General features: G+C 56.1%; 50 protein-coding genes, 1 tRNA gene and 2 pseudogenes (2 of these 53 running past the window's edge). 34 read left to right on the plus strand and 19 right to left on the minus strand.

Annotation, left to right across the window (positions count from 1 at the left end):
• Nucleotides 1–112 carry the 5' end (the start) of a universal stress protein gene (locus ACZ1GM_RS11970; RefSeq protein ID WP_472676654.1) on the minus strand. It extends 704 nt beyond the left edge of the window, so the window shows 112 of its 816 coding nt (coding positions 1–112); its start codon is at nucleotides 110–112; the stop codon falls past the left edge of the window.
• A 119-nt stretch (nucleotides 113–231) separates the two neighbouring features.
• On the opposite strand from ACZ1GM_RS11970, the gene ACZ1GM_RS11975 reads away from it, so the two are divergent.
• From ACZ1GM_RS11975 to ACZ1GM_RS11990, 4 genes are all read left to right on the plus strand, one after another.
• Nucleotides 232–1725, plus strand: coding sequence for a carotenoid oxygenase family protein (locus tag ACZ1GM_RS11975; RefSeq protein WP_472676655.1), 1494 nt, complete (start codon nucleotides 232–234; stop codon nucleotides 1723–1725).
• A gap of 78 nt (nucleotides 1726–1803) precedes the next feature.
• Entirely contained in the window at nucleotides 1804–2157 is a 354-nt protein-coding gene (locus ACZ1GM_RS11980) for a hypothetical protein (RefSeq protein WP_472676657.1), read from the plus strand.
• Nucleotides 2158–2171: 14 nt separating this feature from the next.
• Entirely contained in the window at nucleotides 2172–2567 is a 396-nt protein-coding gene (locus tag ACZ1GM_RS11985) for an RlpA-like double-psi beta-barrel domain-containing protein (RefSeq protein ID WP_472676658.1), read from the plus strand.
• 141 nt (nucleotides 2568–2708) lie between these two features.
• Nucleotides 2709–3320 carry a superoxide dismutase gene (locus tag ACZ1GM_RS11990; RefSeq protein WP_472676659.1) on the plus strand — a complete coding sequence of 204 codons (612 nt, stop codon included), beginning with the start codon at nucleotides 2709–2711 and terminating at the stop codon, nucleotides 3318–3320.
• Here ACZ1GM_RS11990 and ACZ1GM_RS11995 read toward each other — a convergent pair.
• Both ACZ1GM_RS11995 and uvrC read right to left on the minus strand, forming a co-directional pair.
• Entirely contained in the window at nucleotides 3308–4996 is a 1689-nt protein-coding gene (locus tag ACZ1GM_RS11995; protein ID WP_472676660.1) for an AbgT family transporter, read from the minus strand. The two genes, ACZ1GM_RS11990 and ACZ1GM_RS11995, sit on opposite strands and share 13 nt — an antisense overlap.
• A 66-nt stretch (nucleotides 4997–5062) precedes the next feature.
• Nucleotides 5063–7006: an excinuclease ABC subunit UvrC gene (uvrC, locus tag ACZ1GM_RS12000; RefSeq protein WP_472676661.1), complete on the minus strand. Its 1944-nt coding sequence runs from the start codon at nucleotides 7004–7006 to the stop codon at nucleotides 5063–5065.
• A gap of 195 nt (nucleotides 7007–7201) precedes the next feature.
• Between uvrC and ACZ1GM_RS12005 the strand changes: the two genes are divergently transcribed.
• From ACZ1GM_RS12005 to ACZ1GM_RS12035, 7 genes are all read left to right on the plus strand, one after another.
• Nucleotides 7202–8671, plus strand: a complete 1470-nt coding sequence (locus tag ACZ1GM_RS12005) for a peroxidase family protein (RefSeq protein ID WP_472676662.1) — start codon at nucleotides 7202–7204, stop codon at nucleotides 8669–8671.
• A 141-nt stretch (nucleotides 8672–8812) separates the two neighbouring features.
• A complete protein-coding gene (locus tag ACZ1GM_RS12010) occupies nucleotides 8813–10105 on the plus strand; it encodes an APC family permease (protein ID WP_472676663.1) in 1293 nt (430 codons plus the stop codon).
• 3 nt (nucleotides 10106–10108) lie between these two features.
• Nucleotides 10109–11308: a BaiN/RdsA family NAD(P)/FAD-dependent oxidoreductase gene (locus ACZ1GM_RS12015; RefSeq protein WP_472676664.1), complete on the plus strand. Its 1200-nt coding sequence runs from the start codon at nucleotides 10109–10111 to the stop codon at nucleotides 11306–11308.
• A 94-nt stretch (nucleotides 11309–11402) separates the two neighbouring features.
• The gene (locus ACZ1GM_RS12020; RefSeq protein ID WP_472676665.1) at nucleotides 11403–11540 is read left to right on the plus strand and encodes a hypothetical protein; all 138 of its coding nucleotides are present in this window, start codon (nucleotides 11403–11405) and stop codon (nucleotides 11538–11540) included.
• 47 nt (nucleotides 11541–11587) lie between these two features.
• Nucleotides 11588–11989, plus strand: coding sequence for a wax ester/triacylglycerol synthase domain-containing protein (locus ACZ1GM_RS12025; RefSeq protein WP_472678564.1), 402 nt, complete (start codon nucleotides 11588–11590; stop codon nucleotides 11987–11989).
• The gene (locus ACZ1GM_RS12030) at nucleotides 11985–13094 is read left to right on the plus strand and encodes a WS/DGAT domain-containing protein (protein ID WP_472678565.1); all 1110 of its coding nucleotides are present in this window, start codon (nucleotides 11985–11987) and stop codon (nucleotides 13092–13094) included. Before ACZ1GM_RS12025 ends, ACZ1GM_RS12030 begins: the two co-directional genes overlap by 5 nt.
• 18 nt (nucleotides 13095–13112) lie before the next feature.
• Nucleotides 13113–13901, plus strand: a complete 789-nt coding sequence (locus ACZ1GM_RS12035) for a lipase family alpha/beta hydrolase (RefSeq protein ID WP_472676666.1) — start codon at nucleotides 13113–13115, stop codon at nucleotides 13899–13901.
• A gap of 13 nt (nucleotides 13902–13914) precedes the next feature.
• On the opposite strand, the gene ACZ1GM_RS12040 is transcribed toward ACZ1GM_RS12035, so the two are convergent.
• A complete protein-coding gene (locus ACZ1GM_RS12040) occupies nucleotides 13915–16602 on the minus strand; it encodes a porin family protein (protein ID WP_472676667.1) in 2688 nt (895 codons plus the stop codon).
• Nucleotides 16603–16999: 397 nt separating this feature from the next.
• On the opposite strand from ACZ1GM_RS12040, the gene infA reads away from it, so the two are divergent.
• From infA to ACZ1GM_RS12065, 5 genes are all read left to right on the plus strand, one after another.
• Entirely contained in the window at nucleotides 17000–17260 is a 261-nt protein-coding gene (infA, locus tag ACZ1GM_RS12045; RefSeq protein ID WP_472676668.1) for a translation initiation factor IF-1, read from the plus strand.
• A gap of 18 nt (nucleotides 17261–17278) precedes the next feature.
• The gene (locus tag ACZ1GM_RS12050) at nucleotides 17279–17851 is read left to right on the plus strand and encodes a Maf family protein (protein ID WP_472676669.1); all 573 of its coding nucleotides are present in this window, start codon (nucleotides 17279–17281) and stop codon (nucleotides 17849–17851) included.
• A gap of 136 nt (nucleotides 17852–17987) precedes the next feature.
• A complete protein-coding gene (locus ACZ1GM_RS12055) occupies nucleotides 17988–18842 on the plus strand; it encodes a ribonuclease E/G (protein ID WP_472676670.1) in 855 nt (284 codons plus the stop codon).
• Nucleotides 18839–19024 (plus strand): DNA gyrase inhibitor YacG, encoded by a 186-nt coding sequence (yacG, locus tag ACZ1GM_RS12060; protein ID WP_472676671.1) that lies wholly within the window; start codon nucleotides 18839–18841, stop codon nucleotides 19022–19024. Before ACZ1GM_RS12055 ends, yacG begins: the two co-directional genes overlap by 4 nt.
• A gap of 122 nt (nucleotides 19025–19146) precedes the next feature.
• A tRNA-Phe gene (locus tag ACZ1GM_RS12065) sits at nucleotides 19147–19221 on the plus strand.
• A gap of 228 nt (nucleotides 19222–19449) precedes the next feature.
• Here ACZ1GM_RS12065 and ACZ1GM_RS12070 read toward each other — a convergent pair.
• Entirely contained in the window at nucleotides 19450–20388 is a 939-nt protein-coding gene (locus ACZ1GM_RS12070) for a glycoside hydrolase family 5 protein (RefSeq protein WP_472676672.1), read from the minus strand.
• 287 nt (nucleotides 20389–20675) lie between these two features.
• Here ACZ1GM_RS12070 and zwf point away from each other — a divergent pair, with 287 nt between their 5' ends.
• From zwf to purQ, 15 genes and pseudogenes are all read left to right on the plus strand, one after another.
• The gene (zwf, locus tag ACZ1GM_RS12075; protein WP_472676673.1) at nucleotides 20676–22124 is read left to right on the plus strand and encodes a glucose-6-phosphate dehydrogenase; all 1449 of its coding nucleotides are present in this window, start codon (nucleotides 20676–20678) and stop codon (nucleotides 22122–22124) included.
• Nucleotides 22117–22737, plus strand: coding sequence for a 6-phosphogluconolactonase (locus tag ACZ1GM_RS12080; RefSeq protein ID WP_472676674.1), 621 nt, complete (start codon nucleotides 22117–22119; stop codon nucleotides 22735–22737). The genes zwf and ACZ1GM_RS12080 overlap by 8 nt, the downstream gene beginning before the upstream one ends.
• A pseudogene (edd, locus tag ACZ1GM_RS12085) lies at nucleotides 22734–24559 on the plus strand (phosphogluconate dehydratase). Before ACZ1GM_RS12080 ends, edd begins: the two are co-directional and overlap by 4 nt.
• Before the next feature lie 10 nt (nucleotides 24560–24569).
• Nucleotides 24570–25550: a glucokinase gene (gene glk / locus ACZ1GM_RS12090; RefSeq protein ID WP_472676675.1), complete on the plus strand. Its 981-nt coding sequence runs from the start codon at nucleotides 24570–24572 to the stop codon at nucleotides 25548–25550.
• A gap of 756 nt (nucleotides 25551–26306) precedes the next feature.
• Nucleotides 26307–27296 carry a hypothetical protein gene (locus ACZ1GM_RS12095; protein WP_472676676.1) on the plus strand — a complete coding sequence of 330 codons (990 nt, stop codon included), beginning with the start codon at nucleotides 26307–26309 and terminating at the stop codon, nucleotides 27294–27296.
• 32 nt (nucleotides 27297–27328) lie between these two features.
• The gene (locus ACZ1GM_RS12100) at nucleotides 27329–27808 is read left to right on the plus strand and encodes a hypothetical protein (RefSeq protein ID WP_472676677.1); all 480 of its coding nucleotides are present in this window, start codon (nucleotides 27329–27331) and stop codon (nucleotides 27806–27808) included.
• 75 nt (nucleotides 27809–27883) lie between these two features.
• The gene (locus ACZ1GM_RS12105) at nucleotides 27884–28219 is read left to right on the plus strand and encodes a hypothetical protein (protein ID WP_472676678.1); all 336 of its coding nucleotides are present in this window, start codon (nucleotides 27884–27886) and stop codon (nucleotides 28217–28219) included.
• A 125-nt stretch (nucleotides 28220–28344) separates the two neighbouring features.
• Complete coding sequence (locus ACZ1GM_RS12110; RefSeq protein WP_472676679.1) at nucleotides 28345–28944, plus strand: hypothetical protein; 600 nt, start codon at nucleotides 28345–28347, stop codon at nucleotides 28942–28944.
• Nucleotides 28945–29273: 329 nt separating this feature from the next.
• Nucleotides 29274–30353, plus strand: coding sequence for a hypothetical protein (locus ACZ1GM_RS12115; RefSeq protein ID WP_472676680.1), 1080 nt, complete (start codon nucleotides 29274–29276; stop codon nucleotides 30351–30353).
• 62 nt (nucleotides 30354–30415) lie between these two features.
• Nucleotides 30416–34135 carry a carboxypeptidase-like regulatory domain-containing protein gene (locus ACZ1GM_RS12120; RefSeq protein ID WP_472676681.1) on the plus strand — a complete coding sequence of 1240 codons (3720 nt, stop codon included), beginning with the start codon at nucleotides 30416–30418 and terminating at the stop codon, nucleotides 34133–34135.
• A gap of 68 nt (nucleotides 34136–34203) precedes the next feature.
• Nucleotides 34204–36294, plus strand: coding sequence for a proprotein convertase P-domain-containing protein (locus ACZ1GM_RS12125; RefSeq protein WP_472676682.1), 2091 nt, complete (start codon nucleotides 34204–34206; stop codon nucleotides 36292–36294).
• A gap of 140 nt (nucleotides 36295–36434) precedes the next feature.
• Complete coding sequence (gene purC, locus ACZ1GM_RS12130) at nucleotides 36435–37235, plus strand: phosphoribosylaminoimidazolesuccinocarboxamide synthase (RefSeq protein WP_472676683.1); 801 nt, start codon at nucleotides 36435–36437, stop codon at nucleotides 37233–37235.
• Between the two features lie 96 nt (nucleotides 37236–37331).
• Nucleotides 37332–40202: a M16 family metallopeptidase gene (locus ACZ1GM_RS12135; RefSeq protein WP_472676684.1), complete on the plus strand. Its 2871-nt coding sequence runs from the start codon at nucleotides 37332–37334 to the stop codon at nucleotides 40200–40202.
• A 107-nt stretch (nucleotides 40203–40309) separates the two neighbouring features.
• Nucleotides 40310–40540 (plus strand): phosphoribosylformylglycinamidine synthase subunit PurS, encoded by a 231-nt coding sequence (gene purS / locus ACZ1GM_RS12140; RefSeq protein ID WP_472676685.1) that lies wholly within the window; start codon nucleotides 40310–40312, stop codon nucleotides 40538–40540.
• Nucleotides 40540–41217: a phosphoribosylformylglycinamidine synthase subunit PurQ gene (gene purQ, locus ACZ1GM_RS12145; RefSeq protein ID WP_472676686.1), complete on the plus strand. Its 678-nt coding sequence runs from the start codon at nucleotides 40540–40542 to the stop codon at nucleotides 41215–41217. The genes purS and purQ overlap by 1 nt, the downstream gene beginning before the upstream one ends.
• Before the next feature lie 39 nt (nucleotides 41218–41256).
• Here purQ and ACZ1GM_RS12150 read toward each other — a convergent pair whose 3' ends face one another.
• The 4 genes and pseudogenes from ACZ1GM_RS12150 to ACZ1GM_RS12165 form a co-directional block, all read right to left on the minus strand.
• The gene (locus tag ACZ1GM_RS12150) at nucleotides 41257–42837 is read right to left on the minus strand and encodes an EAL domain-containing protein (RefSeq protein ID WP_472676687.1); all 1581 of its coding nucleotides are present in this window, start codon (nucleotides 42835–42837) and stop codon (nucleotides 41257–41259) included.
• Nucleotides 42734–43567, minus strand: coding sequence for a hypothetical protein (locus ACZ1GM_RS12155; protein WP_472676688.1), 834 nt, complete (start codon nucleotides 43565–43567; stop codon nucleotides 42734–42736). Before ACZ1GM_RS12155 ends, ACZ1GM_RS12150 begins: the two co-directional genes overlap by 104 nt.
• A gap of 173 nt (nucleotides 43568–43740) precedes the next feature.
• Nucleotides 43741–45566, minus strand: a pseudogene (gene glmS / locus ACZ1GM_RS12160) (glutamine--fructose-6-phosphate transaminase (isomerizing)).
• A 93-nt stretch (nucleotides 45567–45659) separates the two neighbouring features.
• Nucleotides 45660–46565, minus strand: coding sequence for a DMT family transporter (locus ACZ1GM_RS12165; protein WP_472676689.1), 906 nt, complete (start codon nucleotides 46563–46565; stop codon nucleotides 45660–45662).
• 184 nt (nucleotides 46566–46749) lie between these two features.
• On the opposite strand from ACZ1GM_RS12165, the gene ACZ1GM_RS12170 reads away from it, so the two are divergent.
• Nucleotides 46750–48288, plus strand: a complete 1539-nt coding sequence (locus tag ACZ1GM_RS12170) for a CpaF family protein (RefSeq protein ID WP_472676690.1) — start codon at nucleotides 46750–46752, stop codon at nucleotides 48286–48288.
• Between the two features lie 130 nt (nucleotides 48289–48418).
• Here ACZ1GM_RS12170 and ACZ1GM_RS12175 read toward each other — a convergent pair whose 3' ends face one another.
• On the minus strand, nucleotides 48419–48670 hold the full coding sequence (locus tag ACZ1GM_RS12175) for a hypothetical protein (RefSeq protein ID WP_472676691.1): 252 nt from the start codon (nucleotides 48668–48670) through the stop codon (nucleotides 48419–48421).
• Between the two features lie 109 nt (nucleotides 48671–48779).
• Between ACZ1GM_RS12175 and ACZ1GM_RS12180 the strand changes: the two genes are divergently transcribed.
• Complete coding sequence (locus ACZ1GM_RS12180; RefSeq protein ID WP_472676692.1) at nucleotides 48780–48905, plus strand: hypothetical protein; 126 nt, start codon at nucleotides 48780–48782, stop codon at nucleotides 48903–48905.
• A 110-nt stretch (nucleotides 48906–49015) separates the two neighbouring features.
• Nucleotides 49016–49144 (plus strand): hypothetical protein, encoded by a 129-nt coding sequence (locus ACZ1GM_RS12185; protein WP_472676693.1) that lies wholly within the window; start codon nucleotides 49016–49018, stop codon nucleotides 49142–49144.
• Here the strand turns inward: ACZ1GM_RS12185 and ACZ1GM_RS12190 are convergent.
• The 9 genes from ACZ1GM_RS12190 to ACZ1GM_RS12230 all read right to left on the minus strand — a co-directional run.
• Nucleotides 49141–49737, minus strand: coding sequence for a DUF938 domain-containing protein (locus tag ACZ1GM_RS12190; protein WP_472676694.1), 597 nt, complete (start codon nucleotides 49735–49737; stop codon nucleotides 49141–49143). The two genes, ACZ1GM_RS12185 and ACZ1GM_RS12190, sit on opposite strands and share 4 nt — an antisense overlap.
• Before the next feature lie 9 nt (nucleotides 49738–49746).
• A complete protein-coding gene (locus ACZ1GM_RS12195; protein WP_472676695.1) occupies nucleotides 49747–51300 on the minus strand; it encodes a long-chain-fatty-acid--CoA ligase in 1554 nt (517 codons plus the stop codon).
• 66 nt (nucleotides 51301–51366) lie between these two features.
• Nucleotides 51367–51555, minus strand: coding sequence for an abscisic acid-deficient protein Aba4 family protein (locus ACZ1GM_RS12200; RefSeq protein ID WP_472676696.1), 189 nt, complete (start codon nucleotides 51553–51555; stop codon nucleotides 51367–51369).
• 273 nt (nucleotides 51556–51828) lie between these two features.
• Nucleotides 51829–52524 (minus strand): NAD(P)H-binding protein, encoded by a 696-nt coding sequence (locus ACZ1GM_RS12205; RefSeq protein WP_472676697.1) that lies wholly within the window; start codon nucleotides 52522–52524, stop codon nucleotides 51829–51831.
• Nucleotides 52517–53677 (minus strand): deoxyguanosinetriphosphate triphosphohydrolase, encoded by a 1161-nt coding sequence (locus ACZ1GM_RS12210; protein WP_472676698.1) that lies wholly within the window; start codon nucleotides 53675–53677, stop codon nucleotides 52517–52519. The genes ACZ1GM_RS12205 and ACZ1GM_RS12210 overlap by 8 nt, the downstream gene beginning before the upstream one ends.
• Nucleotides 53678–53694: 17 nt before the next feature.
• Nucleotides 53695–54450: an aspartate/glutamate racemase family protein gene (locus tag ACZ1GM_RS12215; protein ID WP_472676699.1), complete on the minus strand. Its 756-nt coding sequence runs from the start codon at nucleotides 54448–54450 to the stop codon at nucleotides 53695–53697.
• A 103-nt stretch (nucleotides 54451–54553) separates the two neighbouring features.
• Nucleotides 54554–55558 (minus strand): alpha/beta fold hydrolase, encoded by a 1005-nt coding sequence (locus ACZ1GM_RS12220; protein WP_472676700.1) that lies wholly within the window; start codon nucleotides 55556–55558, stop codon nucleotides 54554–54556.
• 180 nt (nucleotides 55559–55738) lie between these two features.
• Nucleotides 55739–56755: an SO2930 family diheme c-type cytochrome gene (locus tag ACZ1GM_RS12225; protein ID WP_472676701.1), complete on the minus strand. Its 1017-nt coding sequence runs from the start codon at nucleotides 56753–56755 to the stop codon at nucleotides 55739–55741.
• Nucleotides 56752–57671, minus strand: partial view of a parallel beta-helix domain-containing protein gene (locus ACZ1GM_RS12230; RefSeq protein WP_472676702.1) — the 3' portion only. 271 nt of this gene lie beyond the right edge of the window; only the last 920 of its 1191 coding nucleotides appear in the window; its start codon lies beyond the right edge, outside the window; its stop codon occupies nucleotides 56752–56754. Before ACZ1GM_RS12230 ends, ACZ1GM_RS12225 begins: the two co-directional genes overlap by 4 nt.

Genomic DNA, 57671 nt, shown 5'->3' on the forward strand with positions numbered 1-57671 from the left:
CCGCCTGCAGGCACGTGATGTGGCCATCGTGAGCGCGGGCAAGGTCCAAGGCGATCTGAATTCTCGCCTCAAGGCCAGGATCGTTGTTGATATGCAAAAGAATCGATTTCATTGCTGCTCTCCTTCGCCCCATCTATCGCTTATCGCCGAGAGAGCTGCATTGATCAGGATCAATTCCCGGCCTTGCGAATGCAGCGCGGCGCGCTAGGCTCGGCGCAGGAGAGATCGTCAATGCAAATCACCCGCGAAAAGCCGCTGATCCACACGCTGGAACCCAGTAATCACCCCTATCTCTCCGGCCCATGGACCCCTTGCCATGAGGAAGTGACGGTCGACGAGCTGGAAATGATTGAGGGCGAGATCCCTGCCGATATTGACGGGATCTATCTGCGCAACACCGAAAACCCCGTGCATCAACCGCTCGGTCGTCATCATCCATTTGATGGCGATGCGATGATTCATCAGGTCAATATCTCGGGCGGCAAAGCGAGCTATCGCAATCGGTATGTCCGCACGCAGTGTTTCGATGCAGAGCAGATCGCTGGAGGCTCGCTTTGGGGCGGACTGATGGATCCGCCCGGCACCAGCAAGCGGCCCGGCTATGGCGCGCATGGCGGCCTGAAAGACACGGGCAGCACGGATATTATCGTACATGCAGGCACGGCCTATGCGACATTCTATCAATGCGGCGAGGCGTGGATGATTGATCCCCTCACGCTGGAGAACCTCGGCAAAGCATCATGGGCGCCTATAGATGGCGTTTCCGCTCATCCCAAAGTGGATGAAGAAACCGGCGAGATGATGTTCTTCAATTACGGCGTCCATGCACCTTACATGCATTACGGCGTGATTGATCGCAGCGGTAAGCGCGCCCACTACGTGCCAATCCCGCTGCCCGGCCCTCGTCTGCCGCATGACATGGCGATCACCAAGAACTGGTCGATCCTGAATGATATGCCGCTGTATTGGGACGAGCAATTGCTGAAACGCGACGTTCACGCCGCCCGTTTACATGACGGCGTGCCGACGCGTTTTGCCCTGATCCCACGCTATGGCCAGCCAGAGGACATACGCTGGTTTAAAGCCGAACCGACATACGTCTTGCACTGGACCAACGCCTATGAGGATGGCGAAGAAGTCGTGCTGGAAGGGTATTTTCAGGACAAGCCCATGCCTGATCCGATTGAGGAAATGGGTGAGTATAGCCACATGATGGCTTATGTGGATGAGCACTCATTCCTGCCACGCCTGCATCGCTGGCGGTTTAATATGGCGACTGGTGAAACCCGCGAAGAGCGGCTGTCGGACAAGGTCGTTGAATTTGGGATGATCAACCCGGATTATCTGATGCGGAAGAGCCGCTATCTGTGGTCGACCACGACCAAGCCAGGTTGGTTCCTGTTCAATGGCTATGTGAAGCACGACACCGAAACCGGCAACGAACAGGTATTCGAGCTACCCGATGGCATCTATGCCAGTGAGAGCCCAATGGTTCCTCGAAAGGGCGCCACCTCAGAGGACGATGGTTATTTGGTCACGTTCTTGATTGACGAAAACACAGGCGGATCAGAGTTGGCCATTCTGGATGCCAGCGACGTGACGAAAGGCCTGATTTGCCGCGCTCGGCTGCCACACAAAATCAGCAGCGGGGTTCATTCAACTTGGGTCGAACACTCGCAGCTGAGGTCTGACGCTGCGTTTCGCTGCGGTGCACTGAACGCCTGACCAAGCCTATACGTTTTGCAGATGCATCTGGATGGAGGAATCCGGTACGCGCATAGCTGACATCAAGGAGAGCAAGGCGTGGCGAGTATCGAAGGCGGCAGCAACACAGGGATCACCGGCGCCGGAGGCAACTCGAGCGGCGTGTCTGGCGGCATAACCGCAAATGAAATGGCCAACAATCTGGTTGAAGCCTCTACGGGTCCCGCAGGGCTGGAGGTTGATCGACTCGCGGCCAGCGTCGACTTGGCCATGCAAGGTATCTCATCAGGCACGTACGATGGTATCGGGCTGACAAGTGGATTCAGCGCGAGCGATCTAGAAACGGCTGTTATGGATCAACTTTCCCCGCGCCAGGCCGGACAATTCCAGGCCGCGATAGAGCCATTCCGAGCATCACCCTTTGTAACGGTACCGCGCAAGACATCGCACTGAATGCGCCGTTCAATTTGGCCTATACTGATCGCTATAATGCAATTGGAACCAACGCGAACGGACAGCCGATCAATGCCAATGGCGAGGTAATTGCTGATCTTCCTGCGCAAACCTTTGCAGGGCCGGCTAATACGCCAGAACTTCGCTGGGCGGAGTATCAGCGACAGCAACGCGAGATTGCGTTTATGAACATTGACCGCATTCGCACCGGGACATTGTCCGGTGTTGCGACGGCCCTGGCGGTTGGCGCAGGCGCCGATCAGCAGACGATTGACCGCATATGGTCAGTCTCAAAAATGGCCGACGGTTTTGCTGCTGGGTTCTCGCCACGTGCACCGCGTGCTAACTACAACCCGTCAATGAACCCGCCAACTATAGGGCCTGCGGCGACCAATATTCGCGGCTACTGATGGACCGGGGCCAGCGGTAGCTTAGCCGAGCCGTCGATCTCGGTCATTGACTTAAAAATTCGGTGTGAGTTGCAACCTTTACATCACTCGGGCGTTGCGATTAGTGAACTTTGAAAATTTCACTAAAAGAGAGACGTGACCATGCCATTTGCACTGATTGACCTCCCCTATCCTGACACTGCGCTGGAGCCCGCGATTTCCGCGAACACACTGTCATTCCACCATGGCAAGCACCACAACGCCTATGTCACCAAAATGAACGATGCGATTGATGGCACAGATCACGCAGACAAGTCGCTTGAAGCCATTGTTGCAGCTGCGCGCGGCAGCAATCAGGGCCTGTTTAATAATGCGGCACAGACATGGAACCACGCGTTTTATTGGCATTCTATGGCAGCAGAAGAGACAAATCCTTCTGACGAGCTAAAAGCAATGATCGAAGAGGCTTTCGGGTCGGTTGAGGAACTGAAGTCACAGCTCAAGGCACGCGGCGCAGGCCACTTTGCAAGCGGTTGGGTCTGGCTCGCTGAAAAAGACGGTAAGCTGAGCATTGAGGAAACGCATGATGGTGACACTTTGGCGGACAGCGATTTCAATCCGCTTCTGACAATCGACGTCTGGGAGCACGCGTATTATCTCGACCACCAAAATGCGCGCCCATCCTATCTCGACGCAGTAGTCAACGGAAAGCTCAACTGGTCATTCGCCAGCGAGAACCTCGCACGCGGTGAGACATGGGTTTATCCGGCCTGATCTATTGATTTTCTAATCAAGGCGAAGCCCCGGTTCGCATTGCGCGTGCCGGGGCTTTTCATGTCCGCACCGTCACCCTGATATGGTGAAGTATGTGGGGAGCCTGGCCCTACGGGAAGTCCCAGAATGAACGTCCAGAGGTAGAAGAACACCGACCAGAACACGATGAAGACCATCGAATAAGGCAGCATCATCGCAATCATGGTCCCAACGCCCAGATTGCGGTTATAGCGCGTCGCCCATGCGAGGATCAGCCCAAAATAGCTCATCATTGGTGTGATGATGTTGGTTGTGCTGTCACCGATCCGATAGGCCGCCTGAATGACTTCAGGCGAGTAGCCGATCAGCATCAGCATCGGTACAAAGATCGGCGCGGTTACGGCCCATTGTGCGGACGCTGAACCGAGCGAGAGATTGATCAGCGCGCAGAGCATGATGAACATGAAAAAGACAACGGGACCGGTCATGCCGGTTTCGACAAGGAAGTTAGCCCCCGTCACCGCCGTTATCGCACCTAGGTTGGTCCAGCCGAAAAACGCCACAAATTGCGCAGCGAAGAATACCAGCACGATATAGAGGCCGAGCGATCCAAGTGCTGCCGCCATGGCGTTAATCACATCACGGTCCGTTTTCATCGTGCCGACCGCGCGGCCATAGGCATATCCCACAGCCACGAAAAATATCAGAATCCACACCACAAACCCATCAAAGAATGGGCTGTCGATCCGGTCGCCTGTCTCTGGGTTACGGAACACCCCCCAGTCGGGAATCAGCGTAAGAGCCATGAGAGCCAGAACGCCGAGCAACGCCAACCCCGCCCAACGCAGTCCTTTGCGCTCTTCATCCGTTACGGCGTCCATCATGCGGTCATCCAAAATGGTCGGATCGGCACCGGAGGCATCATATGTGCCCAGCTTTGGCTCGACGATGTAGATCGTCACCAGCGAGCCAAGCAACGTGATCAGGAAGGTCGATGCGACCATGAAGTACCAATTGGCGGTTGCCACCACTGTATAATCCGGTGCGATCAGCTGCGCGGCCTCTTGAGTGATGCCCGCCAACAGAGGGTCAATCGTTCCAATCAGTAGGTTCGCGCTGTATCCGCCAGAAACGCCCGCAAAGGCGGCGGCCATCCCTGCCAGAGGGTGACGCCCCAACGCATAGAATATCGCTCCCGCTAGCGGGATTAGGACGACGTAACCAACTTCCGATGCAGTATTGGAAATGATCCCGGCAAAAACGATGGCGACTGTCACGAGATGCTTTGGTGCGCCCAGCACCATCGCGCGAACGGCGGCCGACAGCAAACCCGATTTCTCCGCCACGCCGACGCCAAGCATTGCGACCAATACGACACCCAACGGCGCAAAGCCGGTGAAGTTGTCCACCAGCCCGGTAAAGATGCGCCTGATACCGTCGCCATCCAGCAGGCTGACCGCGCGGATCATTCCTTCCTCAGCCACACCTCTCGAACCGGCAGGGCGCGGGTCCTCGACCGCGACGCCGAGCCAACCAAGCAGGCCGGACAGCAGCACAATACCAAGGGCGAGCAACGCAAAAAGCGTAACCGGGTGTGGCAGCAGGTTCCCCAGCCATTCGACCCCATCAAGAAAGCGCGTGAGGGCGTTGCGTTTTGGTTGGTCTGGGATGGTCGCCGCCCGCTGGCTATCGGCCATAAATTCGTCTCCGTCTGATTTCGGAATTGGTTTTATTGCAAGGATTATGAACCAGAGCCGGTTCTGTCACCCACTAGCGTGGTAGAAATCATAAATCTGCTGAGCGACTTTGTCGCTTACGCCCGGCGCCCGCTGCAGATCCTCCAGCGACGCTGCGCGAACTTTGCTCGCCGTTCCAAAATGGAGCAGAAGCGCACGCTTGCGGGCCGGACCAATGCCGGGAATTTCATCCAAGGGAGAGGCCGTGATAGCCTTTGACCGCTTCGCCCTGTGCGCGCCAATGACATAGCGGTGGACCTCATCGCGTAGTCTTTGCAGGTGGAACAGCAAAGGTGAGTTCACAGGCAACATCTTCTCGCGGCCATCGGGGAAATGAAAGACCTCGCGCCCTTCCCGCCCGTGATGCGGCCCCTTCGCAATCGCAATCAGCGGCACGTCCTCAATGCCCAGTTCCTCCAGCGTGTTGCGCACGGTACTCATTTGGCCCTTGCCACCGTCGATGAGCACAAGATCAGGCCACGCGCCCGACTTCTCACGATCCGGATCGTCCTTCATCGCACGGGTAAAACGCCGCTCCATCACCTCACGCATCATCCCGAAATCGTCATTGGTCTGCGCAGACTTGATGTTGAATTTGCGATATTGGGATTTTTCGAAACCTTCCGGCGATGCGACAATCATCGCGCCCACAGCCTTCGCACCCTGAATATGGCTGTTGTCATACACCTCGATCCGCTGTGGCGGTTCATCCAATTCCAGGAACTCAGCCAGTTCACGATTGAGTTTCGCCTTTGTGCCGCTCTCAGCCAGGCGGCGATCAAGGGCATCGACGGCATTGCGACGCGCCTGTTCCATCAGCTTGCGTCGGTCACCACGCTGAGGGATGGACAGCGAGACTTTCTTCTCCGCCACTTCTGACAGAGCCGCCTCAATCAGTTCGTCTTCAGGCAGTGGGCGATCCACCAGAATCATCGGTGGTGGCGGTACTTCTTCGTAAAATTGCAGGATCACGTTGGCGAGCACCTGACCTTCTTCTACATCCTTTGTCTGCGTTGGGAAGAACGCGCGGTGGCCCCAGTTCTGCCCACCGCGGATAAAGAACGCCTGAATACCCATTTGACCATTCTTGCTGGCAATGGCGAACACATCTGCATCGCCCACGCCGCTCGCATTGATCGCCTGACTGCCCTGAATAAAGGTCGCCGCACGCAGCCGGTCACGCAGGATCGCAGCTGTCTCAAAATCGAGATCCTCTGCCGCTTGCGCCATCTGCTTTTCTATCTTGGCCTGAACTGCGCCCGATTTGCCCGAGAGAAAATCCTTCGCTTCTTTGACCAGCTCGTCATACCCGTCAGCATCGATCCGCCCAACGCAGGGCGCAGAGCAGCGCTTGATCTGGTACAACAGACAAGGCCGGTCGCGATTGTTGAAGAAACTGTCGGTGCAGCTCCTTAACAGGAACAGCTTTTGAAGCGCATTGATCGTCGTATTGACGCTACCTGCGCTGGCGAACGGGCCATAGTAATTGCCCTTTGCTCGCCGCGCCCCGCGATGCTTCATGATGCGGGGGAATTCATGGTCCGCCCGCAACAGGATGAATGGGAAGCTTTTGTCATCGCGCAGCAGCACGTTGAAAGGGGGGCGGTAGCGCTTTATCAGCTGCGCCTCTAGCAACAGCGCCTCTGCCTCGGAGGAGGTGGTGACGATCTCCATCCGCCGGGTCTGGCTGACCATGCGCTTGAGCCGGTTGGAGAGCTGGGCAATTTGCGTGTAATTCGCGACCCGCGCCTTCAGGCTTCGCGCCTTGCCGACATAGAGAACATCGCCGCGCGTATCGAGCATTCGGTATACGCCGGGCTGTGGCTTGAGCGTTTTCACCGTCTCGCGGATTGCCGTCACCCCGGCCTCTAGATCAGGTTGCGCGCTCGCGACAGTATAGGCAGCACGTTCTTCATTGAAGCGTTCCTTGCCGCGCGGATCATGCGGAGTTCCAGCTTTCGTGCCTGCCATGACGATCAGATAGTGCCTGTTCGCGCTTTGATCAAAAAGAACCGCGAAACGTGCTGGGGACGGGCTGAAATCAGGTTAACGCGTTCGCCCAACATGGGCTGCGAGTGGTATGACTTAGGCCTCAAAAGACAAGATCGGGTTGCGTCCATAAACCATAAAGAGGACACGATCATGTCAAATCAAGAACATCATGGAATGAAACCCCTTGAAGGCATGCGGCCCTATTGCACCCGCAGCGCCTATGGAGAGGAAGGTGAGACGCAGCGAGATGATCGCTTTGGCCGCCTGTTTGATTATCTGAGCCCAGCCTATACCGACCCGCGCATCCTGCGAGAGATTGGCGCAGCCGAAGATGAGGGCGGCGACCCCGGCCCTATGAATGGCGGCAGCAAGAACGCCCCTACAGATACCGTCCCGGTTGGTATGGTGTTTTTCGGTCAATTCGTAGACCACGACGTCACGCTGGATGCTTCGACCACGTTCGACAGCGTGATCGACAATCCGGGAGAAATCGCCAACGTTCGCACACCGACCCTCGACCTGGATTGCATTTACGGACTTGGGCCAGAGGCGCAGCCATATCTGTTCAATCAGGACACTGATGTAGATGGCAATCCATTGCCGTTTAATGGAGTAAAGCTGCTCGTCGGCGCGGACAATCCCGGTCAGGCAGGTCTCAATAATGATGATGTGCTGCGCAGCCCAAATGGCCGCGCGATCATTGGAGATCCACGCAATGACGAGAACCGCATAATCAGCCAGATGCAGCTGGCCATCATTCGGTTCCATAATCATGTGGCACAAACGCTTCATGATGATAGCGTCGCAGACCCAGACCAAGAGGTGCTGGTCGGACATGACCTTTACGAAGCTGCCCGCGAGCAAACAACATGGCACTATCAATGGGGTGTTGTGAACGATTTCCTTACCGCGATGTGCGGCAAGCCAGTGGTCGAGAAAATCCTTGGTTGCGGGCGGAAACATTATTGTGGCGATGTGCCATTCATACCTGTGGAATTTTCGGTGGCGGCCTATCGTTTCGGTCACTCAATGATCCCCATGTCTGTTCAGGCGCAGACCGGAGGGGCTAAGCACCCATTATTTGGTGAAGTATTGGGTGGCGGATTTGATCCATTGACCGATGCCGATGCAGTGGTCGATTTTCACGAGCTGTTTTTCACTGACGAGACCAGGCAAGTGGAACGCGCGCAGAAACTGGACCTTAAGCTGGCCGGACTGCTGCTCGACTTGCCTTTTGTAAATGGTCCGCCAGAGGACAAATCGCTGGCAACGCGCAATTTGCGGCGCGGTAACGCGTTTCTTCTGCCAGGGGGAGAGAAAGTCGCCGCGTCAATCGGCTGTGACGATTTGCAGATCAAACGTGTGGTCGATGCGGTCTCTGCGCTGCATGATGACTTGCCACGCGAGGGTATTCCGCTGTGGCTGTACATACTTGGCGAGGCGCAAGTTGTCGACCGCGCTGAACCTGATGGCAGCACTAATGAGGGCGAAGCACTTGGTCCGGTCGGTGCGACGATTGTCGCAGAAACCATCATTGGCCTGCTTGAACTGGACGATCATTCCTATCTCGGTGCCAATCGCGATTGGATACCGCGTGAGGAATGGAACACTTTGGGCAAGCTGATCACGGTTGCGCAACCGTAAAGATCTCTTTCCAAAGCAACCGGTTAAACCGGTGATGTCTGTGTACTGCCCCGCACAGGCCTTGCCGGTTTTCCATTTGATCTGCGACAAATCGGTGCAGGCGCTTGCAGTTGATCGGGAATATAGGCACGCATCCGCAGCATGAGTGAACAATCATCAGCGGCATCGGCGACACCGCCACGCACCGTCGGCATTTTTGGCATGTCGTTGCTCCAGATAAATGGAATGATAGGCTCGGGAATTTTTGCGCTTCCGGCTGTTTTAGCTGCAGGCGTTGGCAGTTTTGCGCCCATCCTGATGCTCTTGGGCGGGGTACTGTTCCTGCCGCTGGCGCTTGTCTTCGCCTGGCTTGCCACACGTTTCGACAATAGTGGCGGACCGGTGTTGTATGGCCAGGCCGCATTCGGCAGTTTCGCAGGCTTTCAGGCTGGCTGGGGTCGCTATGCCTCGGGCGCGGTTGCGATGGCGGCCAACACCCATGTAATGGTCAGCTATTTCGCTGCGCTATTTCCCGTTTTGCAGGATCAGACGCTGGCCACAGCGGTCGCTGTCGCAGTTATCGCCCTGCTGACGGTCATAAATCTTTTCTCCATGCGCGGCTCAGTCAACTCGCTGGGCGGCCTGACCGCACTAAAGCTCATCCCGCTGGCAGTCCTCATTGGAGCCGCACTTTTCGGAAATTACGACACGCCACAAATTGTCCTGCCCGAATTCAGTCAGGTTGAGACGGTCGTTTTGCTGCTTTTTTACGCCTTTATCGGATTTGAAGGCGTTGCCGTAGTTGCTGGCGAATTGCACAATCCCAAGCGGGATTTGCCGCGTGTGCTTGTTGCGGTGCTTGCCGGGGTTACACTACTGTATGCAGTGATAATCTGGGCATATCTTGCAATTGGCGCGCAACCTACTGCTGATGAGAGTGCGCTAGCGGCATCCGCACAAGCCGCATTGAGCAATTGGGGTACGATCATGATCGTACTCGGTGCAGGTTTTTCAATCCTGGCCAACAGTTTCTCAGGGGTCGTGGTTGTGCCACGTATGGCTTATGGAATGGCACAGCAAGGCATGCTGCCTGCGTGGTTTGAACGGGTTCACCCGCGTTTCCTTACGCCCGCAAATGCAATCCTCTTTTACGGCGCGGCATCATGTCTATTTGCGATGTGGGGAGGTTTCCTCGTTCTTGCTGCCGCCAGCACTTTGTCGCGGCTGTTGGGCTATATCATTAGCGCGGCGGCGCTGCCTGTGCTTGAACGGCGCGAGGGCGAGCTAAACGTCTTCCACACATTCGTAGCGTTGCTTGCCCTCGCCTCCTCAATTTGGATTTCCAGCCATGCCAGTGCAGAGGCCTGGACCATGTTCGGCGTCCTCCTTGCGGTCGGCACCGCGCTTTACTTCATCGCAGGCCGCAAAAAGCCGCAGGAAAAACCAGCGAAATAGTCTATGTCCGACGTGTTTGACGTGATCATTCTCGGCGCTGGAGCCGCCGGGCTAATGTGTGCCGCACGCGCTGGGCAGCGGGGCAAACGCGTGCTTGTGCTCGAACGTGCGGAAAAGCCGGGCAAGAAGATCCTGATTTCTGGCGGTGGGCGCTGCAACTTCACCAATATCGGCGCAGGGCCCACCAATTTCCTGTCAGCCAACCCGCATTTCGCAAAGTCAGCCCTCGCCCGATATACGCCGCGCGATTTCCTTGAACTCGTAGAAAGCTATGACATCGCATGGCACGAGAAGACGCTCGGCCAGCTTTTCTGTGACGGCTCCGCCAAGCATATCGTCGCGATGCTGCTTAGCGAGTGCGAAAAGGGCGATGTCGAGGTCCGATGCGGTGAAGAAATCGCATTGGTGGAGGGCATGGGTGTCTCGGTCCCGTCGTCTGCAAAATCCGGCTTCCTCGTGACCACGCAGAACGGCACATATGCCGCTCACAACCTAGTCATCGCAACCGGCGGACCATCAATTCCCAAAATGGGTGCAACCAATTTTGCCTATGACCTCGCCCGTCAATTCGGCCTTAAAGTGGTTGAGCCACGCCCGGCCCTTGTTCCGCTCACTCTGGGCGGCGAGGAGGTATTGTTCCGAGAGATTTCAGGTGTTTCCTCACCTGTTGAAGCGACCGCAAACAGAGCAACGTTTCCGGAGGCCGCCTTGTTTACACATAGGGGGTTGTCAGGCCCGGCGATCTTGCAGGCGTCATCGTATTGGAAGCCCGGAGATCCGGTGGTGATCAACTTCGTGCCCGAGCTCTCGCCAGAATGGTTGGTCAATACGAAGAAGGATGCGCCCCGCGCAACCATGCAAAGCACTCTGCGCTGTCATCTGCCCGATCGTCTTGCCGATATTCTCGCTGCGAAACTCTGCTTGCCGGGAGAACTCGCCAACATCGCTGACAAAGCGCTGCGCGAAGCCGAAACACGCCTTTTCCATTGGGAGTTCCTTCCGAACGGCACGGAAGGTTTCGCAAAGGCCGAAGTAACGGCGGGCGGGATTTCCACCGATGAACTATCCTCCAAGACGATGGAAGCAAAGAATGTTCCGGGCCTCTACGCCGTTGGCGAGGCTGTGGACGTGACCGGCTGGCTAGGCGGCTACAACTTCCAATGGGCGTGGGCAAGCGGCGTTGCCGCAGGGGATGCGATCTGACGCTACGGCGCACTGGCAATTTTGACGCACCGCACAATCGTGCTAACCATCGAGGTTCAGACCGGTAAGAACTGGCTGACAGCAGGAGAAGAGGATGCATCAGCTCCAGGGGATGGATGCCAGTTTCGTTGCGCTGGAAACGCGCAATTCACCGATGCATATCGGGTCGATCCTGATCTATAACCCTGAAACTGCACTCATGGCGGCTTTGTCCGCTTCAAAGACATTCTGAACTTTTTCGATAGCCGTAAACAGCTTAGCAAAACCATTCGGCAGCGGCTGGTCCGTGTGCCCTTCGATCTCGATTATCCCTATTGGATTGAGGATCCTGAGTTCGATCTGGAATACCATGTCCGCCATATCGCGCTGCCCAAGCCGGGCGATTGGCGACAGCTATGCATTCAGGCCGCGCGCATCTTTTCCCGTCCGCTCGACCTGAAACGCCCTCCATGGGAATTCACGGTAGTTGAGGGCCTCGACAATATCGATGGCGTCGCCAAGGGCAGTTACGCGATGGTCACCAAGGTCCACCATGCGGCGATTGACGGTATGAGCGGTGTTGACCTGCTGGAGGCGATGCACACGCTGGTGCCCGACGCGCCTCCACCCGACAAACCCGATAGTTGGGAGCCGGGGAAAATTCCCAATCCGGTCGAACTGCTCGTACCGTTCCTATATTAGCGCAGTTACCAACCCGCTGAAACAAATGGAAGTTGCGGCGAAAGCTGCGCCCGGTCTTGCGAAAGCTCTCAAAGGGTTGGTGGCGAAAGAGTTCGATGTTTCGAGCGAAATGCTGCCGCCGCGGACGCGCTTCAACAAGCCGATTTCATCCGCCCGTGTGGTGGAAGGACGCAGCCTTCCATTGAAAGATATCAAGGCAATTCGCGCGCTCTCACCGGGCTGCAAAGTCAACGACGTGTTCCTGACGATCGTCGGCGGGGCAATGCGCAAATATCTGCTGTCAAAGGATGATTTGCCCAAAGCGACCCTGACCGCGATGGCACCGATCTCGGTGCGCTCGAAATCAGAGAAAGGGGATATGGGCAATCAGGTTGCGGCTATGATCGCTCCGTTGGGCACGCATATCGACAATCCGGCAGAACGGCTGGAATATGTGCACAGCCGCACGATGAATTCCAAAGCGATGACCGAGGCCGTTGGCGCGCGCAATATGACCGAAGCGAGCAAGGTCAGCCCTGCCCTCTACATGTCGCTGGGCGCGCAGCTTTACACACGTCTAGGCCTCGCGAACACCGTCCGTCCCCCATTCTCAACCATCGTTACAAATGTGCCTGGGCCGCCAGTACCGATCTATTCCAGCGGTGCCCGTCTTGAAAGCCAGATGGGTCTCGTCTGTCTGACCGATGGTATGGGGCTGGGCCATGTGGTGCAGTCTTACGTCGACGAAGCCACGATCAGCTTCACCGCATGCCGCAAATTGCTGCCCGACCCGGAATTTTACGTTCAGTGCATTGAGGAAAGTTTCGAGGAGCTGCGCGACGCCGCAGCGCGTCTGAAGAAAGCATCGGCACGAAAAAGCACAACCAAGAATGCGGTCGCAAAGAAGGCTCCGGTAAAAAAGGCCTCATCCAAGAAAGTTCCGGCGAAAAAGGTAACCGCGAAGAAGTCCTCAGCGAAGAAAACATCAGCCGCCAAACCCGCAAGCAAACGAACGGCAGCCAAGAAAGCGACCGCAAAACGCACCGCTGCAAAACGAAGAGCAACCGCAAAACCCGCTGCAAAGAAGCGGGCACCAAAGAAAAATGAGATAGCTAAGAAAGCTTAGTCAGTAAGGGTCCAAACAATGAAAGCAACCAAGGCAGCCGTACATGAAGTGCGCCCACCGCACCGACTTTTGATGCTGGCCGAACCGGGCCGCGCAATGGGAGAGCTTGCGAGCTTTTATGCATTGCGACCGTTCATGAGCCATCTGCCAAAAGGCGACGGACACGGTGTTTTAGTACTGCCAGGCTTTATGGCATCGGACGGATCGACGCGGCCTATGCGCAAGCTGCTGACCGACCTGGGCTATGACACGGTTGGGTGGAATCTCGGACGGAATGTGCGTGTGGATGACGCACGCGTCGAAGCCATGCGGCAATGCGTCACGGATTTGTTTGACGGGACTGGCGGAAAAATCTCGATTGTTGGCTGGAGTCTCGGCGGCGTGTTCGCGCGCGAGCTTGCCAAAATGATGCCCGACAAGGTTCGCCAAGTAATCTCTCTGGGAAGCCCAATCACTGACAATCGCGATCACACCAATGCAAGCCGCCTATTTGAGTATCTCAATGGCAAAGAGCCAGAGCCGATCAAGAATGGCCGGTTTCAGGATCTGGCGACCGCGCCGCCGGTGCCCAACACATCAATCCTGACCAAAACCGATGGCGTGGTGCATTGGCGCGGCTCCGTGCAGGCCCCAGATGACCAAAGCGAGAATATCGAGGTTCTTGCAAGCCATTGCGGCCTAGGCGTTAACCCCAGCGTGATGTACGCGATCGCCGACAGGCTGTCACAAGCGGAGGGCGAATGGAAGCCATTCAAAGCAGCCGGGCTCGCAAGCCTGATGTTCCCGCGATCACGGCTAACCCACTAACGGGCGAGCGCCGTTAGAACAGCTTTCGCAAATCTATCCCAAGATAACGCCCGGTCGGGTCCACCAATAGTGGTTGGAATCGCGTCGGAATTGCTCCGTCTTCATCGCGCACAATGCGGCGACCGTCGAAGACGTTATCTGCGCGCAGGCTAACGCGGAACCCCTGGAGAAAGCCGTCCTGTTTATCGAGAACCCGGCCAAGGTCAGCAAACACGCGCAGATTGAGAGTTGCAAGGTCATCGACGAGCAGGTCGGTGCTGCCAGGAAGATCGGAACCGTTAATGCGTGTCGAGCCGAGATAGCGACCGATAAAGCGCATCCCCATACCGCCTCGAAAAATCCCAGCGGACAGCGTCGTTGTGTGCTTGGGTAGGCCAAAAGTCGCGGTGGAATCGCCCTCCAGCTGGTCCACCAACGGCACGCCGGGTGCGATCAGAATTGTGTTGTCGAGCTCAATGGAGTGATTGATCGATAGGAAATATCGGCCACGGCCGTCGCCACGTCTCGCGCCAAACATCGCGGCAGGATTGCGGCCACGCCCGCCACGCGGCGGACCGGCTTGTGAAGTCGAGCTGCCTTCTTCGCTACATATGCGTTGCTTCATACGCGACAGCCGCTCTTGATCAATCTCCCCATTCTCGCCGCGCAGCCGCGCCTGCATCGGCTCCGGCAGTTGGTCGAGGTCTGGATGATCCTTGCACAGCGCGGTGCGGAGTGCAGCAAATCGCCGTCCACTCTGCACGCCTCCCTCTCCACAGAAACGCTCTTTCGCTTGTGCAAGTCGGTCTGGGTCAATTTGGCCATCGGGACCTTGCAAACGTTGGCGCATGCGTTCTGGCAATTCGCTGAGGTCAGGAACCGTGCCTTCAGGCGCGCTACACAGCCGCTCTCGCATCGCCGCCATTCGCGCCGGGTCAAATCCGCCTGACGGACCGCGTCGGCCCCGTGCGGGCCGTTCAACATCGTTGCTGCCCGCTTGCGATGCCCCTGAGGCTTGAGCTTCACCTTCACGCGGCCTCGCACTGCCCCATTGGCCGCGAGAGCTGAGCCCTATCGACAGACGGTTGGCGCGCGTCTCAGCAAACGTCACGGGGCGGCGATCAAGCGCAATCAGCTGTCCGTTTGGATCACGCGTTACACGATCCGGGAACGCTGCCTCAATTGCATCAGTCAATGCCGGGAAGCTGGCTGACACATTATCAGATCGATTGCGCACATAATCGAGATTCAGGCGCCAATTGCCACCGACCGGCAATTTCCAGTTTGCGGTGAGTTTCCAGTCGCGTTGTTTTTCCGCGACCAGACCAGGGTTTCCGCCGCTGGTGACGGACACAAGCGCCGTTTGACCGGTCGCAAAATCGAATACCGGCGTGTTGAAATTAACGATCTCTGGATTGCCGAGAAAGGCCAGCGAAGGCGCCGCTTCATTATCGACATACGTCACGCCGAGCTGCAGGTCATCAAACGGCCTCCAGGTAAGGCCGGCGCTCCAATCATACAGAGTGCCGAAGTCCGACAGATTGTTGAAGCCAAACTGAAAGTTGGCTGAGAAGTCACCAAGCGCGCCGAGGAATTCTTCAAATCGATTGGTCAAAGGCACAGCGACGTTTACGCCGCCCTCGATTGTGCCCCGTGTCAGCCGGGTATCGGCGGCGCTGCGCGTATCATCGCTTTCGATGCGGTTCCAGTCATAGCCAAGGTCAAAGGTGAGGCCTAGTTCTCCAGCCGGAAGCAGTATTGGTCGCCCGCGTAAGGTGGCTTTCTGGTTCACACTGAGAGTACGTGAGTTCGCAACATCAAAGTCGGCATCCGCAAAGTTTGGTATCACCCCATCAATCGCGAATGCACCAGCCCCAGCTTGCGTAACGAGCTCATTCGTATCGACCTGTCGGTCAATTTCCGTACGGTCATCGACGATGCTCGCATTGCCTGTCGCGGTCAGCTGAAAGTTGCCAAGCTGACGCGTATATCCCAGAGCAAACGCGCCTTCATTCGTACGGCTCCGGCGTTCCAGAGGGTTGTCGCCATTGAATGTGCGAACAAGGCTCTCGCCCAGCGGATCAGTGAGCAGAACGCTATCAAGACCAGCAAGGCTCAAGCTCTCATCGCGCTCGAAACTGCCGGTAAGGCTGAGCGATGAGCCACTTTCCACGAAAGCCTTCGCCCAGTTTGCAGATGCCTCAAAACCGCGCAGATCCGCCACTAGGCTCCTCGCCTCAGCCGGATCAGGATCTCCAGCAATATCTGATACGCTGCCTTCGGTCTGAACGATCTTGCGCTCCGCCTCTGTCAGCACCGATGTGTCATTGTGTTCAAAATTGAGATTTAGGCGTCCGCCACCGGCAATTTTAAGCAGGCCGAGCTCTTGCTCGGTGCGCGCATAGCCGCCTCGATCCGGCTGCTCATACTCAAGCTCAATCTCGCGACTGGAGAAGTCTTTTTGCAGAATGAAATTGATCACGCGGCGATCTGGCGGAAAACCAAATCGCTGCGCCACCTCCTCCGGCAACACCTCGACCTTGGCGAGCGCTTCTGGCGGATAGCGGAAAAACTCGCGAAAGCTGCTGACCCGAATACCATTGATGAGGAATACCGGTACGTCCACCACCGCCTCGACCGCGTGTCGAGCCTGTCGCTGGTTCAAGTTGCGCGACCAGCTCTTGAATCGATCCGACTCCAAAGCCTGCAATGTCTGCCGCATCCAACTCCACCAGAGGGGCCTGAGGAACATCTAACTGTTCGGGCAGTCGGTCTGCAATCACCACGATTTCGCCAGATGGCGGACTTGATGGTTCTGGCGAACGCTCCGGAGCCCCGTCTTGCGCTGAAACTGCGCTAGCGAGATCCCAGCGCGATCAATGGAAGAGCATGGCAAGACTGCATTAGGTTCAGACCTCATCTGGATATCTCCCACACAATGCGCTCTGGCTCAGAGAACCGCGCCACACAAGGTGCGGGAGTGTAACGGATTGTCGCAGGTAGAGTTCCAGCGGCGGTTGGTCGAAATGGGACGAAAACTGCCTAAGGCTTCCCTTTTGCCCCGGCGATGGCTACATGCCGCCCCTCAAGACAAACAATACAGTGGAAATACGGACTACATGGCAAAAGAAGAACTCCTCGAAATGCGCGGCAAGGTGGTGGAATTGCTGCCGAATGCGATGTTCCGGGTTGAGCTTGAGAATGGCCATGAAGTGCTCGGCCACACTGCTGGCAAGATGCGCAAGAACCGTATTCGGGTTTTGGTCGGTGACGAGGTTCTTTGCGAGCTGACGCCATATGACCTGACCAAAGCGCGCATTACCTATCGTTTTATGCCCGGTCGCAGTGGTGGCCCCGGTCAGGGCCCTGGCCCTCAGTAACGATCGCGGCACGCCTGAATGAGCGCGCCTCAGTTAGTTCTTGCATCGGCAAGCCCAAGGCGGCGCGAGTTGCTCGCGCGGTTGGGTATTGAGCCGAGCGCGATTTCCCCTTCCGACATTGATGAAACGCCGCTGAAGGCTGAATTGCCGCGCGACTACGCCAAACGCATGGCACGCGAGAAGGCTATCGCGGTGGCGGCTGATGGCTGGATCCTGGCGGGCGACACGGCAGTTGCTGCGGGTCGCCGTATCCTGCCGAAAGCTGAGGATGAGGCCACCGCGCGGCGATGTCTGGAATTGCTTTCAGGACGGCGACATCGTGTCTTGTCCAGCATAGCTTTACGTGCGCCTGATGGCTCGCTCCGCGAGAAACTGAATGAGAGCATCGTGCGCTTTAAGCGCTTGTCAGATGAAGAAATCGCTGCGTACCTCGCATCCGGCGAATGGGAGGGCAAAGCGGGTGGCTATGCCATTCAGGGGGCGGCAGAGGGTCTGATCGTATCCCTACAAGGCAGCCATTCAGGCGTCATGGGGCTACCACTTTACGAGACACGCGCCCTGCTCAAATCGGCAGGTTTCGACATTGCCTAGCGATCCTGCCAGTTCCGCAGCGGAATGGATTCATGAGGAAAGCTTTGGCGAGACGCGCGCGCTGCTCGTTAAGGGAGATCAGGTCTTAGCAGCAAGGCTCCACTGGTTCAGCACAATGTGCGCCGGGACAATCGCGGTGGCCAAAGTCACAAAGCGCGCGAAGGGGCAGCGCCGGGCTCTTTGCACCACGATCTTGCCACAGGCGGGACACGAGGTGGACGTTCCAGATCTGCCTACCGACGCAAGCGAAGGCAGCGAAGTGCGGCTCATAATCCACCGTGAACCTATGGCAGAACGCGGTCGGCTCAAACGCGCAAGAGGTAAGTACTTCGGAGATAGACCCGTAGGCGATGCCATTCCCTCGCAAGACGTGCTGGCGAAAGGGAAACACGTTCATCGGCTGCCCAACGGGTTGTGGGAAGATGTTTGGTCATTGGCAAGCGATGGCGAATTGGTATTTCCCGGCGGTAGCATCGTAATCACACCAACACCGGCAATGACATTGATCGACGTTGACGGAACCGGATCACCACGCTCCCTAGCGCTTGCGGCCATCCCGGCAATTGCCAAAGCCCTCCGCTGGCTGGATCTGGGAGGTTCCATCGGTATCGACTTCCCGACGATTGAGGCCAAGGCAGGCCGTAAAGACATTGATGCAGCTCTCGGGGAAGCACTGGCCGATTGGCCTCATGAACGTACCGCAATGAATGGCTTCGGCTTTGTTCAGTTGGTCGCGAGGCTCGCAGTCCCTTCCCTGCTCCATCGCTTGACTTTCTCGCGCGCTGCCGCGTGCGCGCGCTTCCTATTGCGTCGAGCTGAGCGTCTGGAAGGACCGGGGGCGTTGTTGCTGACATGCCATCCTGCAGTGAAAGCTTCCATCCAACAGTCATGGATCATCGAATTGGAAGAGAGTTCGGGGCGGCAAGTGCGGATCGAGACTGATCCACATCTTGCACTTGACGCTCCACATGCGCAGATACTGTCCGAATGAGCATCAACAAACCCTGCCCCATTTGCAAGAAGCCGCGTAGCCAGGAGCACGCCCCGTTTTGCTCGACACGCTGCAAGGATCGCGATCTCGCACAATGGTTTGGTGATGGCTATGCCGTTCCCGGTCGTCAGGCGAGCCCAGACGAGATTGCTGGCGAAATCGTCCGCGAGGACCGCGACTAATCCATCCAAGTCAGGAGAGGTGTTATTTCCCTCTTGCCAAGAGCGCGCCCGTTCGCCATAGGCCCGCACTCATTTGCTCGCCAATCGACCTGCCCGCCAGACCGATTGTCGCCGCAGCGAATGCCCGGGTAGCTCAGGGGTAGAGCAGCGGATTGAAAATCCGCGTGTCGGTGGTTCGATTCCGCCCCCGGGCACCATTTCTTTCTTGCCATACCGCTTCGCTGCATGAGGGCATATTTCAGCCCTACCGCTTCGCTGCATGAGGACATGTTTCAGCCCTACCGCTTCGCTATATGAGGGCACGTTACAGTCGTCCAACTGCAACTATTCTAATCCTCAGGTGGCAATCCAAGAGCCGCAAGCATATCAGGGATCCAACCTTCATCGCGCTTCACATGGAATGTGTTGGTATAGGCCCAAACACACTAGGGCAGATTCAGCCGCTCAGCATGACGACGCACGGCATACGTGTACCGCACGCGCTCGGTAAGATCAGCGGAATCGATCGCGCCAAACTCTCCCAAAAAGAGGGGGACGCCCGTGCGTTTCTTGAAGTCTTGTACCGCAACCGTCATCTTGTTGAGCCATTCCGCGTCGCCATCAATACCAAATTTGCGCGGTGTCGGAGGGGATGGATCAACCCAGCTTGCACCCTGATGAGTGAACGCAAACGGTTCATAGAAATGGAATGTGGCAATGACGTAGGGATCATCTGGTGGATCAAATGTCTCAAGCGATGAAATACCACTCCAGAAATCACCGCCGACGATCACCCGGCGCGTGGGATTGGTTTCGCGGATCGCCGCCAACACATCGATCAGGATCGGTTCCACAACATCATTGGTCAGTTTATTGTGCGGCTCATTGATAATCTCAAACAGCACGTAATCTGACCTGTCAGCATATCTTGCTGCAATCTGTCGCCAGATACCGATAAGCCGATCAGAATGCGCTGCGGGGTCGACAAACAACTCGTCATAGTGATGCATATCGACGATCACATTGAGTTTATATTTCTCCGCCCAATCGACCGTCTGATCAATTTTTTGCATGAATTTGCGATCGAGCGAATATGGTGGTTTGTCATCGGAATAGGCGGAGAAACGAACCGGCATTCGGACAGTGTCGAAGCCGAGCATGGAAATTTCTTTCAAGTCTTGTTCTGTGGGTAAGCGGCCACCCCACGCCTGCCCTTTCGGTTGCTCAAACATGTTACCCAGATTGGCGCATCGCTTGATCACAGGAAACTCAATTTCCTGACCTTTTTCTGCTCCTTCGGCGGTGTTTTCAGCCGTTTGCGCGCTCACTGTCGTGGCCGAGATACTCAAGGCTCCAGCCGCCAAAACATGCGCAATCGTTTTCATAGACACCCGCATTCCCAACTCCCTTCACGCTAGAAATATGACTACGTTGTCAAGATTTGTCTAGCCGTATGCCTCAAAGCAGGTTTAAACGGGATTTAATAGCGAGGAGTACGAGACTATCGCCGCTCAACTTTTGCAGGAATTTTCCCAAAGAATGCAAATTTCTGCAAGCAACAGGAAAGTTTGCTCAGCGGCAATCGACAGCGATCGTGAAGGCTCTTAAGACGTAACGGAATTCACCACTGTGCTGGCCTCTCACCGGCACAACACGGTATCGGGGATAGAACTTGACTACAACCTCTTCATCAGCCCTGCTGCTATTCGGAGCGACTGGTGACCTTGCCAAACGCATGCTGCTGCCGTCGCTATATGCATTGCATGAGGATGGGTTGATTGCAGAGGATCTACGCATTGTCGGCACCGCACGCAGCGAGCTGGATGATGACGGATTCCGCGCGCTCGCCAAGCAGGCTCTCGACACATTTCTTCCTGATGATCGCAAGGACGAGGCGAAAATTGCCAGCTTTCTGTCCCACCTTCAATATCAACCTCTCGATGCATCGACGATAGAAGGCTTTGACGCACTGGCAGCAAAGATAGGTGATATCTCTGGCGGGCTGTCCATATTTCTCTCCACGGCTCCCTTCTTGTTTGAGCCGACTATCCAAGGTCTCAAATCTGCAGGTCTGACCGGTGAGAATGTTCGCATCGGTTTGGAGAAACCGCTGGGCAATGATCTTGAGAGTTCTGCGGTCATCAATAACGCGGTCGCAAGCGCATTCAGTGAAGACCAGATTTTCCGTATCGACCATTATCTGGGCAAAGAGACGGTTCAGAACCTGATGGCTTTGCGCTTTGCCAATATGATGTTTGAGCCGTTGTGGAACGCGAACGGTATCGATCACGTGCAGATCACCATCAGCGAGACCGTTGGGCTCGAGGGACGACACGGCTTCTATGACAGCACCGGCGCACTACGCGATATGGTACAGAACCACATGCTGCAATTGCTGGCGCTGACGGCGATGGAACCGCCCGCTGACCTTGATGCCACTAGCGTGCGCGATGAGAAGGTGAAGGTACTTCGCTCGCTTCGCCCGGTATCCGCCGACGAGATGGTTCGGGGCCAGTATGAAGCTGGGGCCGTCGCTGGAACCGCCGTAGATGGCTATGAAAATGACCTTGGCGATGCATCCGACACGGAAACATTCGTTGCCGTCAAAGCCCACGTAGACAATTGGCGCTGGCAGGGTGTCCCCTTTTATCTGCGCACGGGCAAACGTTTGTCTGAACGACGCAGCGAGATCATCATTCAGTTCAAATGTGTGCCGCACAATATCTTCGCACGGCGTGGAGGTAAGCTAGAGGCGAACCGATTGATAATTCGCCTCCAGCCAGAAGAATATGTGCGCTTGCAGGTTATGGCAAAAGAACCAGGTATGGATCGCGATGGCGTGGTCTTGCGCGAAGTGCCGCTGGACCTCTCACTCACGCATGCTTTCGCAAAAGCACGCCGCCGGATCGCCTATGAGCGATTGTTGCTGGACCTGGTTGATGGCGACCCAACCCTGTTCGTTCGGCGCGATGAGGTAGAGGCACAGTGGCGTTGGATCGATGGTATTCGCCGAGTATGGGCGGACGAGAGCATGTCAGTTAAAGGTTATGGGGCAGGTAGCTGGGGGCCGTCTGCAAGTATCGCACTGACCGAACGCGACGGGGTCAGCTGGCATGAGTGAGTTGACTATCACCACCGGCCCCAAGTTTGACATTTCGGGCATTGCCGATTTCGTCGGGGATATCGTCAATCGGGGTGGCTTCAAATCGATCGCTGTTCCCGGCGGTAGCACCCCCTTCCCTATCTTTGATGAACTGGCAACGCGCAATCTCAATTGGTCAGGCACCACTATCTATCTGACCGACGACCGAATGGTTCCCGCTGACCATGATGCCTCAAACTACGGGCGATTGGTCGCATCATTGGGACCGTCGGGTGCAACGATTGTTCAGCTCGAAGAGGGGATGGAAGCTCCCGAATTCGATCTGGTGTGGCTGGGAATGGGCACCGATGGTCATATTGCCTCTCTATTTCCAAATACCGATCCGCAATTAGATGTGCCCGCGAATGTGGTACGGCTCACCCCCGAACCTTTGCCGCCAGAGGCGCCGTTTGACAGGCTCAGCTGGACTTTGCCCGCCCTGCTCAATACCAAACAGTCTATTCTGGTTATCAAAGGAAAGGGAAAGCACCAAATAGTCTATAACGCGCTTGCGGGTAATCATGGCTTACCTATTGCTCGGTTTTTGGCCGCGTCAAAAACCCCCGTCCGTATTTTTGGGAGCGAGGCATGACCCTCCATCCAGCATTAGCCAAAGTTACCGACCGGATCATCAAGCGATCCCGCGATAGTCGCCAGCGCTATATCAACTTGATTGATCGCGCTCGCGATGAAGGCGTGCACCGGCCAAACCTTAGCTGCGGCAATCTTGCGCATGGTTTTGCCGCGAGTGGTGAAGACAAGTCAGCGATACGTGGCGGCGATGCGATGAATATCGGCATTGTTACCGCGTACAATGATATGTTGAGCGCCCATCAGCCCTATGGTCGCTACCCTGAGCAGATAAAGATTTTCGCCCGCGAGGTCGGCTCCACGGCGCAAGTCGCGGGCGGTGTCCCGGCGATGTGCGACGGCGTGACGCAAGGGCAGCCTAGCATGGAGCTGTCCCTATTCAGTCGCGATGTGATTGCCATGGGCGCGGCTGTTGGCTTGTCACATGGGATGTTCGAAAGCGCGTTGCTGCTTGGGATCTGCGACAAAATTGTCCCAGGCCTCCTGATTGGCGCATTGCGGTTCGGTCATCTGCCAACCATTTTGGTTCCTGCCGGACCCATGCCGTCGGGACTCGCCAACAAAGAGAAAATCCGCATTCGCCAACTTTATGCAGAAGGTAAGGTCGGGCAGGAGGAGTTGCTTGAGGCAGAAAGCGCCAGCTATCACGGCGCGGGAACCTGCACCTTTTACGGCACGGCAAACTCAAACCAGATGATGATGGAGATGATGGGGCTGCACATGCCAGGCTCCAGCTTCGTCAATCCGGGGCAAAAACTACGACAAGAACTGACCCGGGCAGCAGTCCATCGGATCACGCAGATCGGCTGGAAAGGCGACAGCTACCGCCCGCTGGGCCGCTGCATAGACGAAAAAGCGCTAGTCAATGCAGTTGTCGGGCTTTTGGCAACAGGTGGTTCAACCAATCACTTCATTCACTTGCCGGCGATTGGACGCGCGGTACGGCATCCTGATCGATTGGGACGATATGGATGAGCTTTCATCGGTACGTACCGTTGATTTCAAGCGTATATCCCAACGGCGCAGGCGATGTGAACCATTTCCATGCGGCGGGGGGCATGCCTTATGTTATTCGCGAACTGGTTGAGGCGGGGCTTGCTCACAACGATATCATGACCGTTTATGGCGGGTCGTTGCTGGATGGCGCGCGAGAGCCTGCGCTGGACAATGACGGAGAGCTCTCATGGAGCGATGCCGCGACCGAAAGCCGCGATGACAGCATGCTAAAGCCCGTTGGCGCGCCGTTTCGCGCAGACGGCGGTTTGCGCTTACTTGCTGGCAATCTTGGCCGCTCGACAATGAAAGTGAGTGCTGTCGCCCCCGAACGCTGGACTGTAGAGGCGGAATGCCGGGTGTTCGATGATCAGAACCAGGTGATCGACGCGTTCAAATCTGGCGAGTTGGACAAAGACATTGTGGTCGTCGTACGGTTCCAAGGCCCCGCCGCCAACGGCATGCCGGAACTGCACAAGCTTACCTCGCCACTCGGCGTATTGCAGGATCGCGGCTATAAAGTGGCGTTTGTCACGGACGGGCGCATGTCAGGCGCGAGCGGCAAAATTCCCGCGGCAATCCATGTCTCACCCGAGGCTTATAAAGGTGGCACTCTCGCGAAATTGCGCGACGGCGACCGTGTGAAAGTATGCGCGCAGGATGGCATACTTGAGGCGCTCGTCGACGCTGACGAATGGGAAGCACGCGACAATGCCATCGCCCCACCTCCAGCGCTTGGCGTGGGACGCGAACTCTTCGCGATGATGCGGCACCACAGCGATCCCGCAGAGAAGGGCGGTAGCGCGATGCTCGCGGAAGCGGGTTTGTGAGCCTGCGTGAATGAGCGATACCCGTACGATCGTTGTTGCTGACATTGGGGGCACGCATGCGCGTTTCGCTCTTGCGGAGATCGGCGACGGCACGCTGCAATCAATGGATACGCCCGTTAAAATGGCTGCGGCGGATCATGGCAGCCTTCAGATCGCCTGGGAGGCCTTTGCAGAGCGTAGTGGCGGCTCTCTGCCCGATGCAGCCGCTATCGCACTCGCAGCGCCCATACGCGGCGATTTGATCAAGTTGACTAACAATCCCTGGATTGTTCGACCGCCGCTGATCAAAGAAAAACTGAACGTGTCAGACTTTGTTTTGATCAATGATTTCGAGGCTCAGGCCTTCGCGGTTGCAGGTGCAAACGCCGATCAATTCCACCATGTCACCGGCCCACAGGGCCCTCTTCCAGAGAACGGCGTGGTGACAGTTGTGGGTCCTGGCACGGGTCTGGGCGTCGCTGCAATTGTACGCAAGCAGGGCAAGATACACGTCCTCCCGACGGAAGGCGGGCACATCGATTTTGCCCCGCTCGACAGCATTGACGACCGCATCCTGGCACATCTTAGAGCCAAACATACGCGCGTTTCCGTTGAACGCGTTGTGGCGGGATCCGGACTTCGCGCGATCTGGGAAGTGCTCGCTGAAATGGAAAACCGCGATGCCCCGAGAGGTACTGACAAAGAGCTCTGGACCGTTGCATTGGCGGGCAAAGACAGCATCGCCTCTGCTGCGCTGGATCGCTTTTGCATGACCCTGGGATCGGTTGCTGGCGACATTGCTTTGACCCATGGCCCAGGCTCTGTGGTGCTTGCCGGTGGACTAGGGGCGCGGCTGAAGGATCATTTTGGTGCATCCGGATTTGCCGACCGGTTTGCGGCCAAAGGCCGTTACCGATCACTGATGGAAACAATCCCGGTGAAGCTGATTGGCTTGGAAGAGCCAGGCCTGCTTGGCGCTGGACTGGCGTTTGTGGAAAGCCAGAAAGTCTGAACACGACTTAGCCCTTTTTACATTATTGGGGCACGGGTTTCGGCGTCACAAGACACCCAAATTTGGCGAGAGACCTTTATGCACTTGCCGTGGCATTTGCGTACTTCAGAGCTCAAGAAGTTGTAAAATCCTCTTACATGGCTGCCAGATGAACGTGGAGATGGCGTCAATTTTGGGGACAAATAGCATTCGGGAATCGGCTCGATTTGCGGTTCAAAAGTCATGCATTTTCTTCATAAAGAACGGCTAGTCCTTAACGGATGGATAACCATAGTTCGGAAGATTCCGCACTCCTTGAAATCTGCTGATCAAAGCTTTGGACCGCAAATCTAGAATATTTCGAACTTTCTCATGCATGGCGAACACGATCGAACTTTGCCGCTTCATCATACTTAAATAACAACTTTGTATTGTTATTTTTCAATATATTATCTAGTTTAAATAATATATTTTCTAGGATGGGGAAAGCATTGAATTCGGGCGGATTGCAGTGCCTGACAATCTTAAGAATATCTTAATCGACGTCCGTGCAGTCACGCCGTTGGGCGCTTGAAGAGACTACGCCCGAACTCTCGTACAAATGCTGTCGCGCACCGATCTTAAAGTAATTTCGAGGTGGCTCATAGCACTTGGACCCGGGTCACCTTGAGACGTCAAACCAACATGGGTTCGACGTCAAATCTGCCGCTGCAGAAAGCGTTGTAAATTTACGACGTCCTTAAAGGGTCAATAACCATTTTCCGCCATAAGTTCGGTATGAAAACCGAGCACACCACTCACCGTTTGTTGACGACCACCGCCATTGCCGGTGTCGTTGTCGCATTTGCAACCGGCTCCGCAGTCTATGCTGCAGGGGTCCCAGCCGGCACGTTGATCGACAACGTTGCGAGCGCCAGCTTCGATGCTGGCTCGGGTCCAGAGACGGTCGACTCTAACACCGTGCAGCTTCGCGTTGATGAACTGCTCGACGTTACTCTGACCACGCTTGATCCGGGCCCTGTCGGATCAGGGCCAGGCTCTGCGGTACTCACTTTCGAGATCACGAACACTGGCAATGGTCCAGAAGAATTCACGCTCACTGCCAACCCAGCGGTTGCCGGAAATGACTTTGACGTGACGGTCGACAACATCGCGATCGATACCAATGGCAATGGGACATATGACCCGGGTGTCGACACGATCCTGACTGCGCCTGAAACAACACCTGAACTCGCCGCTGATGAGAACGCCACCATCTTCGTGTTGGTGACAGTACCTGGCGGTGTAAGTGATGGTGAGGCAAGCGATGTTGAACTGAGCGCATCAGCAACGACAGGTACCGGCACCCCCGGCACCATCTTCGCTGGCCAGGGCGTCGGCGGTAGCGATGCTGTCGTTGGTGTAACACGAGCCGATGCAACGGCCACCGGCTCAATCGAAGCTGGTCTCACCAACGTTGCTCTCGTCAAGTCCGCCACGGTCACTGACCAGTTCGGCGGCACTAGCCCAGTACCTGGCGCAACGATCACCTATTCTATCACTGCGAATGTCACTGGCAGCGGCGTTGCCAATTCACTGACCGTCACTGACGCTTTCCCGACCGATACAACTTACGCACCGGGCACAATCACTTTGGACGCTGGCACATTGACCGACGCCAGCGGCGACGATGCAGGCGAAGCATCAGGCACCGGCATCTCGGTCGATCTTGGCAATGTCACAGCCGGCACCAGCCACACCATCACATTCGACGTCGTGATCGATTGATCACGCGCACTTCAAAGCAGGACTTGAGACACATGAACATCTTTTCCAAAGTCGCACTTATCGGCTCCTTTATAATAGGCGCCGTCGCAGCACCACTTGCCGCGCAAGAGCAAGCGGTCGAGCTGAAAGGCGATGTTAAAGCGGTAAAGACGATCAGCAATGCCGATGGCAGCACCAGCACCGAACTGGTTGCACCAGAGGTAATCGTTCCTGGCGATCGACTGATGTTCATTACCAGCTATCGCAACACCAGCGCCGAGCCGGCAGAGAACTTTGTGGTGACAAACCCGCTGCCTGCTGCGGTACGTCTGGCGCCAGATGCCGATGGCGATCTGACCGTATCGGTCGATGGCGGCGCTAACTTTGCAAAACTCGCTGCGCTGACCGTCACCGGTGAAGACGGCGCGAGCCGCCCGGCAAATCATGCCGATGTCACACATATTCGTTGGACGCTTGCTTCTGTCGCCCCGGGCGCATCGGGCGAGCTCCAATATCCAGCCATCATTCGCTGACCGGGTCAGCGGGGATAACCGCCACGCTCTGCAGGCGGTGGGATCAGTGCAGAGCAACAAACAGAGGACCATAAAATGAAACGCACTAAACAACTGCTGGGGACGGTAAGCGCTGTGTCGCTTATTGCTTTCACCAGCGCTCCAGCCTTTGCGGCGGGGACAACTGCTGGTGTTGATATCACCAACAACGTCTCTGTCTCATACTCCGTAGGTGGTGTCGCACAGACACCGGAAACTGCTTCTGATACGTTCACAGTTGACCGAAACGTCAACCTGACCGTTGCCGAGGTAGGCGGCGCAGCGACAACGGTTGCTCCGGGTGAGACGCAGGCCGCGATCACTTTCCAAGTGACCAACAACTCAAACGACACGGTTGATTTCGACCTTTCCATTACACAGTCGGTACGCTGACGATTTCGACATTTCAAATGTCCAGTTCTTCTTGGATGACGGCAACGGCATTTTCGACGGCGCTGACACACTGATCACCTTCCTCGACGAGGTGATTGAAGACCAAACACTGACCGTTCACGTTGTTGGCGACACAGCCAGGTACCGTTTCTGACGGTGATACCGCTGACGTGACATTGGTCGCCGACGCGCACGCGGCATCAGGTACAGCTGGTTCGCTTGGCGCAGAACTAACCAACACCGCCGGTGCAAACACCACCGGGATCGATACGGTTCTGGCCGATGACGACAATGCTGATATTGCAGGCGATGACAGCAGTGACGGCGATGATGCAGATACTGACAGCTATGTCGTTTCTGCAGCTGCAGTCACAGTTGCCAAAACCAGCACTGTCATCAGCGACCCGATCAACAACACCACAAACCCGAAAGCGGTTCCGGGCGCGATCGTTGAATACTGCATCGTGGTATCAAACGCGAGCGGTGCAACCGCCACTGGAATTACCGTAAACGATGACTTCTCAAGTGAATCAGCCCGCTTGAACTTCGTCCCGGATGCATATGCTGGTTCGACCGACATTGTTGTCGACGGCGACGGCAGCTGCACCGGCGGTACACCCACTGAGAAGGGCTACACCGCAGCAACTACTGTTGTGAGCAACGCCTTGAGCAACGTAGCAGCTGGCCAAGCCCGCTCGCTCCGTTTCCGGGTAATCATCGAGTAATACCGAGCAACTGGGGGCATCAAAATTTGATTTTCCCGGTGCTCATCACACGATGAAGCGCATACGGTCCTTTACACAAAGATTGGCGGCAGTGCTGGGCGCAGCACTGCTGCCTTTCGGCGTTCCCGGATCGGATGCACATGCTCAGGAAATCTCAAACGTCGCCGATGCGACGTGGAGTTTCCAAGGCATTGATTATACTACGCAATCCAACGAGACCATAACGCCAGTCGAACCAGCTATCGCTCAGATCGAAACCTTTCGACCAAGCGATAGCGGTACGACTACTTACATTCCGCGAACCATTCTGTGCTGCGACTTCCAGCCAGATGTCACAATCACAGATGTCGCAGAACTCACCGCAAAACATCTCCGTGGATCGCACGGATGTGATTACCGTTGGTCAAGAATTGTTCTTCGAGGTCACAGCTGTCGCTGGAAACCTCGATTCTAATGCGATTGACAGCCTACAAGCGACCCTGACATCACCCGCAGGCGATAGAGAAGAGATTACAATCTTCGAAACAGGTGTCGACACAGGCATATTTGCAGGTCGGATTGGTACGCGTCGGGCACCACCAGCGCCTACTCAGCTTAATTGCACTCTCAGCCTGCAAGACGAACAACCACTAACCATATCGGTTACACCAGATGGCAGTGATGCTATCGTGGTAACTGCAGAGGTTGATGTCCTAGCCGACCCATTCGGTGTTGTTTTCGATAGCGAAACCGGCGAACCAGTAGATGGTGCAGTCGTAACTCTGATTGATGCTGCAACGGGGCAACCCGCCACGGTTTTCGCCGAAGACGGCGTTACGCCTTGGCCATCCACGGTCATCTCAGGCAACCCGATTACCGATGGGGCCGGAAATGTCATTCCCATGGGACCTGGGGAGTATTGGTTCCCGCTGACGTTCCTCGGAACCTATCGACTAGAGATTACCCCGCCGGATCCATTTACTGCGCCTTCCGTGGTGCAGCCCGATCAGATCGCGCAATTGACCCGGCCTGGTGGCGGGAATTTCGTGATCCTCGATGCATCATATGGCGGCACGTTTGAGCTCGACAGCCCGATCCCCGTGCAAATCGACATACCGCTTGATCAACCAAGCGGTCCAATTTCGGTGTCAAAGACGGCTTCGCGCGCTTTGGTACAGCCGGGCGACGCGATCTTCTATACCGTCACCGCTACAAACAATGATCCAAATAGGATCAAGCGTAATGTGATTTTGACCGATGAGGCCTCGCCTTGGCTGAGGCTCCGGCCCGATTCCGTCCGTTTGAATGGCGAAGAAGCACTAAGGCGCGGTGTCTTTCACGCCCGATGGTCGCGTATTGACCGTTCAAATCGGCGATGTCCCCGCGGGCAGCAGCAGCCGCGTCACATATGCGATGACAGTGCGCCCTGATGCGCCACCGGGCAATGCCGAAAACCTGGCGACGGTTACTGATCTGCTCGGACAGAGCGCCATTGCCAACGCATCTGTGCGAGATCAACCGCGATACTATCGCTGGCCGGATGACAATCATCGGTCGCGTGGTCGCTGGCACGTGCCACAAGGACGATCAGCGCGTTGGTATCCCCGGCGTGCGCGTGATGATGGAGGATGGCAGCTTCGCCATTACCGACGTCGATGGCCGTTATCACTTTGATGGCGTCGTACCAGGCACGCACGTCGTTCAGGCGAGCCGTATGACCCTGCCAGAGGGAGGTGAGTTCATCGACTGCCACCGCTCGACACGCAATGCAGGCAGCTCAAGCTCACAATTCGTGATCGGTCAGGGTGGTTCGCTCAAGGTCGCCGATTTCTATGCCAAGGTTCACCCCCAAGCATTCGAAATTCTGCAGCAGATTTACAAAGATGCTAAGCAGCCTGCACCAGTTGCTGACACGCTAGACACCGACGCAGACATGCGTGGCGGAGGCGGTGATCCTGAAACTCGTAGCGATGGGCCCCCTCAGGCAGCCACAGAGACTGGTGAAAGTAACGACACCGGCACTGACTGGATGGCACTTGGCGATGGCCCAGACGGTTGGCTATCCCCAACGGTCGATGAAAATCCGCGTGCGCCGGCAATCCGTGTCGCGATCCGTCACCGCCCACAATATACAGTCAACCTGACAGTTGACGGCCAGCCGGTAAACGCGCTGAATTATGAAGGCACGCGCAAATCGCCTGATGGCAAATTCGCGGTCAGCCAATGGCGCGGCGTGCCGCTTAACGGAGAAAGCACCGTCTTCGGAGGCGAAATCGTTGATAGCTACGGCCTGCTAGTCACCGAGCTGGAAGCCCGCGAAGTCTTCTTCACAAACACGCCAACCCGGGTGGAGCTGGTGCCCGAACAATCCAACCTGATCGCTGACGGCCGGACCAACCCGGTAATCGCAATCCGCGTGCTTGACCGCAACAACCGTCCACTGCGCGAAGGCATCTCTGGCCAGTTCACCCTGAGCGCCCCATATCAGAGTTCGGCGCAGCTAGAACAACAACAGCTCAACCAATTGACCGGCCTCGGCAACACGCAGGCACGCTATGTGGTTGAGGGCGAAGATGGCATCGCACTTATCGAACTCGCCCCGACCATGGTGAGCGGCTCGCTGCGCCTTGACTTCCGTTTTGACGATGGCGAGGTCAGCCGTGAGCAGCAGCTTGAGACATGGATCGAGCCCGGCGACATTGAATGGACCGTCATCGGCCTGGCAGAAGGCTCAATCGGTTCGCGCACAGTGGCCGACAATATGGAACGTGCTGGCAATTTCAGTAGTGACCTTGGTGATGAAGCTCGCGTCGCGCTATATGTAAAAGGCCGCGTTCTGGGCAAATATCTTGTCACACTGTCCTATGACAGTGCGAAGCAGCGCGACGATCAGCGTCTCTTGGGCGCACTGGATCCAGACGCATATTACACTGTCTTTGGTGATGGTTCGAGCCGCCGCTTTGACGCTGCATCTCGCGACAAGCTGTATGTCCGCATTGAAACCGCAACTTTTTACGCGCTGTATGGCGATTTCGAAACCGGCTTTGATCAGGCCCGCCTGACCCGCTACAATCGCACCGCCACTGGTGTGAAAGCCGAGGCACGTCTTGGACAGATCCAGGCACAGGGCTTCGCTGCTGAGATCGGCACACGCTTCCGCCGCGATGAAATTCAGGGTGAAGGCATTTCTGGCCCCTATCGCCTGAGCGCACGCGGCATCATTCCGAACAGCGAAAAGGTCTCAATCGAAATTCGTGACCGGTTCCGTTCAGAACTGATCGTCGAAACGCGTGCTCTGACCCGCTTTATCGATTATGACATCGATCTGCTGTCAGGCACGATCAGCTTTAAACAGCCTGTGTTGAGCCGTGACTTCAACCTCAACCCGCAATTCATCGTGATCGACTATGAAATCGACAGTTTGCAGGGCGGTGAGCTGAATGCTGGTGTTCGCGCCGCATGGACCAGCAAAAACGGCGCAATCCGCGTAGGCGCGAGCGCCGTAACAGACCGCGGCGACGATGCTCGAACAAATCTAGGTGGCGTGGACGTCAAAGCTAGAATTGGTCTTAATACTGAAGTGCGCGCCGAGCTCGCCCTGAGCGAACAAGATGGCGAAACATCAAGCGGATGGCTTGTCGAGGCTCAGCATCAGAGCGGCACCCTCGACCTGCTGGCATATGTCCACTCGCTCGACAGTGACTATGGCGTTGGTCAACAAAACGGCGCCGAGCGTGGTCGCCGTAAAGTTGGCGCCGATGCCCGTGTACGCGTGAGCGAGCAGCTATCTGTTCTTGGTAGCGTGTGGCAGGATGATGCGCTGACGGATAACAATCGTCGCCGCGCTGCCCAGCTTCAGATGAACTATACTGGCGAAGATACCGATTTCCGCTTTGGCCTAGCTCACTTCAATGATCGCCTTGACGATGGCACGACCAACAGTTCAACCGTTTTCGAGGGTGGCATTACGCACCGCCTGTTGGATAACAAGCTTGAGCTGAATGCATCGACGGCAGTTCCGCTGAAGAAAACTGAGAGCATCGATCTGCCGCTACGCCACCGTTTCGGTGCGCGCTATGCAATTACCGATGATGTCCGCTTGCTGGGTCTTTATGAGATCGCCAATGGCGAGAACATCGATGCCCGCACCGTCAGCGGTGGTATTGAACTGACGCCATGGAACGGTGGCCAGGTGATTTCTTCGCTTGGAAAACAGCGCGTGGATGAAAGCGGTGAGCGGACTTTCGCGTCTTTCGGCCTCGCACAGTCACTTCAAGTGGATTCTAGTCTGACCGTTGATGCCACTATTGACGGCACGCGGACACTTGGCGGCACGCCAGCAAGCTCTGACGTCATCAATCCACTTCAACCAGTTTCGAGTGGCGGTCAGCTAGGATTGAACGGCACACAGTTTGAAGACTTTACGGCCCTTACGCTGGGCGCGGCATGGCGCAAAGATCGCTGGAGCGCGACGGCTCGCGGTGAATACCGTGATGGTGAGTTTGCTGATCGCAAGGGTGTGATCGCAGGTGCTATCCGGCAACTTGGCGAAGGCAAGACGCTGGGTTCGGGTATCACTTGGACGCGCGCCGAGGCAGAGAACGGCCCGACTACCGAGATTTTTGATGCGGCGATGGCCCTCGCCTTCCGCCCCGATGAATCTGAATTCGCTTTCCTCAGCAAGCTGGAATATCGCAGTGATGCCGTAACCGGCGCAGTCGCTGGCGAGACCGGTGCTGCTGGCCGCACGGCCCTGCTTGTTAACGGCGATGCAAAGTCGCGCCGTCTGATCGGTAGCGTTTCAGCCAATTGGTCGCCGCGCGGCGAAGATGATGCTGGCAACATTACACGCCGCGATGAATACGGTCTTTTCCTTGCCGCGCGTCACAACTTCGACCGTTTCGAGGGCTTTGACCTCGGCACGACCAGCATTCTTGCAGGCGCAGACGCACGGATCGGCCTGACTGATCGCATTGAGATTGGCGGCACCGCAACCGTTCGCACAAATCTCGATGATAATGTGACCAGCTTCTCAGTTGGCCCGCAAGTCGGGTTTGTGCCCGCAGACGGTGTGCTTCTTACTGTCGGGTATAATGTTGCCGGCTTCCGTGATGAAGATTTCTCAGCCGCCCGGAACACGGACAAGGGCATTTACGCGTCAGTACGCCTGAAGTTCGACGCGGACAGTTTCTCTTTCTTGCGGAGAGATTGATGAGCGGTGCAATGTGCAATCGAGAACGGCATCGTAAACCGGCGCTTAACCATAGCGGTTTAGCACGCATGGCTGTGTCAAACGCTCAAGAAGCTACTGAATTGCCGCTGTTCTCTCGCCACAACACGCTATATCTTGTGCGCATAATGCTAGTGATGGTGTCGATTGCCTGGACATCGGTCGCATTTGGCCAAACCACCACAAGCTATATCAGCTCGGTCGATGCAGCAATTAACAGTTCGACTACATGCACTGCACCGTTGACTCGCACATTTAACGTAACAGACAACTTCACAGTCACCGACGTCGATATCGGCGTGTTCATCCGCCATACTTATCGTGGCGATCTCCGCATGCAGCTACGCTCACCAGCAGGAACGGCGGTGCTGATCGTCAACGGATCCGGAGCAGTCAGCGGCAACAACTTCAATGTGTTGTTGGATGACGCGAACACGCAAGTCGTAAACACGGATGGCAACACTGTGAACCATTCTGGCACACAGCCGCCGCCGTGGGACAACGACTTCAGCCCGAACAGTGCTTTGTCCGCTTTTAATGGCGAGAACAGCCTTGGGACTTGGAGTCTCGATATTTGCGACACCTTCCCCGATGAAGATGATGGCACTTTTGACTTCGCGCAACTATTTCTGACAGACACGCCGTCCAACTTTGCTGATCTCTCAGTTAGCAAAAGCGTCAACAATCTGACCCCCGCTAACGGAACGGCGATCACCTATACGGTTCAGGTTTCGAGCGCAGCCTCATCAACCCAGAACGCCACAGGCGTGGTAGTTCAAGACTTGCTGCCTCCCGGTGCAGACTATGATAGCCACACCAGCCCCGGAACATCTTACAATCCCGGCACTGGCGTATGGACGGTAGGCACACTTACTCCCGGTCAGACACGCACCTTGACCATTCAGGCAACTGTCAATGTGACAAACGGGACGACCGTTACAAACGTTGCGGAGATTACCAGCTCATCCATCATCGATCTCGATTCCACACCTGGAAATGGTGTGACCACGGAAGACGATTACGACACTGCCTCCTTCACCGTAACCGGAACAAGAACAGCAGGAACCCCGCCAACTTTATTCTGTCCAGCAGGCACAACCCTGTTCGATTGGGACGCGCGGCCCTGGCCCGCAGGATCATTGAACAACAGCTATGTGATGGCGGGTTTTGGAACGGTCAATATCGCCGTATCGACCGATGGAAGCTTCGAGAGCTTAGCAGCATTTGGCGGGCAGACCCCTGCTCTGGCGGGTGGTGGAACAGGTGGCAACACTGGTGGGCTTCCCGGAGGCGAGCTATCGCTTCATCAGTTCCTTGATTTCGACAATATCTTCCAGACCGCAACAACTGTGGTCACTCTACCAAATGGCGTCGCAGGGCTTCAATTCACCGTTTTTGACATCGATTTTGCCAACAATGATTTCGCAGACAAGATAACTGTAACCGGAACCTACAAAGGATCGACGGTTATTCCTACGCTTACCAACGGCGTGTCCAATTACGTCTCCGGTAATGTAGCGATCGGCGATGGGACAGCTGGCAATACGTCAGCGGATGGGAATGTCGTCGTCACTTTCACCAGCGCAGTCGACACAGTCACGATTATTTATGGCAATCACACGACGGCCCCTGCGGTGCCGGACGGGCAGGCATATACTTTCCATGATTTCACGTTCTGCGCTCCGTCAACGAGCCTATCTGTACTTAAAACCAGCGCCGTTTTCTCCGATCCGGTAAATAATGCGACCGATCCTAAAGCGATCCCCGGCGCACTGATGGAATACAACATTCTTGTATCGAATAGCGGCATTTCCGACGCTGATACCAACACTGTTATTGTAACCGATACGGTTCCCAACGAAACGAAGTTCTGTCTGGCCGATCTTGGCGGCGTCGGTGCAGGGCCGATCCGATTCATCGATGGCGGCACCGCTTCGGCGCTTACCTACACCTTCAACTCAATCGGCGATGGTGCCGACGATCTTGAGTTTTCGGACGACTTCGGCGCGACATACACATATTCGCCCACTGCGGATACTGACGGATGCGACACCAATATCACAAATTTCCGAGTGACACCCAATGGCGCGTTTTCTGGCGGCGGATCATTCACGCTGCAGGCGCGATTCATTATTGAGTAGCACCGCACGGCGCAGCTCAACCGCTAGCGCGGCCTTTCATTGCCACTCACGGTGATTGCTTGTATAGCAAGCTAACGCCCCGCATTGCAGTGCATCTGCAGCGCGGGGCGCCGACTTTCAGGGCAAGGGAATGAATGCGCATGTCGCGACGCCGCCAGATCTACGAAGGCAAGGCCAAAATTCTTTACGAAGGGCCAGAGCCAGGCACCATCATCCAATACTTTAAGGATGACGCGACTGCATTCAATGCAGAGAAAAAGGGCACGATCAACGGCAAGGGCGTGATCAATAACCGCATTAGCGAGTATGTGTTCACGCGCCTTTCTCACATCGGTGTACCCACTCACTTCATTCGTCGCCTGAACATGCGCGAACAGCTGGTGCGGCAGGTTGAAATCGTGCCGATTGAAGTGGTGGTGCGCAACATCGCTGCTGGTTCAATCTGCAAGCGCCTCGGCCTGGAAGAAGGAGAGCCGCTGCCGCACACGCTGATTGAGTACTATTATAAGGATGATGCGCTCGGCGATCCTCTGATCGCGGAGGAGCACATTGCCTGTTTTAACTGGGCGAGCAATGAAGAGATGCAGGACATGTCCTCTATGGCCATCCGCATCAATGACTTTCTGTCGGGCATGTTCAGTGCCATCGATATCCGCCTGGTGGATTTCAAGCTGGAGTTTGGCCGCCTTTACGATGGCGAGTTCAGCCGGATTATTCTGGCCGATGAGATCAGCCCTGATGGATGTCGATTGTGGGACATGAAGACCGCCGAGAAGTTAGACAAAGACCGTTTTCGGCGCGACCTGGGTGGCGAGGAAGAGGCGTATCGCGAAGTTGCGCGACGCCTCGGCCTACTTCAGAATGAAGACAATGGCCCTGGCGAAGTGCTCGACCTGACAGAGCATCGCGGTCGTCTCCGTGGGAATCCAACGAAAAAGTAGGCAATTTCCGCCGCCCCTCTGCCAGCGCGATTTTCCTCAAGAGAGCCAGAATTCATGCTATTGTCAGGCTGGTGTTTTTAGGCCAGCCAGATTGCCATGATTTCACGTCTGCTGTTTCCGCTCGCCCTGCTCTTTACTGTCCCGGCCTTCGCCCAAACAGAGAGCACGCAACAACCGCCTGAAAACGCATCGATAGAGACCAACTGGGATCCCGCGATTTGGGAGCTGCAAGATAGCGAGTTTTCGCCCGAGGATGGTTGGTACTTTGGTAAGCTGCCTAATGGAATGCGCTACATCATCCGACGAAACAACCGGCCCGAAGGAACCGCTTTGGTTCGCATGGAGATTGATACCGGATCTCTGAATGAACGCGATGATGAGCGCGGATATGCGCACTATGTCGAACACATGGCATTCAACGGATCGACCAACGTTCCGGAAGGTGAGATGATCAAGCTGCTCGAACGGCTTGGCCTTGCCTTCGGGGCAGATACAAACGCTTCAACAAATTTCGAACGTACGCAATACAAGCTCGACCTTCCCCGCGCGGACGAGGAGCTGCTTGACACAGCACTGATGCTGATGCGCGAAACTGCCAGCGAGCTGACGATTTCCGAAGAGGCCGTTGAACGCGAGAGAGGCGTCATTCTGTCTGAGCGCCGAGTGCGTAACAATTATTCGCTCAAAAACATCGTTGATGGGCTGGAATTCGCATATCCAGGGGCCCGAGTTGCGCAACGCTTGCCGATCGGGACGCTAGAGACGCTTGAGGCGGCTAACGCCGCAAAGCTGCGAGCATTTTGGGAACGGGAATATGTGCCACAAAATACCGTCGTCGTGGTCGTAGGCGACTATGACCCGCTTCTCGTTGAGGCAAAGATTCAAAATCGTTTCAGCGACTGGTCCGCGGCCCCTCGACCCGCCAATCCAGAACCGGGGCCAGTCGATCCAGACTTTTCGGGCGCGACCGACATTTATATCGATCCAGCCCTGCCTGAATCGGTCACATTGATGCGCCATGCACCCTATATTGATCGCTCAGACACGCTTGAAGAGCGCCGACTGGCGTTGCTGCGCCGCCTTGGTGCACGAATGATAGCTCGCCGCTTACAGAGGCTGCGCCGCAGCGAGGACCCGCCATTTCGCAGCGTCAGCCTATCGACAAGCAATTTCTTTGAGAGCGGCAGGACCACGCAGCTTGCAATCAGCGCAGAACAAGGCGGCTGGAAACGCGCCTTGACGGTTGGGATTGATGAATATCGTCGTGCGATGCTGCATGGCTTCACCCAGGCCGAGCTAGATGAGCAACTGACCAATTTGCGCACCGCACAGGAAAATGGCGTCGCGAATGCGGCGACTCGCCAGAACAGGCTATTTATCAATCAAGCGTTCGCGATTGCGCGTGGAAGAAATGTCCCGACAAGCCCAGCCGATGCGCTGGCACGGTTTGAGGATTTCGTGCCTCATATCACACCCGAGGCTGTGCTGGCCGCCATGCGGGCCGATGCTATAGCGCTCGACGATCCGCTTATCCGCTTCTCTGGTAAAGTAGCGCCAGAGGGAGGGGAAAACGCATTGCGGGCCGCAGTTGAGGAAGCCTTTGCCCGCGACGTCCTGCCTCCTGAAGATATAGGCACTGTCGAATTTGCCTATACCGATTTTGGCGAGCCAGGGGCGATTGAGAGCGACACGCTTACGAGCGAACTGGATATCCGTACAATCCGCTTTGCCAACGGTGTGATGCTCAACTTGAAACCGACTGATCTTTCCGATGATCGGATCGCAATCAGATTGTCGCTTGATGGCGGAAACATGCTCACCTCGAAAGAGAATCCGTTAGCGGTTGAGCTGGCCTCCCTTCTCCCGAGCGGTGGGCTTGGCAAGCACTCCAGCGATGAGTTGCAATCAATCCTTGCTGGAAGGTCGGTGGGCGCGCAGCTGAGAAGTGGCTCACGCGTATTCACCAGTTCGGCAACTACAACGCAGCGTGATTTCGAGCTGCAAATTCAGGTGCTGGCTGCCTTTCTAACCGATCCTGGCTATCGCGCTGAAGGATTGGGGCCATGGCGCAAAGGTCTGGACGATTTCTTCGCTCGGCTCGGGCGCGCCCCCGGCTCGGCGCTGGGTGAGGCATTTGGTCCAGTTCTGTCTGACGGTGATCCCCGCTTTTCTCGTCAACCGATTGAGGCTTATCGTGCGCTCGATTTCGACAAGCTCTCTGAGACGATTTCTGATCGCTTGCAAAACGGCGCGCTGGAAATCGCACTGGTCGGTGACTTTGACGAGGATGAAGCGATCCGGGTCATCGCAAATACGTTTGGCGCCCTTCCCGCTCGTGAGCGTGAGTTCCGCAATTATGACGATGAGCGCCGCCAACGTGCATTCACCGGTAATCGTGAGTCGCGCGTCATTGAACATCAGGGCGAACCCGATCAGGCGCAGCTTACCTTAGTTTGGCCAACCGCTGACAATTCCGACTGGGAACTGACAAGCCGCCTTTCTCTGCTTGCCCGTGTCATGCGGCTGGAGCTGACCGAGGCGCTCCGCGAGGAACTAGGGCAGACGTACTCGCCCAGTGCATCGTCGCGGCAATCAGAGACTTACCGAGGCTACGGCACATTCTCCATAGGTGCGGCGATTGATGTGAACGAAGTCGAGGCCGTACGCGAGGCGATGATGACAACCCTTCGCCGGGTCATCACCGATGGCCCAAGCCAGGATACGATCGATCGCGCACGCCGTCCGCTGCTCGAATCACTCGACAACCGCCTAAAATCAAATGGAGGCTGGATGAGGTTGGTGGATCGCGCACAAAGCCGCCCAGAGGATATAGCCCGCTTTCTAGGTGCGCGGGCACGTCAAGAAGCGATCACGCCTGATGAGCTTCGGGCGTTGGCGGCTCAATACCTGAAGCCATCAGACGCCGTGGAATTTGTGGTTATGCCAGACGATAGCGATAAAGACTGAGGAAGATGTACCAGTGTCGCTTGCGCGGCGGTACGTTGCCCGGCATATGCGCGCGGCATATACAGAAAGCTCACAGCGTAAGGCTGTGCCCTGATGAAGGCTAACCAATGAAAGTACGCATCCATGTCAGCCTGAAACCCGGCGTTTTGGACCCACAGGGCCGCGCTGTGCATCACGCGTTGGAGGGGCTGGGTTTTTCCGGTGTAGATGACGTTCGCATAGGTCGGCTGATCGAAATGGATGTCGCGGATGGTACGAGCGATGAAACGCTCGCCGATATGTGCGAAAAGTTGCTAGCGAACATGGTTATTGAGAATTATCGGATTGAGAAGGCCTGATGTCCATTCGCGCCGCCGTCGTTACTTTTCCCGGATCAAACTGCGACCGAGATATGGCGGTTGCGTTGGAACTGGTCACTGGAACTCCTGCAATCAGGGTGTGGCACGGCGACGCTGACCTGCCCGACGGCCTCGATTTTATCGCTCTGCCCGGTGGATTTTCATACGGTGACTATTTGCGGTCTGGGTCAATGGCCGCGAACAGCCCAATCATGCGCAGCGTCAAGGCGGCTGCGGAACGCGGCGTCCCGGTACTTGGCGTTTGCAACGGCTTTCAGGTTCTGACGGAAAGCGGTCTGCTTCCGGGTGCATTGATGCGCAATGCCAGTCAGAACTTCATCTGCCGCACGGTCGAGCTAAAGGTCGAAAATACTCAGACGATCTTCACAGGCGGCTATGACGCGGGTGAGACGATCAATATTCCGGTTGCGCATCATGATGGCAATTACTTCGCCGATGCAGACACGCTTGATCGCTTAGAGGGCGATGGCCGCGTGGCCTTTCGTTACACCGGACCATGCAACGGGTCTCAGCGTGACATTGCTGGCATTTTGAACGCCGCTGGCAATGTTCTGGGCATGATGCCTCACCCCGAGCGTGCAGTGGATGCTGCGCATGGCGGCACCGATGGCAAGGCTCTGTTTGAAAATGCGGTGCGAGCATTAGTCGACGCTTAGCGCCTAAGCGCCTCACCGTCGCAAGGTTCACCTAAAAAGTCAGGCGCTCTTGGCCATGGGCCTGGCATCGCGCCCAAACATCTTCTGCACGTCTTCCTGCGGCATCGGACGCCCGAAATAGAAACCCTGGATCTTGTCACAGCCAAGCTCGCGGATAAGCGCTGCCTCTTCGGCCGTCTCCACCCCTTCCGCAGTCGTCGACATATCCATGCTTTGTGCCATGGCAACAACCGCGCGAATAATAGCAAGGCTCTCCGAACTGTTCTGCGATGCGCCCTGCACAAATGTGCGGTCGATCTTGATGGTCGAGAAACGAAGTTGGCGGAGATAGCCAAGCGACGAATAACCTGTACCGAAGTCATCAAGCGCGACCGAGCAGCCGAGCTCCATCACTTGCTCCAGCGCGTTGGCCGCAACATTGGCATCGCGCAGGAAGATGCTTTCCGTAACCTCGATTTCCAGTCGGTCTGGGCTGAGCCCGCTATGCGATAGCGCTTGGACCACAGTGGTCACAAAGTCGGGTTCGATCAACTGTTCAGGCGATACGTTGACATTGACCTTCACGTGGCTCGGCCAGGTCGCTGCCTCTTCGCACGCCTTTTGCATCACCCACTGACCGATCGGCACGATCAGCCTCGTGTCCTCCGCTAACGGGATGAACTTGCCCGGCGAGATGAAGCCGTGTTCCTTGCTGACCCAGCGAACGAGTGCTTCGAAGCTGACAAGGTTTTCGCTCCGAGAGTCGACCACGGGTTGGAAATTCAACAGCAGCTCGTCATTCTTGAGCGCACTGCGCAGCGAGAATTCCAGCTTGCGGCGTTCCTCGGCTGATGCGTGAAGCTTAGGCTCGTATTCGCAATGCTCGCCGCCGCCCAGATCCTTGGAACGATAGAGTGACAAATCGGCATTGCGCATCAACTCTTCGACGCTGCTGCCGTCACGCGGACCGACCGCGGACCCGACACTTGCCCCAACATACAGGACGTGATTATCGACCTTGTATGGCTCAGACAATTCGCGGATTATCGATCGCGCGATCCGATCAACCGATGACCGGTCGGAAGCATCGCGGATAACCACGCCAAATTCATCACCGCCTAATCGACCGCACAGTTCAGTCTCTGACATCAAAGCGCTGAGGCGCGCAGAAACCTGCGCCAGCAGTTTATCTCCGACCTGATGCCCGAGCGAGTCATTCACAGCTTTGAAGCGGTCGAGGTCAATCATCAGGAATGCACAGCGAGACCGCCATTTCTCCGCTCCCCGCAAGGCTTCGTCGAGCGTCTCGGTCAGCGAGAGCCGGTTTGGCAACGAAGTAAGCGTATCGTAGCGTGCAAGATATGCGATCTTTTCAGAGGATTCGTGCTGCGCCGTAACGTCTGATCCGACGCCGCGAAAGCCTGTGTACTGATTATCTGCGTTCAACATCGGAGTGCCGGACAATTCCCACCAACGACGCTCGCCATTGATTTCAACCTGCACTGTGAGATTGGAGAAGTTCTCGCGGTTTCTGATCTTATTTGCCAGCTCGCGCAGGCTTGGCGGAAAGCTCTCTTTTTCCCAGCTCTTGCCGGAGATCAGCTGAAGGAAGCTCTCGCCCTCCACCTTGCTTGGACTCACTACCCAAGGCATAGGCGAGCCGCGGCGAAACTGCACGCAATCTGCGGTTCGTATCGAGCTCAAACAACCAGTCGGCACCGCTATCTTCATACTCACGCAGGAGTAGCGACACGACCTGACTCTTCTCGTTCATGCCCATTTGCGCCTTGCGCGCCGTCAGATCGGATCGTGCGCCCTCAAGAGAGCCAAGAGCGGCGCCCAGGCCAGTGATCAGCGCCAGCGCGGCAAATGCGTAATGACCACCGAGCAAGAGGCCGACAGCGATCCCAGCCCCCGAAATAGAACAGAACAATACCGCAGCAAGAGGCGCGTTATAGCGGGACACCGCCGAGAGCAGGATCAGCAGGAAACTGATCGACCAATATTTTGCGATAATCAGATGTTCGGCGCTCGGAATCATCAGGATCATTGGCACCGCCCACAACAGTCCGCGCATTGCCGCGCTGGCCGAGTGGTGACGAAACTCGACAACTGTAAGATTGCGCTGGTCGGTATTTCCCAGCTTAACATCAATGGAATAGCTGAACCATGACGAAGCAAGCACGGCGAGACCCCACAGGACCACGGCCCATAAAGGGGCTGTCGCGGCGAGAACTGGGGCAGCAAACGCAGCGCACCCGACGATAATGATGGCCCGGGTCCTGAGCACGCGCTCTGAGCTTGGCGTACTGCGCCCCTTGGGCACGCGACCATTCAGCGCCGCCAACGCGGTGTAACCCCAATATCTCACGAAGGGTCGGCTCTTCTACGGCCCGATTATCATTATTTTCGTTGTCGTCCACGGAGCCGCTACTACGCGGAAATAGTTATAGCGTGGTAAAGGAGAAGTCCCCGAAATCATTGGGAAATTTAGGTGAAATTAACCACACCAGCTAACCCAATTGTAGCATCCCGTTTTTGCCGTCATTCAACCGTGACGGACTTGGCCAAATTACGCGGTTGATCGACATCAGTGCCCTTCACGCACGCAACGTGGTATGCGAGCAGTTGAACAGGCACTGCATAAACCAGAGGTGCGATCAGAGGATGTACCTTGGGCATCTCGATTGTCGCCATGCAGCCTTCGCTTGCCTCTGCCAGCCCCTCTGCATCGGAAATGAGCACAATCTTGCCACCGCGTGCGCGCACTTCTTCCATATTCGAAACAGTCTTTTCAAACAGCGGCCCAGATGGCGCGATCACTATCACCGGCACTTCATCGTCTATCAGCGCAATCGGGCCATGCTTCATCTCACCCGACGCATATCCTTCGGCGTGGATATAGCTGATTTCCTTGAGTTTTAGCGCCCCTTCCATCGCCAGCGGGAAGTCTTGCCCACGCCCCAAATACAGGACATCGCGGGCAGGCGCGATCAGTGGAGCCATAGCGGCAATGTCATCATCATGATCCAACGCTGCGTTGAGGCTCGCTGGCGCTTCGAGAAGATGCTCAACAACCTCTTGCTCCTCCGCGCGCGACATCAGGCCTTTCATCACTGCCATATGCGCGGCAAGAGCAGCCAGAACCGCGAGCTGGCACGTAAATGCTTTGGTCGAGGCGACCCCAATTTCAGGGCCGGCATGCGTCGGCAAAAGCAAATCAGCTTCGCGAGCCATGGAACTGGTCGGAACATTCACGACTACGGCGATTGTCTGGCCGTTTTCCTTGCAATGACGCAGCGCGGCCAATGTGTCAGCAGTCTCACCACTCTGGCTGATAAACAGCGCCAGACCACCGTCTTCGAGCACTGGTTCACGATAGCGAAACTCACTGGCAACATCGATGTCGACGGGTACGCGTGCAAATTGCTCAAACCAGTATTTCGCGACAAGCCCAGCGTAATAGGATGTGCCACACGCGACAATTGTGACGCGGCGAATCTCGGAAATGTCGAAATCAAATTGCGGCAGGGCCACCGAATTATCCGATTGCCGCAGGTATGATGAGAGCGTTTGCGCGACCACTGTCGGCTGCTCAAAAATCTCCTTCTGCATGAAGTGGCGATAATTGCCCTTCTCCACTGCGGTACCGCGGATGCACCAGAGGTCGTAACATCGCGTTCGACCGCGTTGTTTTCTTCATCAAAGATGCGCGCATTTTCGCGCTCAATGATCACCCAGTCACCTTCTTCCAGGTAAGTAATCTGCTGTGTCAGTGGTGCCAAAGCCAACGCATCAGACCCCAAGAACATTTCGCCATCGCCATAACCAACGACGAGCGGCGAACCGCGGCGCGCACCGATCAAGAGATCAGGATACTCACGAAACGTGATCGCAAGCGCGAAGGCTCCTCGCAATCTTGGCAACACCGAACGAACGGCTTCTTCAGGCGAAGCTCCATTCTCAACTTCGCGAGAAATGAGGTGCGCAACGACCTCAGTGTCAGTCTCGCTTTCAAAATTGCGGTTCTCGCCTTCAAAATCCGCTCGAAGCTCTTTGAAATTCTCAATAATACCATTGTGCACGAGCGCGAGATGCTCAGTCGCGTGTGGGTGAGCGTTGGAGGTTGTTGGCGCGCCATGCGTCGCCCAGCGTGTATGGGCAATACCCACGGTCCCAGGCGCGGGATCGCCACCGAGAACGCCCACAAGATTAGCCAACTTACCCTCCGCCCGGCGGCGAACCAATTGGCCATCGGACACGGTGCAAACACCGGCGCTGTCATATCCGCGATATTCCATCCGCCGAAGACCATCGACCAAACGGTCGGCGACCGGATCATTGCTGACGATACCGATAATTCCGCACATACTATTCAAAACCTTCTTGGGTGGAACTCGGGCCGACGAAGCCCATTGATTGCCGCAATAACGCTAAATATCCGCCAATCAATCTCTGCGGTGCTAAGTGTCTCGTGAACGCACCATGAGTGGAGCCTTTGTGCTTCGCCACAAAAGTACACCTCCGCTTACAATAATCAGAGCGCCAATCATCGAGAGCAGATCGGGAATGTCCTGAAAAACCAACCATCCGAGAATGCCGGCGACTATCAATTGAATGTAGGTTGTCGGGGCGATGGTAGCAGCACCGGCGCGCATGATCCCAAGGTATGTGAGCCAGTGCGCCGTGGTGGCAGACACAGCAACCAGAGTGCATCGCGCCACCACATCCCAGCTTGGCCATGTCACGGCTAATGCCGCATTATCGCTCTTGTCGCCCAAGAACGCGGCGATGATGAGAAATGGACACGCGAATACGGCGATGAACATCTGCATGGATAGGGCGCTACCCTGACCCGCACTCGCCCGGTTGGCGATCATCATCAAAGCGAAGAAAAATGCGGAGGTAATTGGCAGGGCCGCCACCCAACCCAATTCCGCCAGATTGGGGCGTAAGACCAAGCCTACACCGACGAGTGCAATCGCAGAAACGCACCAGACAATTGGGCGGACGCGTTCGCCGAGCAGCGGCCAGCTAAGCAATGCGACAAAAATTGGCGATACAAAAGTAAGCGCCATCGCCTCTGCCAGCGGCATGACAAAAATGGCTGAGAAGAAACACAAGGTGGCAAATGCCAGACACATCCCACGCACGACCTGCAACCGCAGGTTTCTTGGTCTGAACGCCGTGATACCCTCTTTCCATAAGACTAGTATCGAAAGGCCAACCGCACCGATAGTAAACCGAAGCGCGGCGACAGCGAGAGGAGACCATGTGCCTGCAATAGTTTTGATGACGGCGTCGCCACAAGAAAGCAGAGCGAAACCCGCCAAAGCGAGCAAAACACCATTACGTTCAGTATTTTGCATTGTTTTGCTCGCCACCACACATCGCGTGTCTTCGCGCGTGCCAGCCCGCATAGATTTGGGCAAGAGCGCTTAGGAAAAAATCAAGGTTTCCGAATTATTCACCAAACTATGTCAGATGCACCTGAGATCGCACTCAGTTGTGTCGTGTTTAGATTTTTTGAGTTTGGTTTTGGGGGTTTAGTCCATGAGCGCATTTGGCCGGAAAAACGGATCGGGTGGTATGAAACCCGGCGCCCGTCCACAGTTTGGCGTGGCCAAACCTATGCGCAGCGGCGGCGGCTCATCTTCTGAAGATGATGCCGAAAAAGGCGGCGAACAGTTCCCGCCACTTCCCGACGAGAAGGCCGAAACTCCTGCACCAACCCCGGCAAGTAGCGGCAACCCCAACCAAGACGATGCGATGGCACGTCTGTCGGAGCGCATGAACGCGACGCATGCAAGCGAAGCCGAGATTGGCGGATTCGAAGCCAGCGTCCACAAGATCAAAGAACAGGTTCTTCCACGACTGCTCGAACGGGTCGATCCCGAAGCGGCTGCGACGCTTTCGAAAGAAGAGCTCTCGGAGGAATTCCGTCCAATCATCCTAGAGGTTCTGGCAGAACTGAAAGTCACTCTGAACCGCCGCGAGCAATTCGCGCTTGAAAAAGTTCTGGTTGACGAACTGCTTGGTTTTGGTCCGCTCGAAGAACTCCTGAGCGATCCGGACGTGTCCGATATCATGGTCAACGGTCCTGATCAGACCTATATTGAAAAAGGCGGTAAGCTGGTTATCGCGCCGATCCGTTTCCGCGATGAGACGCACCTGTTCCAGATCGCGCAGCGCATTGTGAACCAGGTTGGTCGCCGCGTTGACCAAACCACCCCGCTTGCTGACGCTCGCTTGAAAGACGGTTCGCGTGTGAACGTTATCGTTCCACCGCTATCTCTCAAAGGTACGGCGATCTCAATTCGTAAGTTCTCCGAGAAACCAATCACGCTCGACATGCTTCAGGGCTTTGGTTCCATGAGCGAGAAGATGTGTACCGCGCTGAAGATTGCGGGCGCCTGTCGAATGAATATTGTTATCTCGGGTGGTACCGGTTCTGGTAAGACGACCATGCTCAACGCTCTGTCGAAAATGATCGACCCGGGTGAGCGCGTGCTGACTATTGAGGATGCCGCCGAGCTTCGTTTGCAGCAGCCACACTGGCTCCCGCTGGAAACCCGCCCGCCAAACCTCGAGGGGCAAGGCGCGATCACCATCGGTGACCTTGTTAAAAACGCCCTGCGTATGCGCCCAGACCGGATCATCCTGGGTGAGATTCGTGGCGCAGAATGTTTCGACCTTCTCGCCGCCATGAACACGGGCCACGACGGCTCGATGTGTACGCTTCACGCCAACAGCCCGCGTGAGTGCCTGGGCCGTATGGAAAACATGATTTTGATGGGCGACATCAAGATCCCGAAAGAGGCAATTTCACGCCAGATCGCTGAATCGGTCGACCTGATCGTTCAGGTGAAACGTCTGCGCGACGGTTCACGTCGTACCACTGACATTACCGAAGTGATCGGGATGGAAGGCGATGTGATCGTGACGCAGAACCTGTTCAAATTCGAGTATCTCGATGAGAGCGAGGACGGCAAGATCATCGGTGAATTCCGTGCATCTGGCCTGCGTCCTTACACGCTGGAAAAAGCTCGTCAGTTCGGGTTTGATCAGGCGTATCTGGAAGCGTGTTTGTAGGAAGTTTGTGTTCTGCATGGCATCCGCCATGCAGCCAGTCTAGCCACCCGCACCCTCCACCCTTCCACCCGGATAGTGTTCCGGTGGGTTCCGGGTGGAAGGGTGGAGGGTGCGGGTGGCTAGGTCTAAGCTAAAGACTACCAATCACAACCGGCAGGCTCATCGCCAGCATGCCGCCGCCGATAATCGCACAGCCGACGAAAACGCTAGTCCACGGCACCCATCCGACATTCTCAAGATGCTCGATGGACCGCCCTTTGCTGCGCCGACGCTCCATAATCAACGCAATCAACGCGATGACGAGAAAACCCGCGCCCCACAGCGCCAGCAACATCGCATCGCTCGCGAAAACAAGACTGTGAAACCAAGTCATGGCGTGCATATGGCACGCCGATCCGAATACACAATAGGACGGATGATGGAACTACTTGCTCGATAATGCGTCTTTACAATGAAGATGCGAAGAGCTCTTCGGGTTAAGGAGAAAAGAAATGCGAAAGATCGCCCTTACGTTAGGCCTTTTCACAATGGTACTCGGCACCGCAGCGTGCAACACGGTGCGCGGCGTCGGTGACGATCTGACATCTGCGGCTGATGCGGTAGATGAAGAGACCTGAACGAACGACAATCGCATCAAGAAAGGCTCGCCAAGCGCGGGCCTTTTTTGTGCTTGCGGAAGCCGGGAAATCTGCGAAAATTGCGTTCTGACCAAACCCGAGGAAAGCCCATGGTTCGCAAAATTCTGGCACCGATCTTGATGAGTGCACTGATCATTTCAACTACAGCGTGCAACACGGTGCGCGGTGTAGGCGACGATTTGAAGTCGGCTGCAGATGCCGTTGACGAGGCGACTTAGGAAATCCGCCGATAGATCAGGCTTAAATTATTTGCAGGCATAACGTGGCGGGCCGTTCGGGTCAGTCCGCTCCGCTCAGCAAGCGCGTCCAGATCAGCGACATTACGCAGGCCCCAATCCTGGTTCCGATCTCGAAGGCTCTTATCGAATGCTACGTTCGATGCCGCAGTCATCACATCATCTTCCAGATAGGGCCCATAAAGGATCAAGGGCGCGCCGTGCGCTAGCACCGATGCCGCACCACGGAACAAACCGGTTGTCGCCTCCCATGGGCTGATATGGACCATATTGATGCACAGGATTGCATCAGCTTCGTTGACCGACCAGATCGCTTTGCCAGCATCCAATTCCAGCGCGGTGCGCAGGTTTGTCAGCCCTGCTTCAGCTGCATAGGCATCAATCGAAGCCAATGCTGACCGATCAAGGTCAGTGGGCTGCCATTCGAGATGCGCGAAGCGCCGCGCAAAGAACACCACATGCTCACCCGTACCGCTGGCGACCTCTAAAACTGCACCAGTTTCGGGCAATTCCTGATCGAGCGCACTCGCAATCGCTTCTGAATTGCGCGCGGTTGCCGGGGCATGGCGTTTCATGCCGTCAACTCAGTGAACTTGCCGCTCTTGCCCCGCCCAGTATGGCTCACGCAGCTGCCGGCGTAGGATTTTGCCCGATGGGTTGCGCGGCATCACAGATATTACGTCAACGCTTTTCGGTGCTTTGAAAGCTGCAACCCGCTCTCGCGTATAGGCGATCACATCGGCCTCATCGACGCTTTCGCCAGGCTTGCACACGACGCAGGCTTTCACGGCCTCTCCCCATTTCTCATCAGGGACCCCGATAACGGCAACCTCCGCAATCGCCGGATGCCCAAAAATCGCATTCTCAACCTCTGCTGGATAGACATTTTCGCCACCGGATATGATCATGTCTTTGATCCGGTCCTGGATGTAGATGTAGCCATCATCATCCATCAGAGCCGCGTCGCCGGTGTGCATCCAGCCATCGCGCAAAGCACCTTTGGTCGCATCTGGCAGGTTCCAGTACCCGCTCATATTGGATGGAGATTTCACGGCGACCTCGCCAATCTCTCCTCGCGGTATTTCATTGCCATCAGGATCAACAATCTTGATCTCGACACCCGGCATTGCCTTGCCTGCGGACCGCATGCGCTGATTGCCTTCTAACGAGTGATCCTCTGGCGGCAACATACTGACCGAACCAGCAGTTTCGGTCATTCCAAACACTTGCAACATCCCTGCTTGCGGCATGGTTTTCACCGCCAGTTTCAGCAGTTCCAGTGGCATCGGCGCGGCGCCATACATCAGGTATTTTACATTAGAAAAGTCGGTGTCGGCAGCATTGGGATGCGTGATGACCATTTGCAGGGCCGCCGGCACAATAAACATATGCGTACCACCCTGTTCAATTCCCTTGAGGAATTCAGCCGGATCAAACTCTTCCTGAATGATTGCCTTGATCCCGCTGGTGATCGAACTGATGACGATACCCAAACCGCCAATATGCGCACATGGCATCGCAACAAGCATCGCATCCTCTGGCTCATGCTGCATCCAAGGGAGCCCCGCAGCCTTCGATGGCCCACGCAATGCGACTAGGCTCGCATTGCTTAATTCTGCCCCTTTCGGATTGCCTGTCGTACCGCTGGTATAAAGCTGAAGCGCTGTGTCGTCAGGCTGTGACGGCTCAAAGCTTGCCGGCGCCGCCTCGGCAAGGGCGGCGCGTATCGCAGTTTCGCTCATCACGACCGCATCATTGCCACCTTGGCAGACCACATTGCTGGCGGTTTCCTCAAACCCGTCGCCGGTGAGCACAAGTTTCGCGCCGGTATCACGCAGGATATAGTCCACCTCTGCCGGGGCCAAGCGCCAACCAATGGGGGCCATAACCGCACCCATGCGGGCAGCGGCAAGGAACATGACATAGAAGATATCACGGTTCTTGCCGAGCCAGGCAATGCGATCGCCCGAGCCGATCCCATAAGACTGATAAACACCAATGATGCGTTTTGTCAGATCATCCAGTTCGGCAAATGTGACCTGTCTGCCGTCTTGCTCGATGGCAACGCGGTCAGGCCGGTCCTTCGCCCAATAATCGATAAAGTCATCAAAGGTGAGGAAATCCTGCGTGGCATCCATGGTCTCTCCAATCGTGTCTTATTATTTTTGAACTTTGTGACACGAAATGGAGATTCGGCAAAACACCTATTTCTTGCGTGCCCACGCACCATAAAGGATGAACCACAGTGTCAAGCCAAGCGGTCCTGCGAGGAAGGTCGCAAGAAGCACTGGCGCTTGGATAAAGCGTGACACGCCTCGCTTGTCCGCTTCTTTGGCAATCCAGATGCCGACGAACAAATCGAAGGCAAGATAATGAATCCAGCCAATAGTCATCCCTCCGGTACGATGAAAGCATTGCCTGGACTTCCGCGATGCTACCAAAACCCACAGGCTCGCCATTGCCAGAACCACCGGCCAGCGTGCCGCTCATCAAACCAATAATGAGCACCGCATAGGCCAGGGATAACAATCCAACAGCACCGAACAGCAACCCATTCATAACTGCCCTGTGACGCGGCGATAGGATCAGCACCGTCCACGCAACCATCGCCAAAAGATTAGCGCTGCTGAAAATCGTATCCCAAGGCATGTGATTCGCCCCCCGGTCTAGTGGTCGGCAAGTTCTGGAAGGCTCGCCGCCATTTTCAAAATCGCCTCGTTCTCATGGGCGAAACGCCCCCGCGCCTTGCGCTGCGCAAAGGCCACAGCCGCACGTGCAACCGTTTCAGCCTTGACGCCGCGAAACTTGCGATATGGCCCCTGCAGTAAAGGGTTCAGCAACGGGCTGGCCATGATGCCCAGTTTCTCTCCTGGACGTAGATCATCTTTCCGTTTGCCCACCAGCAAACCAGGTCGCATGATGTCGAGCCGGTCAAACCGCAGACTGCGCAGCTCCTTGTCAGTCTCTCCTTTGACCCGGAGATAAAACGACTTTGCCTGAGGGTTTGCGCCAACTGAGCTGACGGCAACGAAACGCTTCACACCGTGATCCAGTGCGGTCCGCGCGACACGCAACACCAGATCGTGATCGACTGCTCGAAAAGCCTGTTCGTCGCGGCCTGACTTCTTCCAGGTCGATCCCAGTGCACAGATCATTGCGGTTGGCTTGAGCGCTTCAATCACCTCGCCCCATTTATCCGGCTCAGCGACAAACATCTCCATCCGCGCACCTTTGGGCAGCGGAACTTCACGTCGCGCTATAGCGGTCAGTTTAACGTCGGCACGACCAACACAGACTTCCATGACAGATCTGCCAATCAGACCAGTGGCCCCGACTAATGCCAGCCGAAGGGGATCAGACATTGCTCAATCCCTCGGGCGCTTTGCCATAGATTTTCGTGCATTGATCAATCGCAAACCGATCAGTCATGCCCGCCACAAAATCGGCAATATGGCGGCTCTTGTTCGGATCGCTATCGGGTAGCGTTTCACGCCATGCCGCCGGAAGAGTAGTGCCATCCTGCTGATACGCGACGAAAAGCTTGGCAATCACTTCCCTCGCGCGTTCAGCAGTCGTGATCTGCTCTGGGTGGTAATAGAGTTTATCATACATGAATTTTTTCAGCCGACGCTCTTGCTCTTGCATTGGCAGAGAGAAAGCCACCAGAGCCTTGCCCGCATCACGTACCTCCTCAATTGATCTGATGCCGCTGATCTGAGCGCGCGTATGCTCCAGCACATCATTGACCATCAGGCCGATCTGCCCGCGGACCAGCTCGCGCAATTGCCGATCGCGCGGTGCATTGGGGAACCGCCGCTCCACCCTGCGCCATTGATCCGCCATGAAATCAAGCACCAACAAGTCATCAAGCTGGAGGAACCCCGCCCGCAAGCCATCATCAATATCGTGATTGTCGTAAGCGATGTCATCGGCAATATTGGCAACCTGGGCTTCAAGCGAGGGCCATTGCCCCAGATCCAACGGAAACGCCGCGTCAATCTCTGTTATCGCCCAATTGGGACCTGATAACGGGCCGTTATGCTTGGCCATTCCCTCCAGCGTTTCCCATGTGAGATTGAGGCCATCATGGTCGGGATACGGGCTTTCAAGCCGCGTCAATGTACGCAGGCCCTGAGCATTGTGGCAATAACCACCCGCATGGATCATCGCCGCCGACAGCGCATTTTCGCCCGCATGACCGAAAGGTGGATGACCGATATCATGGGCAAGACACAAAGCTTCTGTCAGATCCTCATGAAGGTTCAGCGCACGGGCAATCACGCGGCCAATCTGCGCGACCTCAAGACTATGCGTCAGGCGCGTACGATAGTGATCACCATCAGGCGCGATAAACACCTGTGTTTTTGAGCGCAGGCGTCGAAATGCGATTGAATGGATTATCCGGTCACGATCGCGCTGAAACGCGTTGCGTGGGCCGCGCGCGCCATCATCATCCTGGGCAAACTCACGACCTTTCGAGCGTTCAGGATCAGCGGCGTAGGGTGCAAGCGACATAGTTAACCGGAGTTAGGTCAGCGACGCGCGGGGAACAACGTGAACAGACAGCGAACTTCGCAGTCCACTGTATATAGCCCCCTTGCCCGTGCAGTTTTTGCGCTCAATTTGTGGACAGTATCCATTCGGTACGCCGCCTGACAATGCAGCGCGCCTGAGTTGAAGATCGGCAATACGTTGGCATCATCGTCCACCACCAGCTCCAGCTCGGTGCAACCAAGCACAATTGCCTCAGCACCTGCCTGTTCTTGCTGAGTGATGATGGTCTTGAGTGTACGCTCTGCATCGCGGCGAACCTTACCGATCATCAGCTCGTCAAAGATGATCCGATCCAGTGTATCGACATCATTTGCCTCTGGCGCCAAAAGGTCGATGCCCGCAGCCACAAGTTTGCGACGATAGAAATTGCCTGACATGACGGTGCGCGTGCCAAGTAAGGAGGCCCGCTTCACCCCCGCTTCGGCCATCGTCTTCCCAACAATCTCAGCCACGTCGAGAACAGGAATCGAGACCCGCTCCACGATCCGGTCATAAATACGGTGCTTGGCATTGGAGCACAGAACCAAACCCTCCGCACCGGCCTGCTCAAGCCGCTGGGCAGAATCGCCAATCGTCGCCGCTGCACGATCCCATTCCGCCTCATCGACAATGTTGTAGAGCGGCGCGTAGTCGAGGTTTTCGATCAGCATCGGCGCGCTCGATTGCGCCCCCGCCTTTCTTTGAACGAGCTTGTTGATCCGCTCGTAATAGGTGCGGGTCGCAATCCAGCTCATGCCGCCAATTAGTCCAAGTTTTCGCAAAGAGCTGACCCTGTCTGGTAAGAGAATGTAGCCACAACGTGGAGGTTAGAAGCTGGCCTTGGCCTATCAGCACGAGTTACTCTGCGCCAGCGGGTTCACCATTATTTTCATTTAAAGCAACTGACGCCGAGCTATCGACACCAAGGCTGTCTATCCAAGCGCGAAAATCGGCGGCGCTTTGATCGGGCGCCTCCTCCATCGGGATGTGCCCGATCGCTGCATAGGATACGAGGGTCGCGTTAGGCAGTGCCTCCATATACCAATTGGCTGCCTCATACGGGATCAGGCTATCGAGTTCGCCCCACATCACCAATGTCGGCACCTGGACCTGCGCAACGGCATCCTTCGAGAACGGCTGGCGCGGGGTCGCAAAGCGCTTGAGCGATGCGGCGCGGTTGCCGGGATAGCGGGCCAATTCCCAATACCGATCCACCGCCTCATCAGTCACGATATCCTGATTGGCGACGCTTTGCTTGAGGCTACGTTCAACCATGGAGCGTGGTGTGATGGTCGCCAGCATCGAATTGATGCCGGGGATACGCGCGAGGGTGAAGAACAGATTGCCGCTTCCCTCTCGTTCAATATCCGCCCCACCCGCATCAACCAGGACAAGCCCTGCCAGTCTTTCGGGGTGCTCCATCGCGTAGGCCATGGCGATCCCACCGCCCATGGAGTTGCCAGCGAGGATGAAGTTTTCCAGCTCCAAAGCATCGGCAACCGCATCCACATCATCAACAAAGGCTGACACCGTATATGTATCGTCCATCGCTGGGCCGGTCAGGCCATGGCCAACCTGATCATAGCGGATAACGCGATATTCATCGCTAAGCCGGTCGACCCACGGCTGCCATGTATGAATATCAGCGTTCGATCCATGCAGCAGGATGATCGGTATGCCGTCGCGCGGTCCCTCGTCGCGCAGATGCACCGTCAGCCCATCTTCCAGTTCAATATACTGCGATGGTTCACCGCCATATTTGGCCTGCATCGCGGCAATATCAGTATCCGGCACACGCAGAGCGATGAGGGCGATCACCACAATCGCGAAGACAAGCGCTATCCCGCGCAGCACCCATTTCATATGCAACGCTCCTTAGCTGTCAAAACGGTAATCCTACTGGATGGAACACATGGAACACTGTCCAGGAACAAAAAACCTCTCGCCTTAGCAAGCGGCTGAAAGTGCCGGAATTGTGGGGTTTTGAGGGTGCCAGGTGCGGTCATAAGCGCCGGATATCATCAACCCGCATTTGTAGGAAAGTCACGTTGCCGGCATCCCCGCAATCCAGCGCGTCACGGCATCAAGCCCATCTTTGTCAATCGTGCTTTTGCCCAATTCCGGCATGGCAACACCGGGATCGGTCGACCCCATCCGATGAACCAGAATTGATTTATCCGGCTCTCCTGGCGCTATCGAAACCAGCAGCCCGCCTGCCCCACGACCCGCAGCGACGGGCGGCTTGCGGATGCCGATAGCATGTGGATCATCCTGCTCCCAACGCAGGTCGAGCCCGCTATTCGAGGCACTTCCCCCAGGTTGATGGCAATGCGCGCAATTCACATCAAGATATGCACGGGCAAGCTCTTCGCTATCATAAGCTGCACGTGTTGCCCAAAGCGGCAAGACGTCAGTTCCGTCGGGCACTTCCGACAGCACCTGACGCTCGGCCAGCTCGTTCATCCACTCAGCGCTGAGATTGCGCGCCTTCGGGCCAATGGGCGTCACCGCCCCATCTTTCACATGGCATTGCTTGCATTGGTTCTTGTTCGGGATGCGATAGCTGATTTCCTCACCATCCGGCGTAGTGATCGGCACACGTCCACCCGCCAATGCCAGCCGCGCATCGGTCTGTTCGTCATTCCAGCGATAGGGAAGTGCCACCCAGCCGCCTTCCCGGTTCAGCAACACGCGCGTTTCGATCAGCCGACGTTCTGTCCCCTCTCCAAAAGCAAAGGTTTTGATCAGCGCGCTGCCCGCTGGAAATTGCAGCAGCCCATCCGCATCGGCGACCACTTGCTGTCCGCTTGGAATATAAGCAAAGCGCAATTTATCCGCGCCATCGGAATAGAGCGGTGTGTTCAATTCGTACGGAACAGCGTCGACTGACTTCTGGTCACGCGGACTGTAGAAAAATCCGAATTCAGAAAGCTGCTTCGGGATACCTTCCATCACCGCCTGATCGTTCACCCGCACAGGCGTTCGCGCGGTTGAGTGAGATACTACGCCAGCAGCACAAGCCAGCGCAGCAATCCCAAGCAAGGCCGACTTGGCGTTCACTTAAGGCGCGACTCCATACCTGCGGGCAGGGTCACGGGCGGCAGCGGCACATACGCTTTACCGAGGTCATTCGTCGTAACCTGAGGCATGCTTTTATCAAGCGCAGCATCAAGCGAGGGCAGATTGAGCGACAACATCGCAACACGATCATTTAGCGTTAATTCTTGATGCAACCCGTCAGTCAAGATTGGGGGCAAATCTGCGCCTATCGCCGCTCTCAACAAATCACCACCCGGCAAGTCTGCCATATATCCCACACGCCCATAGACATTATCGGCAATAGTCGTGAAGATCGGGCGCGGCTCGTAGCGGTCATCATCAAAGGGCTGTCGATAAGCCGTCAGCAAGACATGCGCAGTGCCGTTATTTATCAGGGCATTTTCGCTGATAATCACTGATTTGTTCGCCATAATCATCACGCCTGTGCCCGCCGGCACGCTGGCGACAATATTGCCCTCTGGCGCAAAATTATCGGTGTTGTTGTCGATCACCGCATTGCGCGCGACCAGCACATCACCGCCGCCCACCTTGGGCAAACCGGGCAGGTCAAACACCAGAATACCGCCAGTATTTTTCGTGGCGAGGTTTTCTGTCACCTCGGCGCGATTGCTGTTCTCAATTTCGATCCCGGCGACATTTTCAACCACACGGTTGCGACGTACGATGATGTTCTCTGACTGGCCGACATAAATGCCCGCGTCCGATGCACCGCGCACGTAGCTGTCCTGCACCAGAATATCGCGCGCCTCGACCGGGTAAATGCCATAGGCGCCGTTGGACGCATCCGGGCCGTTGGTCCATTCGACGCGCAGCGCGTGATAGACAATCTGATCTGCGCCCTTGGACTTGATCCCATCGCCCTTGGCATTTTCCACCGCGAAATCGCGCAGTGTCACACCATCTGAGGTGACGAGCA

Source organism: Qipengyuania sp. JB2-7 (genome assembly GCF_055693485.1).

What these genes read in the sequence shown, in the direction of transcription:
- ACZ1GM_RS12050 (WP_472676669.1), top strand. Translation starts at nt 17,279, where the DNA reads ATGAGCGCGCCTCAGTTAGTTCTTGCATCGGCAAGCCCAAGGCGGCGC.
- purS (WP_472676685.1), top strand. Translation starts at nt 40,310, where the DNA reads ATGAAAGTACGCATCCATGTCAGCCTGAAACCCGGCGTTTTGGACCCA.
- ACZ1GM_RS12200 (WP_472676696.1), bottom strand. Translation starts at nt 51,555, where the DNA reads ATGACTATTGGCTGGATTCATTATCTTGCCTTCGATTTGTTCGTCGGC.
- ACZ1GM_RS12125 (WP_472676682.1), top strand. Translation starts at nt 34,204, where the DNA reads ATGGCTGTGTCAAACGCTCAAGAAGCTACTGAATTGCCGCTGTTCTCT.
- ACZ1GM_RS12170 (WP_472676690.1), top strand. Translation starts at nt 46,750, where the DNA reads ATGAGCGCATTTGGCCGGAAAAACGGATCGGGTGGTATGAAACCCGGC.
- ACZ1GM_RS12205 (WP_472676697.1), bottom strand. Translation starts at nt 52,524, where the DNA reads ATGTCTGATCCCCTTCGGCTGGCATTAGTCGGGGCCACTGGTCTGATT.
- ACZ1GM_RS12175 (WP_472676691.1), bottom strand. Translation starts at nt 48,670, where the DNA reads ATGCACGCCATGACTTGGTTTCACAGTCTTGTTTTCGCGAGCGATGCG.
- glk (WP_472676675.1), top strand. Translation starts at nt 24,570, where the DNA reads ATGAGCGATACCCGTACGATCGTTGTTGCTGACATTGGGGGCACGCAT.
- uvrC (WP_472676661.1), bottom strand. Translation starts at nt 7,006, where the DNA reads ATGGCAGGCACGAAAGCTGGAACTCCGCATGATCCGCGCGGCAAGGAA.
- ACZ1GM_RS12035 (WP_472676666.1), top strand. Translation starts at nt 13,113, where the DNA reads ATGAAAGCAACCAAGGCAGCCGTACATGAAGTGCGCCCACCGCACCGA.
- ACZ1GM_RS12095 (WP_472676676.1), top strand. Translation starts at nt 26,307, where the DNA reads ATGAAAACCGAGCACACCACTCACCGTTTGTTGACGACCACCGCCATT.
- ACZ1GM_RS12165 (WP_472676689.1), bottom strand. Translation starts at nt 46,565, where the DNA reads ATGCAAAATACTGAACGTAATGGTGTTTTGCTCGCTTTGGCGGGTTTC.
- ACZ1GM_RS11975 (WP_472676655.1), top strand. Translation starts at nt 232, where the DNA reads ATGCAAATCACCCGCGAAAAGCCGCTGATCCACACGCTGGAACCCAGT.
- ACZ1GM_RS12220 (WP_472676700.1), bottom strand. Translation starts at nt 55,558, where the DNA reads ATGAAATGGGTGCTGCGCGGGATAGCGCTTGTCTTCGCGATTGTGGTG.
- ACZ1GM_RS12020 (WP_472676665.1), top strand. Translation starts at nt 11,403, where the DNA reads ATGCATCAGCTCCAGGGGATGGATGCCAGTTTCGTTGCGCTGGAAACG.
- yacG (WP_472676671.1), top strand. Translation starts at nt 18,839, where the DNA reads ATGAGCATCAACAAACCCTGCCCCATTTGCAAGAAGCCGCGTAGCCAG.
- ACZ1GM_RS12005 (WP_472676662.1), top strand. Translation starts at nt 7,202, where the DNA reads ATGAAACCCCTTGAAGGCATGCGGCCCTATTGCACCCGCAGCGCCTAT.
- ACZ1GM_RS12185 (WP_472676693.1), top strand. Translation starts at nt 49,016, where the DNA reads ATGGTTCGCAAAATTCTGGCACCGATCTTGATGAGTGCACTGATCATT.
- ACZ1GM_RS11990 (WP_472676659.1), top strand. Translation starts at nt 2,709, where the DNA reads ATGCCATTTGCACTGATTGACCTCCCCTATCCTGACACTGCGCTGGAG.
- ACZ1GM_RS12010 (WP_472676663.1), top strand. Translation starts at nt 8,813, where the DNA reads ATGAGTGAACAATCATCAGCGGCATCGGCGACACCGCCACGCACCGTC.
- ACZ1GM_RS12195 (WP_472676695.1), bottom strand. Translation starts at nt 51,300, where the DNA reads ATGGATGCCACGCAGGATTTCCTCACCTTTGATGACTTTATCGATTAT.
- ACZ1GM_RS12210 (WP_472676698.1), bottom strand. Translation starts at nt 53,677, where the DNA reads ATGTCGCTTGCACCCTACGCCGCTGATCCTGAACGCTCGAAAGGTCGT.
- ACZ1GM_RS12190 (WP_472676694.1), bottom strand. Translation starts at nt 49,737, where the DNA reads ATGAAACGCCATGCCCCGGCAACCGCGCGCAATTCAGAAGCGATTGCG.
- ACZ1GM_RS12115 (WP_472676680.1), top strand. Translation starts at nt 29,274, where the DNA reads ATGTCACAATCACAGATGTCGCAGAACTCACCGCAAAACATCTCCGTG.
- ACZ1GM_RS12015 (WP_472676664.1), top strand. Translation starts at nt 10,109, where the DNA reads ATGTCCGACGTGTTTGACGTGATCATTCTCGGCGCTGGAGCCGCCGGG.
- infA (WP_472676668.1), top strand. Translation starts at nt 17,000, where the DNA reads ATGGCAAAAGAAGAACTCCTCGAAATGCGCGGCAAGGTGGTGGAATTG.
- ACZ1GM_RS12070 (WP_472676672.1), bottom strand. Translation starts at nt 20,388, where the DNA reads ATGAAAACGATTGCGCATGTTTTGGCGGCTGGAGCCTTGAGTATCTCG.
- purQ (WP_472676686.1), top strand. Translation starts at nt 40,540, where the DNA reads ATGTCCATTCGCGCCGCCGTCGTTACTTTTCCCGGATCAAACTGCGAC.
- ACZ1GM_RS12180 (WP_472676692.1), top strand. Translation starts at nt 48,780, where the DNA reads ATGCGAAAGATCGCCCTTACGTTAGGCCTTTTCACAATGGTACTCGGC.
- ACZ1GM_RS12215 (WP_472676699.1), bottom strand. Translation starts at nt 54,450, where the DNA reads ATGAGCTGGATTGCGACCCGCACCTATTACGAGCGGATCAACAAGCTC.
- ACZ1GM_RS12135 (WP_472676684.1), top strand. Translation starts at nt 37,332, where the DNA reads ATGATTTCACGTCTGCTGTTTCCGCTCGCCCTGCTCTTTACTGTCCCG.
- ACZ1GM_RS12105 (WP_472676678.1), top strand. Translation starts at nt 27,884, where the DNA reads ATGAAACGCACTAAACAACTGCTGGGGACGGTAAGCGCTGTGTCGCTT.
- ACZ1GM_RS12040 (WP_472676667.1), bottom strand. Translation starts at nt 16,602, where the DNA reads ATGCGGCAGACATTGCAGGCTTTGGAGTCGGATCGATTCAAGAGCTGG.
- purC (WP_472676683.1), top strand. Translation starts at nt 36,435, where the DNA reads ATGTCGCGACGCCGCCAGATCTACGAAGGCAAGGCCAAAATTCTTTAC.
- ACZ1GM_RS12080 (WP_472676674.1), top strand. Translation starts at nt 22,117, where the DNA reads ATGAGTGAGTTGACTATCACCACCGGCCCCAAGTTTGACATTTCGGGC.
- ACZ1GM_RS11995 (WP_472676660.1), bottom strand. Translation starts at nt 4,996, where the DNA reads ATGGCCGATAGCCAGCGGGCGGCGACCATCCCAGACCAACCAAAACGC.
- ACZ1GM_RS12100 (WP_472676677.1), top strand. Translation starts at nt 27,329, where the DNA reads ATGAACATCTTTTCCAAAGTCGCACTTATCGGCTCCTTTATAATAGGC.